Source organism: Paenibacillus sp. AR247, assembly GCF_002968895.1.
GTDB classification, from domain to species: domain Bacteria; phylum Bacillota; class Bacilli; order Paenibacillales; family Paenibacillaceae; genus Paenibacillus_AQ; species Paenibacillus_AQ favisporus.
This window is the reverse complement of the sequence record NZ_PCZT01000009.1, coordinates 278,279-323,123: the sequence shown is the minus strand read 5'-3', so window position 1 is coordinate 323,123 and position 44,845 is coordinate 278,279. Positions and strand designations below refer to the sequence as shown.

General features: G+C 46.4%; 38 protein-coding genes and 2 pseudogenes. 9 read left to right on the top strand and 31 right to left on the bottom strand.

From position 1 onward, the window contains the following. Nucleotides 1-116: 116 nt before the first annotated feature. A complete protein-coding gene (locus CPT76_RS09375) occupies nucleotides 117-389 on the top strand; it encodes a hypothetical protein (protein WP_105442726.1) in 273 nt (90 codons plus the stop codon). A gap of 12 nt (nucleotides 390-401) precedes the next feature. On the opposite strand, the gene CPT76_RS09370 is transcribed toward CPT76_RS09375, so the two are convergent. The 11 genes from CPT76_RS09370 to CPT76_RS09320 form a co-directional block, all read right to left on the bottom strand. Beyond that, complete coding sequence (locus CPT76_RS09370; RefSeq protein WP_105442725.1) at nucleotides 402-3,923, bottom strand: discoidin domain-containing protein; 3,522 nt, start codon at nucleotides 3,921-3,923, stop codon at nucleotides 402-404. Between the two features lie 281 nt (nucleotides 3,924-4,204). Beyond that, the gene (locus CPT76_RS09360; RefSeq protein ID WP_105442723.1) at nucleotides 4,205-5,479 is read right to left on the bottom strand and encodes a Gfo/Idh/MocA family protein; all 1,275 of its coding nucleotides are present in this window, start codon (nucleotides 5,477-5,479) and stop codon (nucleotides 4,205-4,207) included. Between the two features lie 100 nt (nucleotides 5,480-5,579). Next, a complete protein-coding gene (locus CPT76_RS09355) occupies nucleotides 5,580-7,262 on the bottom strand; it encodes a response regulator (protein WP_105442722.1) in 1,683 nt (560 codons plus the stop codon). 12 nt (nucleotides 7,263-7,274) lie between these two features. Then, on the bottom strand, nucleotides 7,275-9,005 hold the full coding sequence (locus CPT76_RS09350) for a sensor histidine kinase (protein ID WP_105442721.1): 1,731 nt from the start codon (nucleotides 9,003-9,005) through the stop codon (nucleotides 7,275-7,277). A 39-nt stretch (nucleotides 9,006-9,044) separates the two neighbouring features. Beyond that, nucleotides 9,045-9,845, bottom strand: a complete 801-nt coding sequence (locus CPT76_RS09345) for a carbohydrate ABC transporter permease (protein ID WP_374954665.1) — start codon at nucleotides 9,843-9,845, stop codon at nucleotides 9,045-9,047. Between the two features lie 124 nt (nucleotides 9,846-9,969). Next, nucleotides 9,970-10,875 carry an ABC transporter permease gene (locus CPT76_RS09340; RefSeq protein ID WP_181152760.1) on the bottom strand — a complete coding sequence of 302 codons (906 nt, stop codon included), beginning with the start codon at nucleotides 10,873-10,875 and terminating at the stop codon, nucleotides 9,970-9,972. Between the two features lie 113 nt (nucleotides 10,876-10,988). Next, entirely contained in the window at nucleotides 10,989-12,653 is a 1,665-nt protein-coding gene (locus CPT76_RS09335; protein WP_258168238.1) for an extracellular solute-binding protein, read from the bottom strand. 333 nt (nucleotides 12,654-12,986) lie between these two features. Beyond that, nucleotides 12,987-13,928 carry an aldo/keto reductase gene (locus CPT76_RS09330; RefSeq protein WP_105442719.1) on the bottom strand — a complete coding sequence of 314 codons (942 nt, stop codon included), beginning with the start codon at nucleotides 13,926-13,928 and terminating at the stop codon, nucleotides 12,987-12,989. A gap of 289 nt (nucleotides 13,929-14,217) precedes the next feature. After that, nucleotides 14,218-15,705, bottom strand: coding sequence for an Lsa family ABC-F type ribosomal protection protein (locus CPT76_RS09325; protein WP_105442718.1), 1,488 nt, complete (start codon nucleotides 15,703-15,705; stop codon nucleotides 14,218-14,220). Between the two features lie 510 nt (nucleotides 15,706-16,215). After that, the gene (locus tag CPT76_RS42445) at nucleotides 16,216-16,509 is read right to left on the bottom strand and encodes a WCX domain-containing protein (RefSeq protein WP_483870062.1); all 294 of its coding nucleotides are present in this window, start codon (nucleotides 16,507-16,509) and stop codon (nucleotides 16,216-16,218) included. A 12-nt stretch (nucleotides 16,510-16,521) separates the two neighbouring features. Then, complete coding sequence (locus tag CPT76_RS09320; RefSeq protein WP_181152759.1) at nucleotides 16,522-17,085, bottom strand: TetR/AcrR family transcriptional regulator; 564 nt, start codon at nucleotides 17,083-17,085, stop codon at nucleotides 16,522-16,524. A 150-nt stretch (nucleotides 17,086-17,235) separates the two neighbouring features. Here CPT76_RS09320 and CPT76_RS09315 point away from each other — a divergent pair, with 150 nt between their 5' ends. Continuing rightward, nucleotides 17,236-18,165 (top strand): ketopantoate reductase family protein, encoded by a 930-nt coding sequence (locus CPT76_RS09315; protein ID WP_105442717.1) that lies wholly within the window; start codon nucleotides 17,236-17,238, stop codon nucleotides 18,163-18,165. 49 nt (nucleotides 18,166-18,214) lie between these two features. On the opposite strand, the pseudogene CPT76_RS41965 reads toward CPT76_RS09315, so the two are convergent. Continuing rightward, nucleotides 18,215-18,391, bottom strand: a pseudogene (locus tag CPT76_RS41965) (IS3 family transposase); the annotation flags it as partial. A gap of 894 nt (nucleotides 18,392-19,285) precedes the next feature. Between CPT76_RS41965 and CPT76_RS09295 the strand changes: the two are divergent. Next, nucleotides 19,286-19,651 carry a hypothetical protein gene (locus CPT76_RS09295; protein ID WP_105442714.1) on the top strand — a complete coding sequence of 122 codons (366 nt, stop codon included), beginning with the start codon at nucleotides 19,286-19,288 and terminating at the stop codon, nucleotides 19,649-19,651. A 150-nt stretch (nucleotides 19,652-19,801) separates the two neighbouring features. Here CPT76_RS09295 and CPT76_RS09290 read toward each other — a convergent pair whose 3' ends face one another. Beyond that, on the bottom strand, nucleotides 19,802-20,146 hold the full coding sequence (locus CPT76_RS09290; protein WP_234489896.1) for a response regulator: 345 nt from the start codon (nucleotides 20,144-20,146) through the stop codon (nucleotides 19,802-19,804). Nucleotides 20,147-20,596: 450 nt separating this feature from the next. Between CPT76_RS09290 and CPT76_RS37165 the strand changes: the two genes are divergently transcribed. Beyond that, nucleotides 20,597-20,749, top strand: coding sequence for a hypothetical protein (locus CPT76_RS37165; protein WP_181152758.1), 153 nt, complete (start codon nucleotides 20,597-20,599; stop codon nucleotides 20,747-20,749). 652 nt (nucleotides 20,750-21,401) lie between these two features. On the opposite strand, the gene CPT76_RS09280 is transcribed toward CPT76_RS37165, so the two are convergent. Beyond that, a complete protein-coding gene (locus tag CPT76_RS09280) occupies nucleotides 21,402-21,788 on the bottom strand; it encodes a YmaF family protein (protein WP_105442711.1) in 387 nt (128 codons plus the stop codon). Between the two features lie 48 nt (nucleotides 21,789-21,836). Next, a complete protein-coding gene (locus CPT76_RS09275; protein WP_258168237.1) occupies nucleotides 21,837-22,655 on the bottom strand; it encodes a DUF2935 domain-containing protein in 819 nt (272 codons plus the stop codon). A 402-nt stretch (nucleotides 22,656-23,057) separates the two neighbouring features. Here CPT76_RS09275 and CPT76_RS41325 point away from each other — a divergent pair, with 402 nt between their 5' ends. From CPT76_RS41325 to CPT76_RS36575, 3 genes are all read left to right on the top strand, one after another. Then, on the top strand, nucleotides 23,058-23,360 hold the full coding sequence (locus CPT76_RS41325; RefSeq protein WP_308737551.1) for a cation diffusion facilitator family transporter: 303 nt from the start codon (nucleotides 23,058-23,060) through the stop codon (nucleotides 23,358-23,360). Further along, entirely contained in the window at nucleotides 23,360-23,494 is a 135-nt protein-coding gene (locus CPT76_RS41320; RefSeq protein ID WP_308737550.1) for a cation transporter dimerization domain-containing protein, read from the top strand. The genes CPT76_RS41325 and CPT76_RS41320 overlap by 1 nt, the downstream gene beginning before the upstream one ends. A gap of 229 nt (nucleotides 23,495-23,723) precedes the next feature. Beyond that, entirely contained in the window at nucleotides 23,724-23,822 is a 99-nt protein-coding gene (locus CPT76_RS36575; protein ID WP_145156462.1) for a sporulation protein YjcZ, read from the top strand. 222 nt (nucleotides 23,823-24,044) lie between these two features. On the opposite strand, the gene CPT76_RS09260 is transcribed toward CPT76_RS36575, so the two are convergent. Beyond that, nucleotides 24,045-24,308, bottom strand: a complete 264-nt coding sequence (locus CPT76_RS09260; protein ID WP_105442709.1) for a hypothetical protein — start codon at nucleotides 24,306-24,308, stop codon at nucleotides 24,045-24,047. Nucleotides 24,309-24,347: 39 nt separating this feature from the next. Here CPT76_RS09260 and CPT76_RS39275 point away from each other — a divergent pair, with 39 nt between their 5' ends. Then, nucleotides 24,348-24,665: a hypothetical protein gene (locus tag CPT76_RS39275; protein WP_258168236.1), complete on the top strand. Its 318-nt coding sequence runs from the start codon at nucleotides 24,348-24,350 to the stop codon at nucleotides 24,663-24,665. Further along, nucleotides 24,653-25,249, top strand: a complete 597-nt coding sequence (locus tag CPT76_RS09255; RefSeq protein ID WP_258168235.1) for a LacI family DNA-binding transcriptional regulator — start codon at nucleotides 24,653-24,655, stop codon at nucleotides 25,247-25,249. The genes CPT76_RS39275 and CPT76_RS09255 overlap by 13 nt, the downstream gene beginning before the upstream one ends. A gap of 76 nt (nucleotides 25,250-25,325) precedes the next feature. On the opposite strand, the gene CPT76_RS09250 is transcribed toward CPT76_RS09255, so the two are convergent. The 15 genes and pseudogenes from CPT76_RS09250 to CPT76_RS09180 all read right to left on the bottom strand — a co-directional run. Continuing rightward, the gene (locus tag CPT76_RS09250) at nucleotides 25,326-25,865 is read right to left on the bottom strand and encodes a GH32 C-terminal domain-containing protein (protein ID WP_181152757.1); all 540 of its coding nucleotides are present in this window, start codon (nucleotides 25,863-25,865) and stop codon (nucleotides 25,326-25,328) included. A gap of 2 nt (nucleotides 25,866-25,867) precedes the next feature. Next, nucleotides 25,868-26,749, bottom strand: a complete 882-nt coding sequence (locus CPT76_RS09245) for a glycoside hydrolase family protein (RefSeq protein WP_105442707.1) — start codon at nucleotides 26,747-26,749, stop codon at nucleotides 25,868-25,870. Next, a complete protein-coding gene (locus CPT76_RS39270) occupies nucleotides 26,746-27,648 on the bottom strand; it encodes a glycoside hydrolase family 172 protein (protein ID WP_258168610.1) in 903 nt (300 codons plus the stop codon). The genes CPT76_RS09245 and CPT76_RS39270 overlap by 4 nt, the downstream gene beginning before the upstream one ends. Before the next feature lie 747 nt (nucleotides 27,649-28,395). Beyond that, on the bottom strand, nucleotides 28,396-29,115 hold the full coding sequence (locus CPT76_RS09235) for an endonuclease/exonuclease/phosphatase family protein (RefSeq protein WP_105442706.1): 720 nt from the start codon (nucleotides 29,113-29,115) through the stop codon (nucleotides 28,396-28,398). A 284-nt stretch (nucleotides 29,116-29,399) separates the two neighbouring features. Next, entirely contained in the window at nucleotides 29,400-33,551 is a 4,152-nt protein-coding gene (locus tag CPT76_RS09230; RefSeq protein WP_258168234.1) for a carbohydrate-binding protein, read from the bottom strand. Between the two features lie 488 nt (nucleotides 33,552-34,039). Next, nucleotides 34,040-34,543, bottom strand: a complete 504-nt coding sequence (locus CPT76_RS09225; RefSeq protein WP_105442705.1) for a DUF3600 domain-containing protein — start codon at nucleotides 34,541-34,543, stop codon at nucleotides 34,040-34,042. Next, nucleotides 34,533-35,096, bottom strand: a complete 564-nt coding sequence (locus CPT76_RS09220; protein WP_105442704.1) for a sigma-70 family RNA polymerase sigma factor — start codon at nucleotides 35,094-35,096, stop codon at nucleotides 34,533-34,535. Before CPT76_RS09220 ends, CPT76_RS09225 begins: the two co-directional genes overlap by 11 nt. 223 nt (nucleotides 35,097-35,319) lie before the next feature. After that, nucleotides 35,320-35,928: a hypothetical protein gene (locus CPT76_RS09215; RefSeq protein ID WP_105442703.1), complete on the bottom strand. Its 609-nt coding sequence runs from the start codon at nucleotides 35,926-35,928 to the stop codon at nucleotides 35,320-35,322. Between the two features lie 212 nt (nucleotides 35,929-36,140). Further along, the gene (locus CPT76_RS09210) at nucleotides 36,141-37,400 is read right to left on the bottom strand and encodes an FAD-binding protein (RefSeq protein ID WP_105442702.1); all 1,260 of its coding nucleotides are present in this window, start codon (nucleotides 37,398-37,400) and stop codon (nucleotides 36,141-36,143) included. 157 nt (nucleotides 37,401-37,557) lie between these two features. Next, a complete protein-coding gene (locus CPT76_RS09205; RefSeq protein WP_181152756.1) occupies nucleotides 37,558-38,034 on the bottom strand; it encodes a GNAT family N-acetyltransferase in 477 nt (158 codons plus the stop codon). Nucleotides 38,035-38,279: 245 nt separating this feature from the next. Then, nucleotides 38,280-40,508 (bottom strand): chondroitinase-B domain-containing protein, encoded by a 2,229-nt coding sequence (locus CPT76_RS09200; RefSeq protein ID WP_181152755.1) that lies wholly within the window; start codon nucleotides 40,506-40,508, stop codon nucleotides 38,280-38,282. 210 nt (nucleotides 40,509-40,718) lie between these two features. Beyond that, nucleotides 40,719-41,843, bottom strand: coding sequence for a glycoside hydrolase family 88 protein (locus CPT76_RS09195; protein WP_105442699.1), 1,125 nt, complete (start codon nucleotides 41,841-41,843; stop codon nucleotides 40,719-40,721). Nucleotides 41,844-41,872: 29 nt separating this feature from the next. Beyond that, entirely contained in the window at nucleotides 41,873-42,763 is an 891-nt protein-coding gene (locus CPT76_RS09190; protein WP_105442698.1) for a carbohydrate ABC transporter permease, read from the bottom strand. 13 nt (nucleotides 42,764-42,776) lie between these two features. Beyond that, nucleotides 42,777-43,632, bottom strand: a pseudogene (locus tag CPT76_RS09185) (ABC transporter permease). A 195-nt stretch (nucleotides 43,633-43,827) separates the two neighbouring features. Next, nucleotides 43,828-44,845 (bottom strand): type 2 periplasmic-binding domain-containing protein (locus CPT76_RS09180; protein WP_146116192.1); only part of this gene is annotated, 1,018 nt, incomplete at its 5' end.

Genomic DNA, 44,845 nt, shown 5'->3' with positions numbered 1-44,845 from the left:
ATACAACCATCGCACAATCTGCTAAACCATAATAATATCTACTATTTGTTTCGTGAATGCAGCATAAGGTTTAACCAGATCCGGCTGGTCTATCGGGAGCTAAAAAGGTAACTGTATTGCCGAGCATAAAACCAGACAAGGCTATATTGTCTGAAGAGCAGGTCCTACGTGAAGCTATCAATAACAAGGAAGCCGCAGAGATTAAAATATTTGTTCCAACAGCTATAAAGTTCGATGATAAATCACATCTATGGACAGTCCGATTCAAAGATGGAGCTTTAACAGATACACAAAAAGAGAAAAAAGTTTCCAAATACCAGATAAATAAAAAGCTTGGTCAAATGACCAAGCTTTTTTGTTCATTGCTGACAAATTCACTTTCCAAATGATCTACCAATAAATCATTTGGAATGCAGGCCGTTCACCAAATCTCGCAGCGGCCCCAGGTCGGCCGTCGCGTCGTACGGATAACGATTCAGCACTTGCAGCAGCAGTTTACGCAGCGTTCCGTCGTCTGTTTTCTTCAGAAGATCTTCCATCTGCGCAATCAGCTGCTTGTACTCCTGAATATGATCAGGTCCGTACACCTCGAATTCAAAGAAGGAGTTTCCGAATACGGTGGCGCGTTTCACTCCCTGGAATTTGACGTAACGCGCCTGCTGCGGATCGAACGTAATGATATCCAGAAGATTGCCCTTAGAGGTGATTTCTCCGTCACCGCCGGACACATTCGTCCAATTCGTTTTGTCCGTAGATACGAGCAGCTGGTACGTTTCGGCGTAAGCTCCTTGCCACTTGATGATGACTTTGCCGACATCTTTTGGAGCGCCCAGATCGACGATAAACCAAGCGTCATCCACGTAAGCGCTCGACCATCTGGACAGTGGAGACATATCCCCGTCAACCGCCTTGTCGGAAGAGTAATACGGGAATTCGAGTTCAGACGACTCCGTAGCCTGATGGAGCGCCAAATTATCGCCGCTCAGCAGCTCGATTGGTTTGTTGTAGATCATGACGTTATCCAGCACGCCCTTAAACGCATTCGTTTCACTTCCGATCCGGAGCGTCGGCAGCACAAGGGTATTTAATTTCGGGTATTGTTCCTCCAACCTTTCCACGTATTCGTCCAAATTAACGAACAGTGTCACGCCTTTTTTGTCGCCCTTCAGCGTGATATGCGTCCACTTGTCTTCCGGAACCGAGTAGTTAAATGTACTGTCGTAATGCTCCTTCGTGAAACCAAGCTTGCCGCTGCTGCCTTGCTTCAATTTTAGCGTTCCAGCCGGAGATTCCATCAATATAGCGTTATCGGGGTTGTTTTTGTCGGGTTTGATCCACATCGAAACCGTCCAGCCGAAACCTAAGGCGTCGATCGACGTTTGAATATAGCTCTTCCCGCCATTCAGTCGAACACCATTGCCGTATTTTCCTTCCGTCATATTGACGTTCAAGCCCTTGCCGTCAAAACGGTTGCCGGATTCGTCCTTGAATTTGTTTTCAAAAAGATACGAAATGACTTTGTTATCATTGTTGCTTACGGTGATTTTATGGGACATGTCGGCGTTTGGCGCGTCGGCGATTGCCTTCGCCCGCTGCTCGAATTTCTCATAGGATCGGTCATCCCTCGTTCCGGTCCACATTTTTTCCGAGACCGCTTGAATTCCCGGAAGCAAACGTTCATGCGAATCGTCCATCGACAGGCCGTTGGCTTCGGACACGTCATTCCATAAGCAGAACATACCGCCTTTGACGCGCGGATGGCCGTAAGGAAGTGTCGTCGTTTCCCACTTCACCGGCTCCCACTCATTGTAGATGAATTGGGAATTCAAATAGTCACCGTATAGCGTAGGGACGATATACATGAATACGTTTTGGGTGTTGACGACGTCATAGCCAAGATCCACTGCCTGCTGTGGAGAACCATAAGGTTCATGCCAAATGTTCATGGTAGCGTCGGTACTGATCGGCGTCGTGCCGTTATGTTGAGTAAGTTCGCCCCACAAATGCGGATGTTTGCCTTTGCTGTTGATATGCTTGATCAGTGTATCGATATATCCGCGGAACACTTCGGAATTCCCGCCGTATTCGTCTGTGCCGATGTTGACGTCCGGACCGATGAATGTCGGATCATTTCCGTCCACATATTCATCCCACAAAGACTTAACGAACTGAACGGTTTCCGGTTTGGTAATATCGAGGCCCCGTTCATTTCCAAGCGCCGGATTGTAGGAAGTGAATGCTCGGGAATGCCCCGGCGTATCGATCTCCGGAATGATGTTTATGCCATATTCCATGCCCAGCAGCTGCAGATCCTTAAATTCCTGCTTCGTATAATGGCCGTTCGGACTCGCCAGCCCTGGATAGGTGGTGCTTTCGAGCCGGAAAGCGGCCGTCGTGCCGTCCGCAAATGGTGTGCCGACGTCATCGTTCAAGTGAATTTGAAACGTGTTCATTTTGTACCAGGACAACAATTTCACGTAATTTCGGAGAAAATCGATCGTATAAAACTTGCGCGCGACATCGATCATCAATCCGCGCTGCGCGTATTTCGGATAATCCATGGCTTCACCTTTCGGAATGGTCCGATCCGGATGCTGCTTTATAATTTGCAGCGCGGTTCTCGTACCGTAAAAAGCTCCTTTGGCGGACAAGGAAGTGATCGAAACGTAATCGCCGACCTTGAACCGGTTGCCTTCTTCGCCGAGCCGTGTCAGGGATGGATCTATGGACAAGTACAAATCACCGGCTTTCGGTTTGCCACTTACAATCTTGAGATCATACCCGGTCAAATCCAGCAAATCCTGGCGGGTCAGCTCGGCCGCATTCCGCAAAGTGGATTCGTCTTGGGGATTCACGACGATCCGCGAAGAGTTTTTTAGTCTATACTTGCCAGTATCCCCGTACCATTCCTGCAGGGAAGGAATGACGTCTGGTTCGGCGTTCCGATCCGGAGTTTGCTTATGCTGTCCCGGCACCACAACGGGAATGTTCCCTGAAATCAGCTTCCGGTTCGGGTCTTTCTCATCTTCCACTTGTACGATGAGATTGACTTTGGCATCCACCAGTGGTGTACGGATTTGGCCGTCCTGGTCGATAACAGGCTGGCGGTCGCTTCCATACAGGCTGATTTGATAACCCTCGGGCACGTCCACATCCGACCAATCGAGTTTCGTTTGTCCAGGCTGGACCTTCAACGACGCAGAGACATTGTCGATAATCGTTTGCAAATCATGTAATTGGTACACTTCGAACTCATAAAAAGAGTATCCGTACAGCGTGCCTTCGACAGGCGCCCGTTTGACACCCTGGAATTTTACGTACCTTGCCTCGCGCACAGAGAAGTCGATCGTTTCGACACCACCTTTGCATTGTATAATGCCGTCATTATCCCTGACGTTCTCCCAGTTCTCACCGTCTGCCGACACAAGGATTTTGTAAGTATCGGCAGGGGTTTGCCAGCGAATGACGACGCGGTCGATATCCTGCGGTTCGCCAAGATCAACGTAAAACCACTGGTCATCTTCTAATGCGGAAGACCATCTGGTGTTTCCTTTCCCGTCCACGGCAAGCTCCGGATTCAAATAGTCTACTTCGTTGCCGGAAGCGAAAACCGGTTTATTCAGAGCCAAATTGGTTCCGCTGAACGTGGAGGACGCAGCCATCTGGCTGGCAGCTTCATCCTCTTGGGGCCCTTCAGGGGGCTTACCGGAATCCTGGCCGTAAACGGCATCGGTGACGTTTGGATGCTTTTCGCCATTGTCTTCTCCCCCTTGGGGCGGCAGGTCATTTGGCCCGACAGCGGAGGCATTCATGATGTCCTGAGCTTCGGGCTTCGCAAGCGCGGCTCTCGGCTGAACGGCTGGTGTCAGCATAACGGCAGCTGTCAGCAGTACTGAAAGGGCTTTCATTTTTGTGTTCTTCATTTGTCCCTCCATGCATGGTTTGGTTTGATGGAAAAGCCATATGTCATCTCGTCAAACGAATGGATCCCCCCTTTCACGAAATCCGTACAAGACCATAATGGAACCGCTTTCAAAAACAAAATTTCTCTTTCCCCATTTCCATCTTTTCTCGCCAAATTGTGCGGCGTCCGGGGTACACACCTCCCAAGCCCGGACGCCGCGGATATCCGCCATAATTACTTCGCAGCGAGTGATTATGTTGAATATTAGGCTTTCCCACATCGTCTCACTGATTTCAACCATCAAACACCCGCTTCTTCCTTCTGATACATCTCTGTCAGCTTGATGCTTCTGCCCTGCTGCAGACGAGATCGTTCGGAAGCGAAGGCCATCAAATGGCTTTGCAAGGAAGCTGTAGCCGATGTAAGGCCTTGGGTCATGTTGCGATCAAACTTATGTACATTTTGGAGGAAGGAGCTCACCATGCGCTCATCCCCTCCGCCGTGACCGTCTCCCTGAACGCTGCATTTAATTTCAATCTCTTCTCCCGTCGTATAGCGGTACAGCGTAAATGAGCCCTTATCCATATCGCCAATGATCTCACCCTGAGTGCCCATAATCTGCACACGGCGAGTAGCGCTCTTGGTTAATCCCGACATAATAAAACTAGCGTTGGCACCGCTGGCAAATTCCATATTGACGACCTGATGGTCGACAACATTGTTATCGCAGCGATAGACGCAGCGGCCGAACGGTCCTTCCCTAAGCGCCCGGATAATGCCTTCCTGTGATAAATCGTGCGTCATATAGCGCGCCCAATGATCGGCAGGCTGCTCCAAATACAGTTTAATCGCTGAAAAGGCACATTCCCTCTCTGCTTCGCAACCATCGATGCAGCGGTCGGCTGCACCCTCCAGCGCGTTCTCGGCTTTAAAATGAAGCAATGAGCCAAAGGAGCTGACCGCTGTGCACGGCTCATCCATCAGCCATGAGATGAGGTCCAAGTCATGGCAGGATTTGGCCAGAATCATCGGGCTTGTTTCCTCGGAGTTACGCCAATTGCCGCGTACGTAGCTATGAACCATATGGTGATAGCCTACGTTCTCTGTCAGCTGAATGGTGCCGATTGCCCCCAGCTCCCCATCCGCGATGCATTTCTTGATGCCCGACCAGAACGGGGAATAACGAAGCACATGCGTGACCGCCAGCAAACGCTTATTCTTTAGAGAAGCCTGCTCCAGTTCGATGCATTCCTGCACATTCGGTGACATCGGTTTCTCCAGCATGACATGGTAGCCAAGCTCCAGCGCTTTCATTGCGGGGATATAATGCATCCGATCAAGCGTGGAGATGATCATCACGTCGGCTATTTTCCCCTGCTCGAATGCTTTTTCCCATGAATGATAAACATGCTCTTCAGCGATTTGATGAGCCTCGGCAAAATGTTGTCTGCGTTCATCATCCGGCTCGGCAACTGCAACAAACTTCAGCTCATTCGGAAATTTCTCCGCATACGGTCCATAAATGTATCTTCCTCTACTGCCTGCGCCTAATAGTACAGCCGTTAATGCTTTCAATGTTCTTCCCCCTTGCATATACAATGGCATCGATCATGATTTCATTGTAAGGGGTGACCCCGCGCACCAAAAGAGATCATTGATTACATTCCATATACATTTATTGACCTTGCTGCATCGTTTCGGAGCGGGCCATACGAAAATCCTGAGGTGTCATATCATTTTGCTTCTTAAAGAAGCGGATAAAGGCAAGCGCTGAATTGTAGCCGAGCTTGGCGGCAATTTCATTGACCTTCATCGATGTATTGAGCAGCATGTCCTTGGCAATAACATTGCGGTAATCATTTACGTATTTAGACAGTCCAATGCCCGTGATCTGCTTGTAAAGCCTTGATAAATAGGATGGATTCAAACTGACATAATCTCCAAGCGCGGTTAGGGATATATCATCCGCAATATGCTCCTCTATATAGCGATGCACCTTATGGACGACCTCTGCGGGCAGCTCTGTTCCTCTAATCGCATTCCATTCAAAAAAGCAGTCTGTAATTTGCCAATAGTATGGAATGAGCTCCGTCCATGAAGCGGTTTTCTCCTGGCGGAACAGCAGATCCAAATTAATCTGGGTATTTATGTAATCTCGCATCTCTTTATTTTTGTGCAAATGCGCCAGAAATACCGCAGATAGGGAATGGTACAGCTCAACCTTTCGCCCATCAGGAGTATCCGGATCTTTCCAGCTGTCTGTCAATTCAACAAACAATTTACTAAACTGCTCCCGGTGATTATTTTCAATACAGCTCATCAGCAGTTGTACACGAGCGTGGAACATGCCGTCATGATAGCTTTTTGCCCTCTCTTTTTCTTCGGACTTCTGAATATCCTGATCTGTCATGATGATTTCGTGGAACAAGCCACGGCCTTGCATAAGACCGTATTTCATCGCATGAAAACGATCCGACAGCCGATTCCATGGAACGGCCTCGCTGCCAATTAAAAAAGATACGGAGAGACTCAGCAACTTTTTGCTGGTAGCCTGTATCGTCTCCAAATTGCCGCTCACATAGCGGTATGCCCGGGTCCATTCCATCGTACCGGTATTCGCCGTTAGCTCCGGACTGGCTTTGGGCTGAAAGATCCATACCATTTTGTTCATGTCAAATACGACGGAGAAGCAGCGCAAATGGGCGGATAAATATTCATCGGCGATATTTTGAAGAGCGTAAGCGAGCAAAGCCTTGTCCGGCGCCGTGAACATTTCCTTCCAGGCATCGATCCGGCCAATCAGTAAATAGACAGGCAGCGATGCGTCAAGCGGAATGTCCATTTCCGCAAAAGCGTCCCGAAGCTGCTGCCCCGTCATCGTCTTGCCTTGAAATAAGCCCCAAATATATTCCTTCTGCAAGGAAGGCATCGCTATTCTCATTTTGGACTGGGCACGCAAGATCATTTGCGCCTGATCCTGTTCCTCTTCAATTTCCTCGATCGCCCGCTCAACGGTATGAATGATCTTCTCGTCGCTCTCTACTTTCAGCAAATAATCAAAAGCCCCAAACGTCAGGGCACTCTTCGCATAGTGAAAATCATTGTACCCTGTCAATAAAATTACTTTGCACTTCGGCCACTGCGATTTTATTTCCTGCAGCAGCTCAATGCCCTCTATGCCAGACATCTTAATATCCGAAATCACAATATCCATTCGGTGATGAGATAGTACCTCCAATGCCTCATCGCCGGAATAAGCCTTCATGACTTCAAGCTCCAAATGCTCCGTCTTCTCGAACAACTCCAGAAGACCATCTACAATAATCGGCAGATCATCTACGATTAAAAGCCTGTACATGGTGATTCCTCCTTAGCTCATGCTCAGTTTAATAATAGCTTGAAGCCCGCCAAGCTCAGAGCGTGATACGGTAATCCCAAACTCTTCTCCATAACGAAGCTGAATTCTACGATGAACATTAAGCAGGCCGGTTGTCTCCTCAATCTGGTTCGTTGAATAACGCAGCCTCTTGTCAAGCGCTTCGATCTCCTCGTCCGTAATGAACTCGCCGTTATCTTCTACATAAATGTAAAAGGCATCATTTCGCAGTTTGCTGTGCACCCATAGCTCGCCTGTGCCCAGCATATTGCCGAGAGCGTATTTATAAGCATTCTCAATAATAGGCTGTAGAATCAATCGGGGCACTTCAATCGGCTGGGCTTCGACGTCAAACAGCACTTGTATTCGATCCCCGTAACAGATCGACTGCATCTCCACATAAGTGCGGGAATGCTCAAGCTCCATCTCCAGCGGAATGTTGTCATCATGATGGCGAGTAATGAACTGAAAATATTGCCCGATGTATAAACAAAACTGGTAGGCTTTTTCCTTCTGGCTATCGGATTTAATCAAACGGCAAAGCACGAAAAAGCAATTATATAAAAAATGAGGATTAATTTGCGATTGCAATCTTTTCAGCTCCGAACGCTGCGTGCGAATTTGCTGCTCATAATTTTCCTCAATCAGTGTTTTCAAAGATTTCACCGTATCGTTAAAAGCCTGGTATAAATAGCCGAACTCATCCTTCCTGCGGTCGATCAGGATCGGCTCCAGCTCGTTTTGCTGCATACGTCGGAAAGAACGCACCAGCTTGATCAATGGACGGTATATTAACCGGATTAAAAAATAGGTAAAGAAAAATACAATAAAAACAGCAAGCACGCAGGCCCACCAAAATAAAGCTTGATATACCTGCAACGAACCGAGAATCATCTCTTCCGGTATGCTCGTTACCATGTAACAATTCCAGAGGCTGGAATACTTGAATACGGTTAGAAATCGCTTGTTTTTATAATGGATCGTATCATAGCCTTCATCCAAGTTCGCTGCCTGCTTTTCAAAAGCCAGCTGCTTCATCAGATCATGCAATTCAAGGTCGGAGCCGCTATTGATTTCCCAGTCGCGCTCCAGATTAAACAATACGGTCTGGCCTCCCCTGCTATTGCCGATTTGCGCTAATGTTTCTTTAATTTTGCCGGTTGAGAGCTCTACGCCTACCACATAGAGCGGGTCTTTTTTGCCTGCAGGGTACTGCATCGTAATAAACAGCCGGTCCTGCCAATAAATAAAGGGCCCCGTATAAAGCTTCTTGTCTGGCTGCATCGCTTCATATTCTTCCGCATTCAGCTTGGTTTCATAGCTGTTGCTCAGCACCGTGCGCTCGATCTGCGGAATGTACGCCTTCGACTCGCGAATAAACGGACTGGAATTTTTCATTAAATCCAAGCGGTGCTGAATATCCAATATTTTAGACGACCGCTCGTAGAAGTTCATCTGCTCACCTGTCGCCGCTACTTCCATTAAATCCCTGTCCATGACGTAGTTAGGCAAATATCGGCTGATCCGGTCTGCTTCCTGATCCAAAGAGTCCAGATAAAACCGTGTCGTATTTAAAATCGAATCGGATATTTCACTGCGGATATGATTGGCCCCTTGCTCATTCATCATCCAGGTAATAGCCATAAGCGGCAGCAAGGCCGCCAAAAAGGCGGCCATTATTTTTTTGAATATAGAGGAATCCTGTAAAAAGAATATACTTTTCATCGTTTGTTCTCCTGTGCCCGAGATCTACGACCTTCCTGCCTATTCTTTTACACTTCCCATTACAATGCCTTTGATGAAAAACCGCTGCAAGAATGGATAGACAATAAGAATCGGGAAAGCCGCAACGAAGATTTGTGCCGCCCTGCTTGTTCGGTCAGACAGCTGGAGCATGAGTTCCACATTTTCTGATTTAATAAATCGAAAATCCAACTTAATAATAACGGTTTGCAAAAAGGTTTGCAGCGGGTAATTTTCTGGATGATTCATATAGAGCATGCCATCAAACCAGCTATTCCAATGCCCTACCATCGTAAAAAGCCCCGTTGTCGCCAGTGCGGGCAACGATAGCGGAACATAGATTTTCCAGAGTGTTGCAAAATGCCCGGCTCCGTCAATCCGCGAAGCATCCTCAAGCTCCTTGGGCAAATTGCGGTAAAAGTTCAATAGCAGGATGACGTTGAACACGTTGATCGCTGCAGGAAACACCAGCGCTCCGAGAGAATCAATAAGTCCCAAGCTTTTTATGGTCAAATAGGTAGGAATAAGTCCGCCGTTGAACAAAATCGTAAAAACGAAGATCCAGGCATAAACGGTTCTTAGACGAAACGTATTGCGGTCCTTGGATAAAGGATAAGCTGTAACAATCGTTAACAGCATGCTTAATGCCGTCCCTGCTGCAACCCGCTCTATAGAAACGCCAAAAGCTCTTAAATATTCAGGCTTACCGAACACATTATCATAAGCTGCTGTTGTAAATTCTACAGGCCACAGCGCAACCTTGCCGGCTGCCGCAGCCGATCCTGAGCTAAAGGAAATCGCCAAAATATGAATAATCGGCATTAAGCATAAAAGAGATATAAACACAAGAAATAGTAGATTGCTAACTAGAAAAGCCCTTCTTCCCGAATGACGGTTTCATGACCACGGTCTGTCTCCTTTCTGAATCACCGACTTTTCCACTCTCTTAGAAAATACGGTAATTCGCTAGTCGGTATGCGAGTACGTAGGATACGGAAATGAAAATAAAAGATACGACGGATTTCAATAAGCCGACAGCTGTGGCAAATCCGAACTGGGCTTGCTGGATCCCCATGCGGTAGACGAAAGTATCGATGATATCGGCACTTTCATAAACCGGCGCGCTGTACAGGTTAAAGATTTGATCAAATCCGGCGTTCAGCACATTCCCGATATTAAGCGTAAGCATAAGAACGATGATCGGCATCATGCCCGGCAGTGTCACGTGAAGGGTTTGTTTCCAGCGGCCCGCGCCATCCATTTCAGCGGCTTCATAAAGCGTAGGGTTAATTCCGGTTAACGCCGCCAAATAAACAATGGTGCCAAATCCAAATTCCTTCCATACATCGGAGACGACCATGACATAAGGGAACCAGTTATTATCGCCAAGAAAGAAGATCGGCTTCATACCGAACCATCCAAGCACCTGGTTAAATATGCCGGAGGAAGGAGATAAAATATCGATCAAAATACCGCTCAGCAGCACCCAGGATAAAAAATGGGGCAGATAGACCAGGGTTTGGAACGTTCTTTTCATCCATTCTCTGCGCAATTCATTAAGCAAAATAGCAATGGTGATCGGCACGAACAAACCGGCAACGATTTTCATGACAGCAATATATACCGTGTTAAAGAAAATACGGCCGATATCCGGATAATCCATTAACAATTGGAAGTTCCTCCATCCTATAAACGGGGAGCCCAACAACCCTTTATTCGGCACATATTTTTGAAAAGCCATCATGATTCCTGTCATCGGAATGTAACTAAAAATAATAATCAAAGCCAAGCCCGGGAGCAGCATCAAATGAAGCGGCCATTCCTTCTTCCACATTCGCGTCAGACTATTCACATCTTCACCTCGCTGATTCACTTTTCGTGCTGTTCATGCTTTGCTAAAGAACCTGGTTGTTCTTGAAAAAGGGAGGGATTGCATCGATTCAATCCCTCCCTGCGCTGCAGATTCTATTTAAGCGATTTATACCACTCGTTAACTTCTTTCGTGATTTCATCGCCGCCAAGCTTCTTCCACTCTGCAACGAATTTATCGAATTCGTCTACGGATACTTGGTTCATCATGATTTTGATGAATATTTCATCACGTTTCTTCGTTAAAATTTCTTGACGGTCTGCCATCGTCGGAGTAGGCGCCCCGTAGAATTTGTTTTGCAAGTATTGCTTGTTCTTTTGGATTTCTGGAACATAAGAAAAGGCTCCATGAGGACCGGATATTAAATACTCCCACCACATGTTTGTATCGCCTTTAACGTATTGCATGGCGCGTGCATAACGCGTTTTTTGGTCTGCTGTCTCAAGGATGCTTTCGTCTTTGTTTTCAATGGCTTTGGGCAAGATTTCGCCGTTATTGTCAAACTGTTTGCCGACTCGAAGCGGGTTAAGCAGCCAGTAGTTATTGCCTTTTTCAACTCGGTCTTTACCATACCCATATACTTTCTGCTCTTCTGTCGGATGATTGTCAGCAACGATCCATTGGTTTAACAAACGGATAACGCCTTCCGGATGCTTGGCTTGTTTAGAGATAACATAGTATTCATCAACGCCAAGACCAATTTGATTCAATGTAGGCTTGTTATCAATTGAAGGGATAGGGAACACTCCCCATTCTTGAACAACCTTGCCGTCTTTCACAGCCCCTTTCGCAAGCTGTGCCGGTGTCCAGGAAGCGCCAAATACCATGCCGATGCTGCCGTCGTAGATGAGCTCAGCAGCTTTTTCCGTATCTTTAACCGAAAACTCGGGATCGATCAACCCTTTTTTGAACATGTCTTGCAGCGCTGCAAGAGCCTGCTTCATCTCGGGCTGAATATCACTGTTCATCAAACCGCCGTTTCCGTCTTCCATCCAAATGTTTTCATAAGCATGATAGCCGTTCAAGAACGCTCTCAGACCTGTAACGCCTGTCTCTATACTAAATGGGCTCTTGCTGACCGCAATACCGAAAGCTTCTTTTGTGCCGCCAGGATTCTTCGCTTTGAACGCTTCGGCAATTTTTAAGAAATCATCCATTGTTTTAGGCTCAGGCAAGCCCAGCTCCTTCAGCCAGTCCGTACGAACGAACAAAAATTGATAGTTGAATGGGTTGTATGAGCTCGGAATACCCACCATTTTCCCGTCAATCATCGCTGTTTTCATTTGCATGCCGCCGTCCATGGTCAGAAATTTTTTCGTCTCTTCCGTAGCATGCTGATCATAAATTTCTGTCAAATCCATAATCATATCCGCTTCAGTAAGCTCTTTAAGCTGTGTAGCGTTTACAGGCAAGAAATCCGGAAGATCGTTGGATGCGATGGCTATTTTTACCCTCTCTTTAAATTGGCTTATATCTGTAACCCATTTGTTTGTAATTTTGACACCGATATCTTTTTCATAAGCATCATAAACTGAGTTTTTGTCGAAGCTTTCACCTTCGTCAAATTTCAAGTAAGGATCGCTTGGCGAAACCGTTGAAACCTCTAGAATATCATTGCCGTTTCCTGTGCCTGTTGCTTCGATCGGTTCCTTGGCATTTCCAGATGAATGGTTTGTCTCAGACGACGTTTTGCTGCTGCAGCCTGTCATCGCCAATGCAAGCGTCAAGGAGACTATGGCAAGTGCCTTTTTGCTCTTCACATTTTACCCCTCCGGTATATTTCGTTTTAGTTTTCGCTGCAAGCTGTGCTGCGGTCTTTCATAATTTTAGTATAGAAAGAAGCTCTCCGCTGTTCTATACACTAGTCTTTACATTCGTATACACCTCTTGACACCAGGCAAAAATCAATTAAAGAAGTGTATCAACAAAAAATCACCGGCATATGTGCCGGTGATTTATTTAGATGCTTATGGAATTGGTTATCATCCGCCAATTGATGAAGCCCCTTTTAGCTTTTAATGAGGCTGAATTCCTTTTCCGTGTACTGGGTCTAAGGAAATCCCGACGGCTACGGTGAACAAATGGTTAGATGTTTAGTCGAGATTTTTTAGTGTCTGTTTACTTAAGACGTCCAGCTTGGTCGCTTCCTCTTCGGTCAATTCTATGTCAATGGAATGCAGGTTCTCAAAGAAATGCTTCTCGTTCTGTGTGCCCACGATGGCCGAGGTCAGGCCCTTCCGGCCTAGCAGCCAGCTAATTGCGATTTGCGAGAGAGTGGCACCTTTGGCTGCGGCGATTTCCTCTAAGAGACGGATGAGGTCCTCCGTCTTCCGCAGGTTTTCTGATTGGAATAAAGGCCTCTCCTTGCGAAAATCCGTAACTTCTTTGCCTTTGTGGAAAATTCCGGTCAAAATCCCCTTAGCGAGGGAGTTGTAGCTCATGATGCTGATGTCGTTTTGCAAACAATAGTCAAGCAATTCGTCTTCAATGCTGCGCTGGAGCATATGATACTCCGGCTGTATCGCGTCAACCCGCCCATATTGCATGGCTTCTTTCAGTTGAGCCAGAGAGAAATTGGAGACACCGATTGCACGAATTACGCCTTCTTCTTTCAACTTGCTCAGCTCTCCCATAGATTCCTCGATCGGGATGTCGTTACTGGGCGTATGGATGTAATACAAGTCGATATAGTCCGTGTTCAGCCGGAACATGCTTTGCCACAGGGCCGTACGGATATCTTTGGGCCGTAGATGATGAGCGCTTACCTTCGTTGCGATTACGCACTGTTTTCTTACATTGGCCAAGGCTTTTCCTACAATAAACTCTGAACGTCCGGCCCCATAGAGCTCAGCGGTATCGAATGAACTGGCCCCGTGCTCAAAAGCTTGACGGAGAAGCCGGATGTTGTCCTCTTCGGGCTTCAGCTCCCAGCGAGTCAATCCGCCTGAGAAGGCATTGCCCCCTCCCAGTTCCATTGCGCCGTACGTAATGCGGGACACTTCTATGTCTGTTCTGCCGAGTTTTGCGTACTTCATTAGACTTCTACTCCTCTCTCAAATCGATATGTACAGGAACAAAAAAACGATATGCCTTGAATCGAATGGGATCTCGAGTACAACCTATATTTCATATTCGCGAATCGATTAAGCGATCCTGCCTGTTAGCTGAATTAAGATGATTTTATAAGGGGAAGTAGATAATCATATCAATTACGGCTAACAAAAAAAGCCGCAGTTACGCGGCTATGAAGAGAATATGTTCTGTTCTTATCTCCTTACATCCCCAGCTAACTCCTCTCAGGGCAGATCGGTATAAATCCATCCATCATCGCCCGGATAGTTCAACGACCTTGGTGGCAATGTTGCTCACAAATTCGCTGTCATGCTCTACAAACAGAAGCGTCGGTGTGTATTCGAGCAGCAGTTCTTCAATTTGCATGCGGGAGATGACATCAACGAAATTAAGCGGCTCGTCCCAAATATACAAATGGGCTCTTTCACTGAGACTTCTAGCGATCAATACCTTCTTCTTTTGACCGCCGCTGTAGGTTGAAATGTCCTTTTCAAATTGCAGTCTCGAGAAATCAAGCTTCCGCAATATCGACTTAAACAGGCTTTCATCAATCCCGCAGCTTTTCGCATATTCGGACAAATCCCCCCGAAGATGAGACGTATCCTGGGCTACGTACGATATTTTTAACTGCGCGTCCTTATGGAATCCTCCGTTGTATGGAATATCCTCGCCGCAGATCAGCTTCAAAATACTGGACTTGCCTGAACCGTTTGCACCGGATAGCGCAATCCGCTCCCCTTGTTGAATCTCGAAGGTCACGTCTTCGCATACCGTTTTCGACTCGTATGAAACCGAGATGTGATCCAGCTCGGCGAGGCGCTCTTTGTAAAATGGAAGCGGAGCAATTTGTAGACTCTCTGCGTTCTCGATATTTTTGAGAAGCTTACTTTTCTCCTCAATGGCAGAGAGTTGCCGCTGCTGGATGGCTTTTGAGCGTTTCATCATTTTGGCTGCTTTATGACCGATATACCCCTTGTCCACTTTGGAGCCGGAGTTTCTCGTGCCGTTTTTGGTACTTTCCACTTCATGCGACCAGCCACTCGTCCGCTTGGCGGAATCCGATAAGCGTTGAACGTCCCGTTTCAGCTTTTCGTTCTGAGCCAGCTCGAATTGGTCCTGCCTCTGCTTGTTCTCCCACCAGGTTGAGAAATTGCCCTTCTGGATTTCGATATTGGTTTTGTTGATGGACAAAATATGATCGACGCACCGATCCAGAAAGGCCCGGTCGTGGGAGACCAAAATAAACCCGCTCTTTCGGTTGAGGTAATCGGCGACCAGCTTTCTCGCATGCAGGTCGAGATGATTCGTCGGCTCGTCAATCAGTAAGAAACGGTTGTCCTTGATGAATAAGGCTGCCAGCAGCACCTTCGTCTGCTCTCCGTTCGACAAAGTATTAAACGTGCGGTACAGCACATCCTCCGATACCTTCAACCAGTTCAGCTCTCGAATCAGTTTCCAGTGAAGATAGTCCGGATAGACCTCACCGATTACGTCTATAGTAAGGTATTCCTTATGTTGTACCTCGAACGGGAAATAATCGAATTCGACGTTCGCGGATATGGTCCCGCTGTATTCGAGCTGCCCCTGTATCAGACGGAGGAATGTCGTTTTCCCTCTTCCATTCCTGCCCGTGAATCCTAATTTCCAATCGGTATCGATCTGAAAATGGACGTTCTCAAAAATGTTGTCATAACTTCCCTCATAGGCAAACGTCAAGTTCGAAACATAAATCTGTGACATCTAATCGACCTCCAGTTAAGTGTTGGCGGAGAAAATAAACCGTTCCCGCCCGTTACACGGAAGCCAACAAAAAACGCCGAAAGAACACCAGTCCAACCAGTGCTTCTCGGCGCTCACATGAACCCGACCATACAATAAATAAACCGAGCGACATCCATTCAAAAATCGACTAGGCAGATGTATATACTCTTTATAATATAAATACAGAAAGAAGAATGTTAATGACGATAATCCCAGCCGCAATCTCCGGGTCGTTTTCAGTACGACAGACGAAATCGCACTACTTTCCTTCAAAGCTTTTAATCTGGTCCCTTCTGCTACCCAAACAGCAGAAAGGGCATTCCCTATTTCAGGGAAAGCCCAAACTTAGATTGAACCAGCCTTTACATCTGTCATGATATATAGTAACGAGAGGATGAGTACTTAATCGTGAAAAAGTGAACAAAAAGGGTGAGCTACTATTTGGCAAATTAATATACGCGACACAGGAACACGAAATTCTTAGTCGAATTATCTATATAAGCATTTGACGGGAGTTTGATACCTCGTAGTATTTCCTTCCTCTGGACCAACGGAAGACAACGAAAATCTTCGTCGCCGCAAGGCAATTATTAAGGTCTGCGATAACAACCGATTTCGAAGGCTTTCCGGACTGATTTCTTCCAGGAGGGTTCCAAATGAGAGTAAATAACTATCAAGCCACAATCCGATCGGAAATTCTCCTCGTACGGCATAGGAGCCATCGCTGTTAGCCGTAATCATCGAATCAGGAAATTCATCATAGACCCGGTAAGCGCCTTTGATATCTCTTACTCTTCATTGACTGTGCCAAAGATAATAATACGGCTTTATCCCATTTGCAAAAAGGCTATCGATCAGTTTGACTAATTCTTCGGACGATAAGTCTTTGCCGTTGCGTATCCAAAGGCGAAACAAAGATATTAATGTTGATATGTAAAACTCAATCAGGTATGGCGCTAAGATATCATTTGTTGGAAGATTCACAATCAATCTCTCAAAGGGAATTTCTCTTTTCAGGCGTTCAACAAAATGAACAGAACCATAGTCACCCAGGAGGGCTTTTAGGACAGAAATATCTTCTGTACTTTCCAAGCATTGAAGCGCATCTTGGAAAGTATGAGTAGAAAGCTCCCTGCTTGCCATTTCCTCGTTAATGGATTTCAAAACCTTCTCTTCAACGTAGTTCAGCAACTCATAAATATCTGTAAAGTATTGATAAAATGTACTGCGGTTATATCCTGACTTATTGGCAATCTCTTGAATAGATATTTTTTCAATTGGCTTTTGGCTATATAAATCACAGAACACATTTATAAAGGTCTGCCTGGTTTTGTCTGTAATCTCAGGTTGCTTGTTCATGATTTGCCTCCATTTCCGGTTCAATAGATGATCCGACAGATATTGAAAATCTGATGGTTGATGACTGTATGGTGAATCCATACAATATTATTATACAACACGTTGTTGGATCATCAATAACGGATTATCAACTCTTTGGGGGAGTCTAACATGAAAATTTTATTCTTCGGTAGAGGTGTAATATCGACCCAATATGCATGGGCTTTCGAACAAGCAGGTCATACAGTTGAGTTTTACGTTAGAAAGGGGAGGAAAGAAACCCTCGGAAGCAGTATAGCGCTTGAAATGTGGGACGCACGAAAAGGGAAAAAGCTCATAAAAGGAAGCTGGAACGTCAAACTGCATGAGGAGATCCTTCCCAATTATGATCTCATTATTGTGAGCGTCAACACGGAGCAACTTCCTGAAGTAGCACAATTCCTATCAACTGCCGCAGGAAATACCCCTATGCTCCTATTCAATAACATTTGGCAAGATTTGAAATCATCGATCGCACCATTGTCTATGAACAATGTTGTCTTTGGCTTCCCTGGAGCAGGAGGTGGCATCGCGGACAATAAGCTTAGAGGCGGCTTTTTGAAAATGGTATTTCTAGAAATACCACGGGCAGGCACTGAGCATATTAACAACAAGGTCAAAGAGCTATTTGAAAGTGCCCATTTTAAAATTAATTGGGTAAAGGATATGCAAAACTGGTTATGGAATCACTTTGCCATGAACGCAGCGATGGAAGCCGAGGTGTTAAAACGGGGAAGTTTTCCAGCGGTCATGAACCATAGTGACTCATTCGCAAATGTTGGTCAGCATATGAGGGAAATGGTCCCTGTACTTAAAGCAAGAGGTGCAAAGCTTGATGCCACTTCTCTCCTGCTGACTAAAATTCCACCGGCCCTTCTCGGCATACTTTTTACCAAGGTTATTTTTGCAAAAGGCAGCTTACCGCGGCTTTTTGTGGAATACAACAATAGTAAAGCAGGTTTTGCGGTACTTGAAGTTGTGAGAGAAGCAAAAAAGGCAGGCATACCTTTGCCGCGTCTTACGATGGCATTTGAAAATACGGAATATACAAAAGAAATATAAAGAATCCTGGTCATAACCCTGTCAAGTAGACAAGAATAAAAAGACACCATTATGCTGCGACCGTTTCTCGGTACTCCACTGGGGAACAGTCGTTTAGTTTCTTCTGAAAACGTTCATGGTTATAAAACGAAACGTACTCTTGAATAGCCTGTTCCAACTCCGAAATCGACTTTAGATGGGATAGATAGATTTTTTCGGTCTTCAGATGGGAAAAGAAATTATCAACTACATTAACCTGTCTGTCAGCTTAATGAAATAACTCTATTTGTTGATTAGATACTTATCTAATCGGTAATCGGCTCATGTTCTTGTTTCCTTTCGATTCCAAAATTCCGCAGCATATTCTTTATTTTTCATCGACAAGCGCCATCGAATTGGAATCCATTCTGCAGATCCGATAAAAATCCACGATGTATTGGTGCGTCAGCACACCCCCCCTGTGTGTTGTCATAATTGGTGAGAAAAAAACAAGACGAAAATGTTGATTCATCATGAGCGTTTTTCATATTTACTGAGAGGAGTTTCTTTATTAAACGCCGGATATAATGCTTACTTTCACTATTAGTGAGAATTCCTGCAACCCCGAATTTGCATATTTATTCACTCACATACATCGATTATGGACGTTTCATCAGGAAGTACTCGCGTTGTTTCGGCAGCGGCAGAAATCAGTAGTTTTGTTTCAGGGAGACAGTAGTTCGCTCCGTGTTGAAACCAGGCTGGGAGGATACAGTTGTCGCAGAACAAATCTCGCTCTCCCCGCCAGCAGCAAAGACCAATTTGGCTAGCGCTCTCTTCCTTGAAGCGCTCCGTATGCAGATCCAGATAATCATCTCAATGCCAATTTTCTTGAAAACGAAGGAATTCATCCATAACCAACTTCGCTAATGGAGTATACTGGATATCCGCCGTAATTCCGCATTCTGTCCCATCATTGTAGATCTCGATCCTCCCTTCTTCCGAAAAGGCATGTACCAATAACTGTCCCCCCCAAAACTCGTCGTCTTCTGTATAGAGAAGACGACGAACTAAATAAGGGGGCCTCCTGATACAAAATAGAACTGTTCCATAAATATTTTTCATTTTTTTGTAAAGCATACAGGTTGAAGGAGTGATTGAAGTGAAAATCAAAATAAAGCAAATGTTCCTTCTGCCGGCATTTTTATTTGTAATGAACGTAGGCGGTATTTGTGAAGCTGCACCAGAAGAGCCGGTAGAGAATTCAGCAAAAGACATACGAACCTACACGTTATCCATTCTTCATAGTGATATCAATGACGCGATTTCAAAAGAATTTCATATTACAGATTGGGGGTTCTTTCCAAAGAAGGTTTGCGAAATAAATGGTACCAGTCTTACTTTAGAAGGGGATCTCTTGGATAATAAAGTAAAAAGGAAAATTAGAATCGATTTAGAGAAGAATGACAACTCAGGCTATAAGGTTACCCGTGTTTCTGAAATTTCCGAAAGCACTAATGCTGACTAAGTATGGCGTTGACTGCATCGCACTTCCTATTTTAGAAGGCCGAAACAAAAAATAACCAACTCCTTTGAGTTGGCTTTTTTATCCACTTTCCAATGGATTGGCTTATGTCAGGCTGGGGAAACTCGAGGATCTTTCCCACTCGCTTTGTGCTCATGAAATCAACGAATCAATGCATTGTTTAATTCGGTGGAAACTAATGGGCTTTTCAATAAAATCCGCAAACCCCTGACAACGTGTCTTTGCGCCTGGATCTGTTGAGACGGCAATGATATGTGGCGGGTTAACTAAGAAGGAAACAATCTCTTCAGCCGCTGAAATCCCATCCATGAACGGCATGTAGATATCCATAAAAATGAGCTGATAGGATTTTGATCTCGTCGCAGCAACGGCTTCTAACCCATTGGTCGCAGTATCTGCAGAATAACCAAGTTTTAGTAAGATTCTAACCAATACGGTTCGATTGACTTCATGATCATCAACCACAAGTACATTCATTGAGAACATCCTTTCATGAAGCCGAGAAGAGGACCACGCACAAGCAATTTACCATGTAAAGTCTCCAAATTAAAAGCTAACATTTTAATTTACCCGTTTAATTAGCATGCGAAACCCAAACCCCAAAGAAAAGAGAATCTTTTTTGAATAATACTTGGGTAAAACGTGGCCATGAGCAAATGAATTTGATGCCGGCCTTTTCCTGGTTAATCGCCCAGCCCAGGACGTTTTCTTTGACGACGAGGTGCAATTCAAAACGAAGAATAATTTCGACAATACAGGGAACTAAGAACATAACTACAATCAGGAGTGGTGAAAACAATGCTTGAGTTTTTAACTTTAGCTGCAATATGTTCATCAGTCAAAGCATAATCGCCCAACCCAGAAACCCAAGGTTGGCATAAGTTAATTTAATTAAAGTAAGAAGTAGGTGGAAGGAGGTAACCATTTATGAAGAAGAAGAACAAACGAAAAGTAAAGTCAATCGTTCTTATCCGGCCCAACGCCGGTCATGATAAACCGATGCGTGTCAATGCATCCATAAACGAGCTGGAATGGTTGGGCAAAAACAAATCGACACAACTGCCGAGCAAGCCGATCTAAATTATATAACGTTAAAATAAGACTATTTAACACAAAAACACGTATAAGGGAAAAACTCGGGATCGTAATTCTCCTCTTGTCGTCACATCAAGAGCAAATTTTTATTAACCAAAGCCAGCTTTTTCCTCCATAGGAAAATATAAGCCACAGCTCGGAACGGGAAGTCCGTGGACAATCGTGCAGATCTAGACATAACTAAAAACATGGCGATCTTAACGACATTGTACCGACGTTCCGCCGCGGTTCCCCTAAATCAAAGACAAATTCCTTTTCTAATTCTAATGAACCATGCCTTCTCCGACATCCGAATCCGAGGATCTACCCATATGAACGGCCAGCTTTAAAACTAAATAAGCTATGACTTGGCCTAAATAACTGTACGGATGAAAAAACATTTTTATATAACAAAAAAGCCCTCTAATGATCATGAACACACTATAGCTTGCGGAAAACCACGCTTATCCACTGAATATCCTTTTGACGATTGGACACTCAGTGGATAATGATTTTGAACCTCAATTTGATTACAGTGTAACCGACTCCACCCATTATCTGTCGCCCCTTTTAAATAAGGTAATATAGTGTATGGAGGAACCTTTACCACTGATAGGGAAGGATCTATGGGGAGAACAACCCATTTTTAACCTGAGATTTATTCCTCTTTCCCTGTTCTACCCTTATATCGATGAGAATGAGGAATTCTACCGTTTACTGTTGTGTAACCCTCAAAATCATGGTAATGCCCACCCTCCGGTAAGGGGATTGCCGGTCCTGTTGTTCCTCGAACATAATGAATATGCTGGTCATTAAATGAAGTCTCCACATTGTAATGGTGGACATGGGGAACCCCACTGGGGGCAGGGTCTGTGGTTCCAGCGTAATGATGAAAATGTCCAACATCAAACGAAGTGTCCCCCGAAATCGGATGAACATGAAGCCTAACCGGTCTTCCATCCCATGAAGTAATAAGGAGACTATGAGCATGTTCAGAACCAGAACCTTCAGAATGAAGCAGTAATCCTGTGATTGGTATTTCCAATAAATTTCCCTCCTAGATTGATCTTTTATGTTTGTTCAAACCGCCATTTTAGAACAATATTTCCCTTTTGTTTACCTTCTCTCCGGATAATGAACGTTCAAACATATCCAGAATAAACAAAAACCTTTCAGCTTCCCGAAATACATGATCTGCCAATAGGGGATGAATGATGCTTTTTATACGGCATTCTTCGATTAAATCTCGGGCTGTCTTCTTAAAATCCCGTAATGACTTCACAGAGACCCGGTTCTCATCTACAAACTGACTCAATAATGGAACTGTCTGGGATTGAGGCCGCATTGAACTTAAATCAATTGCTTGATACATAAGGGTGTCAAATTCATGGCTAAACTCTCTAGCCTGTTCAACAAGCTTCCTTTCCGAAGGATCCAGAAGGTGGCCTATAAACTTAGCGTGATCTGCCATGATTTTGAGGAAGAAAACATTCTCATCAATAATGGCATCATGTAGAGGTTCGAGCCTTCCGGAATTCAGTTCCTCCAGTCGGTTTCTAAAGTAGTTGGCTTCCCGGCTGATATGATCAACAAGCAAAGGGAAATTATTCTGTCCTGGCAGCTTACACTGCAGGATTAGGCCCAGAACCTTTCTTTTAAAAGCCCAAATATGAGCCGCTGCGTTGTGTACCTCTACGTTGAATTCCCTAATGGTTTGAGGATCGGTGTTTACTGAAAATGAATGGGCTCTTCTTTCGATATCTTCAAAAATAGCTTGGAATTGGTTAGCTTCGCTTATTAGTTGTGTATCTTCACTCCTAAATCCTAATCGAAGGAAAAACGAATGTTCCTTCATGATACGTGACCAGAATCGAATTTCGTCTAAAGACCGTTCTACAAATACGTCTGGCAAAATTATCACTCCTTCTCGATTGGGTTTAAGCCACAAAGTTACATTATATGTAGAATATATTACGTACGCTTGTTCCATTATGCTGAAAGGTGTATTTTCTGATTAAATATCTAATTAAAACCCTCAACCCTTTTAAGTAAGAAATTGAAGGCTTCTGCTGGCAGCATTTCTATCCATTGGAGCAAGCGTTACCTGGTATTTCAATGTTCTTTGAACAGGATAATAAAGGATCTTAACCAAAAAACAAAGGCCGCCTATTCGGCTGCCTGTTTTAACAAAACGTTCAATTCGCTCACCGATCTGATCGCGAATATGTTGAAAAAACAGCCCACATCTCTTCATCCATACCTTGGGCTCAAATCCCCAGTGTTCACGTTTAACGCTCAGCGGAGTATAGGGCATTTGTCTGCTGCATCGCCACAGAGAGCACCTACTAAAGATAACCTTTCGGATGCATGGGTTGGAACAGTGATAGGAATATTAGGATCCCAGTTGCAATTACCATGGTTAGTTCCAATCGCTGCTGTTTTGGTTGGACTATTAATTTGTAAAACTGCTTGGGATATTTTTCGTGAATCATCCCATTATTTATCAGATGGTTTCAATGAACAATTATTGGATCAATATAAGGACACTGCATTGACGGTACCCGGAATTAAGGGCATTAGGGAAGACGTGCAAGAAACTATGGCAATAACTCTGTAGTGGATATCGTGGTTTTGGATCTACAAGTTGCTCATGATATTTCAACTGCAGTCGAAAATGAGTTAATCAAACAACATGGTGTATACGAAGTGCATGTCCATATGGAACCAACTGTTCAATACGTTAACGAGTAATTATCTATAGAGCAATCAAAAAAACCAGTTGCTGGGTCTTTCCCGAAACTGGTTTTTTACGTTATAAGGCTGCATTATCAAAAGCTGACTAACATATTGAACTAAGTCTATGGTTATATTACCTAGTAACGAATTTTAACTTGTAAAATATCTTTACCATTTTGCCCTGACGCAATCAAAACAAATTCATATGATATCAATGTACCTTATAGATTAAGGAGGTAATGACATGGGTGAAGTTGGCGGCTTTGGCGGTCTTGGCACAAGCGTGGCAGCTATATTAGTGCTGTTTATCTTGTTGGTAATTATTACAAAATCGTTCTTCTGAGGATACTCCATTAGACCCCGTTGAAACGGCTGCGGGGTCTAATTTCGGTTTATAGACCATGTACAAGTTAATGCAGAAAAATGAGGTACAGGCAATTTAAAAAATCCCTAATTAACTTCTCTTTGCCCTTGTGTAGACTATGACCATGTCTCTTCCTCATTCCCCGTCTTTCCACTATCACGGTGGGAATGTGGAATTCTCCCGTTTACTGTTGTGAAGCCTTTAAGACTGTATTTTGCGTCTTATTTTATCGTTACTATCAATTTTAATTTTATGCCATATTTCTTGTAAGGAATTATCCTTGAATTTTGCATTTTCCAACAACTCATTAACATTGCCATATGCAGAATACTCTTCATTTCCAAATTTAGTTACGTGCCATCCAGTATTATTGTAGCTTATAGAATATCTATCTCCATCCAAAAGGAATTCTATTTCATGCCCCATATTTAAATCTTCGATAAACTCTTGATAGGTATATTCCAAGGTTAACACTCCCTTTTCTTGAACGGAAACTTCCAGAAAATGGGCGGAGAGACGAAAGAAAAAATCAATCTCTCGATCAAGAAGTTAGGTTACCAAGTGAACCCGGTGGCCAAAAGCCTAATTACTGGCAGAATGCACACCATTGGGCTTGTTTTATCCGATAGTATCTATGACGGCGACGGTTACTTTGAAGACTTATACTTCCTCCATTTTGCCAAGGTCATCAAGCAGCAGTTAAAAGCATTGGGTTATAAGATTATCCTACTGGACTTTGAAGAAATCTTTATGAATATCCAGATAGTCGACGGATCATCTTCAAAGCAACGTTGGAGACGGAAAAATTCATGCCCCGATTAATGGATCTTAACGTGCCTGTCATTACGGTAGGACGCCACAACTTATCCTACGGCGCGCATGTGCTGCGCGTCAACGACTATCAGAGCGGCCAGATCAGAGTAAACCACTTGTTATCCCGAGGCTATGACAAGCTAGTCATTTTAACATATCCGCACGGTCATGTCCCTGGCTTTGATGACCGGCTCAACGGAGCCAGCGAGTCACTGCAGCAGAACGGCAAACTGCCAACCGTCATCACCGGCGATATGACAGAAGCCTTTGGTTACGATACAGTTATGAAGTTGGCCAAAGGCAACCAACTGCCCCAGGCGTTGTTTTGCTTAAACGATATTTCCGCCATTGGAGCGTTGAAGGCTTGTAAGGATTTGAATCTGAGCGTTCCGGATGGGCTTGCTGTTCTGGGTGTCGACGATATGCCTACCGTCTCGGAACTGCTAAGCTTATCGACAATCCGGCATCCCAGCAATGAATTGGCCGAGGCTGCGTCGAAGCTAATGATCAAATCCATTGAAACCGATGGGCAACGCCTTGAACCTGTCGAAGAGGTATTCCCGACAGAATTGATGGTACGGCGGACCAGCTGATATTGGCGCTTGCCAAAAAAAGAAATAAAAAAGATCGAGCTGAGGACAAACCGATCCTCTGCTCGATCTTTTTGTTTTAACCTCTAATCGAGATCGTTACATCGCTAAACTGAGCACTGCCCTGATTGACAAACAAGCCAAGCTTCCCTTTAGGTATATCATACATTCTGGCGCTCATGGCTATGTTTTCATCCACATAAATTTCGCATATCGATCCATCGATAAATACTTTGATTTCGTAAGGACGATCGGGAACCAAATTGACAGGGCGCTCCAGTTCAACTTCATAAGGGAACGTCTTACCGCCTTCTTCCGATTGCATGATATATCCCCGGAAGGTAATGCGGTCCCGCTGTGGCTCCAAGGTGACGTAATAGGCATCATCCAAGGTATTCTCTGTCCGCAGCATGAACCCAATCCCTTGAGTTTGCTCGGAGAAAGAAATTGTAGCGGATATTTTGCATTGATCGGGCAAATCATCCCGGGTGATGCAGCCGGCAAACCCATACGGTGACGTACAGGAAAGTGAGCTACCCCTATGTTTCCAATCTCCTGCAATTTTATCGAAATGTACAATCAACGGCTTTGCGAATGCGCCATCCACGGTTTCCGGCACTTTTACACCAAGGGTCCCATCCGTACGCTGAACGATTTCATGTACAATAAGGTTCCCACCCCAATCCCATGTGTCGTAATCCTTGCCGCGAGACTTCGGCGGATTCCAGCTGAATAAATCGTCGTTTTTCGTGGGTTCCACCCGAATAAAAAGCGTTTTTCCCCATCCGAAACAGACTTGGCTGCATAAAAGGCACGGCCGTCGAAGGTATCCTCCTTTGGGGTTATCCAAGGTCCGTTTAAGGAACGGCTCATCCGGTAAAAGGTTGCAAAGCGCCCAGTATAGGAAGAATAGATTAAATACCACCAATCCCCGATCCGAAACAAATCGGGACATTCATGTGCCCCAACGTGCAAATTTGGAGCGTATAGAGGTTCACGATGCTCCCAAGTTTTAAGGTCTTTGGATGACAACAGCGCGGTACAGCCTTTTCGGTTAGTAGACCCTTTCGACATCGCGGCAAGCAGCATCCAGTATTGACCTTCCTCTTCATTCCAGAATACGAAGGGGTCACGCCAATCAGACATCTCATAGATACGGTCATCAGCGGTAAAAGTATCTTCCGGGATGGGATCCCAGTGCTTCAAGTCATCGCTGATCGCATGGCAAACGAGTTGCTTACCTGGAGGAAACACGCAGTAGAACATATGATAGATATCGTCCACTTTCAGAATATGGCCGGTTCCGCCTTCAATCTTGCAGGCTCCATCTTCCCGATAATTCACAAAGTCCTTTGTTCCTATAAGATACCAGCCGTGATCAAATCCCTCCCTGTAGTTATCTCGCCAGCCGTGCAAATAAAACAGCTTAAACTCCCCGTCTTCATAATAAGGGATTACATCCCCTACCCAGGCATTCTCTGGCCGATAGAAAAATTCCCTCATTGTAATTCCTCCCCAAGTTTCAAATGATCTAAGCGTTCAATCCATGGAACAGGCTTATAAGCATCGCTTGTCCCCCGCTCCTGATACCAGTAAACGGTGGCAGCATATAAACATTCGTTATTGAGCCCCCATTGATTCGCTTTGTATTTCTCGATAAATCCCTCAAAAGAGTGAATAAAAGGAACGTTGTCGCAAATATGAAATCGGTTGACGGAAGTGTGGCCGTTTGCATCCAATTCGATGAAGGGCTGACTTGCGAAAGCACTGTCAAACATCGGGAATGGCGGCTCGGCTGCCCAAGCGTAGCCTATGTAATCCTCGCTGCCGGTTCCGAACGTAGACGGAAAAGATTCACCATCCACAAAAAATTTCTCATCCCCCTCTCCCCACCACCAGTCAATGGTTTTTCGGTCCCATTGTCCGTACCACCAGGTTTCAGGCTCTTCATCTGGTTTCTCCCAGGTATTATAAACATGCAGGTGAACACCGCAGAATCTTCCCCGTCCTTTCGCCAGCAGCAGAGGCCAATCCGGCCAGCGGTCTCCTCCTTCCTTAAACCGCTCCGTATCCAGATCCAGATATTCATCCCGATGCCATTTCGCATGAAAACGAAGAAGTTCATCCGTGTCAGACTTTGATAAAGGAGTAAACCGGATATCCGCCGTAATTTCGCATGCTTCCGTCCCATCATTCTCGATTTCGATTCTCGCACTTTCCGAAAAAGGCATGTACCAATTACTGTACATTTCATGTTCGTTCATCCCCAAGGGCAGAGACCGGTACGGCTTGATCCCTGGAGCGCTGCCAAAAAAATCACCCAGGGGTGCCCATACAGAAGGGATTTCCTCGTTGTCCCATTTCATCGAGATGGTCAATTGCCTGGCCAGCTTCCGCTGCAATGGTTCACTCTTTCGTCTAAGGTCGGTCCTGATCCGAATCATGGAGATCGAGCCGGCCCCTTGCTTATCAAAAATTACTGCCCTGCCTCCTGCTGGAACGGATACCGTAACGCTCTCGTCTATAGACCCACCCGCTTGCGCAAAAGAATATGTTCCCCTTTGCTGCAACACGCGGTCCGCTTCGGCCAATGCAATTGCCGATTCCTTATCGAAGCTGCCATCAAAGGACGGCATCCTAACCCCGACAGGGAAAACGGTGTAGGTGATATGGTAGTAAGCACCCCACCCTTTATCCAGCATTACTTTGCAATGTTTCTGAAAAGGAATGGGAATAAAGCTGTTTCTGCCGCGGGATAAGGTAGGCGTCAGACTCGGGAAGTTGGCAGGTGGCCCTTCCCGGTTGAATGTGTCGAAATAATCCCGAAACGGCTGATCGATCACAGGAGTATCGGCATGATCTATAAAAATCCGGATATGGCCCTCCGCAGGAAGCGCTGACCAGACTCTCCAAATCACGCCGGGTCCATCAAGTTCCAAAGCGACGATGCTGTACCATGCCAAAAAAACGCGGATATGACAGGTTCACATGAACATCCACAACCTCTAATTCCGACATCGCTTTATCCCTCCCTTCAGGTCTCATTAATATGAACAAAACTTAGCATATCCGTTCACCGAGGTCAAGATTCCGTTGCTTCTGAAGTAAACTGTTTTATAAAAAAGTCTGCCGCGGTTAAGGATACAGCATCAATTCAGGCTCAATGTTGCCATTAACGGTAGATGGTCTGAGGCTGCTGGGATCTTGTTAATGACTTCAACGGAAGCAATCTCTATATTCCGGCTGGTGAAAATGTAATCAAGCTGCATAACGGGACGTAACGATGGAAACGTATTGCTAGGCGTTTTTGCCGCCATATAACAATCCTGAACAATTCCCGCTATGGTGCTCCATGCCTTACCTCCCCGTTTCATATTCCAATCCCCCGCAATGACAACAGGTGAACGATCCTCCTTAATTTTGCTCGAAATAAATTCAATTTGTTTATTACGTCTGCGTGGATTCAAACTGAGATGGGTGACATACATTTTGAGTGGCTTATCATTTATGAGTACATCAGCTTCCAATAAAGATCGGCCTTCGATCATACCAGATTTCATAGGATGATTTTTCTCCGATACAATGGGATAACGAGACAAAAGGACATTTCCATACTGTCTGATCATGTTACCCTTCTTTTTCTTGATGGTGATCGCTGCCCCAAAAGCTGCATTCATCTTTAATCGTCCGGCTAACCATGATACTTGATCCAAGTAATGGCTTCTTTTGGAAAAATACCTGTCTACTTCATTTAGAGCGATAAGGTCAGGCTCACTTTCTTCTATAGCTTCGGCAATTCTGTTCAAGTTTATTTTTCCATCCGTCCCTTTCCCATGATGAATATTGAAAGTGACAACCTTGATCTGCAATTGAATCCCCTGTCTTTCTGTTTTGAAATGAACGTTTTGAGTATTTTGAACATAGCAATGGCCAGAATCGTGGATGATTCCATTTTATTCTTAACAACACGTTCCGTAAATATCAGGGGAAACGTATATGAACACCTAAAGCTAAAACAAAAAAGCCTGCAAACGATATATGCTCTTGTCGTCTTACTATTACCTTAATAATTTCCGATAAAATAACGCAAAACGTCCCGGCACCGAAGCTCCTCCGGTACTGGGACGTCAGTATTAGATCATTGCTTGGCCTGCTACTTGCCCAAATTATCGCTCCACACCTCGATAAGCGTGTTAACGCTCCGATTGAGCGTTGTTTTTGCTTGATCAGAAACGTCATCCTGCTTCTGCTCTTTATTCAGCTGCTTCAGCAAATTCTCCAGATGCTTGATCCCCTGCTTCCAGTCCGGCTTCTTTTTGCTTACAGCATCGGCGGCATGCTCAAGCTCCTTATCCAGCTGCTTCCGGATCTTCTCGTCTAACTGTCCGGCTGAGCCAAACTCCTCCATCAACTTGCCGATGGCAGGAGCGTTAATGGGAGCGGGGAGAACTGTGAAATTGTCGTAACTCGTTTCATTCATGTACGTCCGCATGCCGACCTTGCCGTGTGTAAATGGTCTGCCGCTGCGGTCCGTATAATCGATAACCGGCTTGCTCATATCATCGACAAATACTTGAATGCGGGCACCCTGCGCAACGATTTTTACATGTTTCCATTCGCCTGATTTCACCTCGAGCGGCTCCCCTGTCAAATAGGTCCAGCCGTAATTCAGCTTGCCGAGATGAACGCCCTGTTTGTTCAGGTACGCGACATATCCCTGCACGAAATCCGCATTGTTCTGGTTCAGCTCCTTGCCGTGAGCCGGGTTGCTCGCCCGGAACAGAATGCCTGCGTCGCCTGTATCGCTAATCAGCTTGATATCAGACTCCACGCTGTAATCCGACCAATTGGCATCTCCGATCAAGGTTTTCCCAAAGCTGCCGACCGCTGCTTGATATTCACCAGTATGAGCAGCTTTCGGTTCGATCGGATTCTGATGAATTCGTATTCCCTGGAAGTCAAATTCACCTACCACGGTTTCGACCTTCAAGGTATGTGTGCCCGCCGGGAGATAAATGCCTTGCTTCGTTGTTGTCGCCCAGTTCTCCCAGGTGACGGAATTCGGGATATCGACTTCACCGGTCAGATCGGTTGTATCGTCGAGCCACAGCCGGACCTTCGCCCCATCCATCGATGTAGCGGTCACAAAATCGACGTTATACACGCCGGCCTTGGCAACGTCTACGTTGTAGGCCAGCCATTCGCCGGTAGCGTTCCACCCCACATTGTAGCTGCCGCCCGCATTTCGGCGGATGTCGACCGCATCGTTCCGGTATTCCGTACCGATGTTAGCGGGAGTCAGATCATGGTAGCCCTTACCTTCGCCGCCTGCCTTATAATCAGCAGCCTGGATAAATCCGGGCAGCACGTGCGGCTTATCGAACTGGGTGAGGGACAGTCTCGTCATGTCAAACTCGCCTTTGACAATTTCGACCTTCAGTTCATGATCACCGGCCGGCAGCTGGATACCGGATTTCGTCACCGACTTCCACTTATTCCAGTCACCGGATGCAGGAACGTTCAGTATACCAGTCAAATCAGTTGTGTCATCCAGCCACAGCCGGACTTGTGCATCCTTAAACGTCGTAGCTGCCCACAAGTCGAGATCGTACAATCCCTCTTCCGCGACGCGAATGTTGTACTTCAGCCATTCGCCGGTTTGATTCCAGCCTACGATCTGATCGCCGGTTGCAGCGGATCGAATGTCGACGCTATCGCTGCGGTATTTGCCCCCAATGTTCTCAGGCGTCAAGTCATGATAGCCTACGCCTTCACCGCCAGGCTTGTAATGCTCAGCCTCGACGACGCCGGGCACGGGTATCGGCTGATCACTCCTCGTCAACGCTATGCTTGCAAAATCGAATTCTCCGCGGACCGTCTCCGCTTTTAGCGTATGCTTACCTGCCGGCAGGGTAACACCGGATTTGCGCACCACATTCCAGATATTCCAGTCACCGGTCTTCGGAATGTCTACGATGCCGGTAAGATCCGTCGTGTCGTCCAGCCAGAGCCGGATTTGACCTCCATCCATCGTAGTTGCTACTTTGAACTCTGCGTTATAGGCTCCGGCTTCCGCTACGTCAATGTTAAACTTCAGCCATTCACCCGTCTGGTTCCAGCCGACGTTGTAACCGCCGCTGGCCGAATTGGAGCGAATATCGACCGAATCTCCCCGGTACTCGCCGCCGATGTTTTGGAGTGTATTCTCATGATAACCTACACCCTCTCCACCAGAGATATAGTGGACTGTGCCAATCGTTCCCGGGATCGGATGATAGGCGTCATAAGCCTGCTCCTCCTCGGCTATGTCGGACTTCACGCTCCAGAAGCCTTCATACCGCTGCCAGCCGTTGTCTTGTCCATCATCGAAGTTATCATAGAGAACCGGATCGTCCACGTGCCGGTGGAACGACAGCTTGTCCAGCGAGGTCGTGCCCGATGCGGCAGTGACCTTCAAAATATGCTCACCTGCCGGCAAATCTACCCCATTCAGCTGTGCGGTTTGCCATCCTGCATCAGCAGTGTTAGTGTCTTTTGTCAGCTCAAACTCGCCTAGCGGCTGTCCACCATCCAAAGTGAGCTGTACTTTACTGCCCAGAGCTGCATCTGCATAAGAGAGATCGATATCGTATTTGCCTGTCTCCGCGATGTTCAGCCGGTATTGCAGCCATTCGCCTTTCTCGAAAGCAGTGACATGTGAGGTGCTGTCATCTGCTGTGGCCGTATCCACGCCATCTCCACGGTAATCGCCGATAGTATCCGGCGTCTGGTCGTGATAGCCGACTCCTTCGCCGCCTGGCAGGTAATGAACGGCTTCAACTTGACCCGGAACCGGTTTCGCGGCATCAAAATCGCTGCTTCCGTTCACGTCGTTGCTGAAAGCAACATAACCGAAATTAGCCTTCGCATTCTCCGTGACGTAACCGATACTGCCGCCGCCAAGCTTGGCGCTGCGCGTCTGCTTCAGCATGCCGTCGACGTAGATTTTGAACGCGTCCCCTGCTTTCTCAACCCGGATATTATGCAGTTTTGTATAATCGTACCCTTCCGGAAGCGTGCTCTCCTCCCATCCCAGATCGGCGCCGTTCACCCGGAACTGCGTCTTCAGCGAATTGCTCGCAGGATCTAACAGCGCTGTACCGAAATCGTTATCCCCCTTGTAGGAGAACACGGCCCCGAGCCGCTGGCCTTCGGCTTTGCTGGACTCAGCCAGCTGCAGGTTAAATTCTGCAGTATAGCTGTTTCCGGTCTCAGCAGTGGTCAACAGCCTGCTTGTACCGGCAGCTTGCTGATGCAGAAGTCCCGAATCCATGCTCCAGTTGCCACCGTCCGCATTCGTCCACGCCGTGCTGAGTTCCGTACCTTTGAACCGGTCCTCAAAATCCGGCATCTCCGGATCCGGCTGTTCGGTTGCCGTCGGTCCGAGCACGGACATTTTGTCACCGTTGAACACGATCCGGTCCATCCCCATATGGCGAAGAGGTCCGACAATGCCTTTTCCTTCGAGATTGTGGTAAATAATATAGCGGGCATCCAGGTTCGGGCCAACGACGACCGTATTATGGCCGAGACCGACGGTTGGACCTTCCGTACTGATCAGAAGCGGGTTGTCCGTATCACGCACGAATCCCTTGAGCGGGTTTTCGCTGACCGCGTAGTCGACTCGATAGCCTTTGCTGAATACATGGTTGCCGGTATACGTCATATAGTATTTGCCGTTGCGTTTGAACAGCGTAGAACCTTCCGTCCAACCGTTCATGCTTGCACCCGTATTAACGCTGTTACCGATCGTCGTCGGCGTAGGCATTTCAGCTGCGAGAATTCCTTCTCCGTTCGCATGATAGAAATACCACTTGCCATCATCGTCAATGAAGACGTTGCCATCAATCGAATGCCCCAAATTGCCCGTCTGCACCGTGAACGGACCCGTCGGGCTTTCACTACGCAGCACGTAATGACCATTGCCGGCAGGAGAGGTATACATATAAAAATATCCGTTCCAATAAACGACTTCAGGAGCGTAGGCTCCCTTCGTAACCGGATCGGTTGCGGCCAATCCTCCATAGCTCCAGTTGACAAGGTCAGGAGAGCTCCACACTTTGACCCCGACATCGGTATCTCTTGTGCTCACATACAAATAATATGTACCGTTAAACTTCAGCACGTAAGGGTCGCCAAGTCCATATTGCCCCCATTCGTCCGGCAGCGATGCCGGGTTCTTATAGGCGAATGCCGCCTGAGGGGCAAACAAGAGCAGCACACACATCACGACCGCAATACTTCGTTTTAATATCAAACTTATCACCTCACTGATTTTATTAAAACGCTTTCATAGTAAAATGATCGTATCGATCTTCACCTGCACCGATATCCCACCACCTCAATTCATCCAATATATTTGTAATACATCGTGAGTATATCGGCATTATCCAGGCAAAGTCAACGGTTTATTTCAATTATCTTGTAATATTCAAAGAAATATCTGTTTTTTTAGCTTATCATACAATATTAATGTAATAAATGAGATCACTATAGGCATGACTCATAGCCCGCTGTCACCATGAGCGGTAACTTTGTACTCGTAGATTTGATAAACCTCCGTCAGATACATTTGGTGTAGGAAACCAGATCCAGCATTGAGGCATCAATTCGTTGAACAAGAAATATATACCAAAATGAATATCTTTTCAGAATGGAATTTCGCAGAATAATCTCGAATGGTTCTATCTTAGTTCGGTCACTCTGACAAAAAAAGGACCCATCCACATTGGATCGGTCCCTAATTCATTCTTTTTACGGCTTGGCATTTTTGTTTATCTTCTCGAAGTATGGTGCCAGCTTAGAGACTAGCTGCTCAAACCGCTGCTGTTCTTCTTGGGTCAGCTTCTCCTCATGTTTGACCCCTTTTTCATCGGTGATCTTCAGCTTTAATTGGATCAGCTGCTTTATCAGCACCTGATACTCCTTAAATTCATCTTCGTTGAGCTTGCCTTTTGCTGCTTGCAGCATTCCCTCAATCTCTTGATAATCTTCCTGTGTGCCGCCGTGCTGTTCAATGGTTGAAACAGAACCGAATAGATCATCGGCTAGATAGGAAGAAGCAAATACCGCGGACGGAATCAGGATGGCTATTGCGGCAATACCTGCGAGCACTCGTTTTTTCATGGGAGATCTACCTCTCTTATCGTTTGCATACTGATGATAGGACTGTCGGACACGACCATACAATTCGGGTGGGCACTGCATCGAATCCGCCACCTGGCGAAGCTCTTCACGCAATTCCTTCTCAATGGACATACGCGTCTCCTCCCGTCATTTCGATCCGTTTCCGGAGTTCTTTCATTGCCAGGTGATGCCTGGATTTCACTGTGCCAACGGGGATCTGTAGAATGTCTGCAATTTCTTCCAGAGCGTAGTCGTGAAAATAGCGAAGGATGACGACCACACGTAATTTGTACGATAATTGGCGGACAAGGCTGAAAAGTTCATGCTGCATCTCGAACTGCTGCACAGCTTTGTCCGTCCAGTCGAAATGTTCACATGTCATCCGGCGGTTTCGTTCAAAGAGGCGAATTCGCCGCCATGTTTTTCTTTTCCAGTCTTGGACTAGACGGACTGTAATCCCGTGCAACCAAAACCGGAACGGCCGGTTCGGGTCGTAGGTATGAAACGTACGCCACATGCTCATGTAAACTTCATTCACGATATCTTCAATGTCCTGTTTGTTGTAGACGAGAAAAGCAACCGTCCGATAGACGTCTTGGTGAGTCGCCTGATAGACTAGCTGAAAGGCGGACTCGTCGCCCAACTTCGCTTTTTCAAGCCACGATAGTAACTCATTATCATTCATAGGGGCCCCTCCTGAACGTGTTACAACCCTTAATTCGCTCTCATGGGGAAAAAGGTTCAGTACGAGAATAAATTTTTTTGGAGATATTGTAGGAAATACTTCAGGATGACCCTTATAGGATTTTCACACCTATATTGTGAAACAAAAATAGCCGCTGCTACGCGGCTTTAAGGATGAATTATATATCGGAAGCTTTTGAATAATATCTGAATAAACATTGCACTCAATCAACATGAAACACACCAATTACGGATTCACCATTAACGTCATACAGCGGAATATCACGACCATCTGGTGATCTACTGTTCTGTATTGCAATGGCTTCCTCGGGTGATTTAGGTAGCTCATCGTCTAAGTCTTTTTTCAGCACATATCCTGCAGTGCCATCCACACCAATAGCCCTGATTAATTCAGGTTCCATACCAGGAGAAGCAGCATCTGCGCTAGAACCGTACGTCTGTCCGTGTTTATTTTTAGGAAAGTTCATATTCTTGGCGCCAACATGAAAAGTACCAATTACCGTTTTCCCATCAACATCATACAGTGGAACATCGCCAGGTTCACCGAGGTAATCTTTTTTCAGCAAATACCCTTGAATACCATTCACACTTCCTGCATGGATTAAATCAGGCAGCATATCAGCGGAATTGTCCTCTTGAGCAGAACCGTACGTTTGCCCATGTTCATTTTCAGGATAGTTCAGAGAATTTGTGTGGCTTTGATTCATTGTACTTTTAGCAGCCGTGCTTTGGAATGCCATGACACTACCCACTACAAAAACGATAAAACCAACAGCAATCAATATTCTAATGCTTGAAAAATACATCCTCACATTTGTTCACTCCTAAACATTTCCTCGCTCTTCACTTTATAGCAGTTATAATTAATAAACGCATCCAAATAATAGAAGGTTACACTTATCTACATTTTAGCTTATTGATCAAATTGATTCTTTCGTAGCTTACAAACTCAAAAACCTCCAACCCTTATTGCAAGAGGTGGAGGTCAGATCACATTTTCTAAATTTGTTATTTAAACTATACATTAACTCATAATGTAATGATCCAGGAACGAATTTCGAAACTTCCCTGTTGGATCGTATCGAAGCAGCAACTGACGGAATTCCTCTAACCGCTCATACCGGGCTTGTAATCTTTCCGGCTCCATCGTAAACAGCTTCGCCCAATGCGGGCGTACTCCAAACGGTTCCAGTTCATGTTCGATAAGCGGAAGTAACTCGCGCACCCGCTCCCATTCCGGCTTCCATGTAAAATGCAAACCAACGCTGTCTTGATGGTAGCACGGGCTCATCCAGAATGTGTCCGAAGCAATTGTTCGTATCTCGGAAATGAAGAGCAGAGGCGCAATTCGATCACCCAATTTGCCTAGCGCATGTATCGCTTCAAGTGCATGCCGCCTTGGAATGAAATATTCACTTTGCAGTTCGTTGCCCGCGCTGGGGGTAAAATCCATGCGGAAATGAGGCAACCGTTCGTACCATGGTCCCGGAGCGCCTAACTGCTCGCTACAGTTTACGACAGATTGACCAGAAACCATATGCCGTTTTTCCGGAGCTGGTAAAGCCCCGAAGAAATGGGATGGTGCCTCATCCTCCCCGTTTGTTCCCAGCTTTCGTTTTACCCACACTTGATTGAATATGGGCCCTGCCCAATTCGTAAACAAGCTGACACTGTATGCGGCAGATAAAATTTCTTCGATGTCACTATCCAGTGCAGAAAAAGGAAGACGTTCATATACGGTCTGACTTACCTGAAACGAAGGTACTAAATCCAGTGTAAGCTTAGTGACGACTCCCAGTCCGCCAAGTCCGACGACCGCCCCATCAAACTCGGGGTCAACCCCGCGCGTAAGTACCGCAACTTCTCCATCCGATTTCATTAGCTCAATAGCACGTACAGAAGACGCCAGGCTTGCATTATGGACGCCCGAGCCGTGGGTAGCTGTCGCCACGGCGCCAGCCACGCTAATGTGCGGAAGCGACGCTAAATTATGCAACGCGCAGCCATGATCATTTAAATAGCTGCACAGATCGCCATACCGAATGCCACCCTCGACAGTTACGATGTTCTGTTCTCGGTCGAGATCGATGACCCGATTCATCTTTCGAAGCGAGAGGTGGCTGCCACCAGTGTCGGCAATTCCGTTAAAAGAGTGACGCGAGCCAAGCACGCGTATGCTTCTGCGGTTAACTACCAGATCCTTAACCTCTTCAATATTTTTAGGCTCAAGCAGCTCCAACGAGCTGTAGCGATAGTTCCCGGCCCAGTTCAACTGATCTCCCATAAGACTCTCCTATTTAACATGCTAATTTTTGTCTGAATCAACTTGATTATTGAGGTATTCGGCATTGCGTTCCACAATCCTGCCCATTGGCTTAATTAACCTTTGAAAGTAGTAGTCTTGCTTAAACTCGAACCTTGTACTTGGTTAGTGGCGCGATTTATACGATAGGCAATACCAGCGTCCTGCTTCTTGGTTTGAATCCTTTGGCCTCATAAAATCCGATCGCATCTTCATTGAATTCGGCTACATGCAATTCGATACTGCTAAACTGCTGCGATTTTGCGAGTTCTTTAATATAGTCGATAAACTTGCTTCCGATATTCTTCCCTCGATATTCTTCTGACACACAGATATGGTCAAATTCGATATATCTTCGTTCTACATAAGCAGCCCTCTTCGGTGCATCCATGAAAAGTAATATGGTATAGGCGATTATTCGGTCACCGTCTTCCCCGATGAAGACCTTTACGTTGTCGTCGTCCAACAATGAAATATAATAATCGTAATCGAGCGGTTTATCGCAAGATCTGTAGATGTCCGGACGGTTCTTTGCATGGATCCTGTATAATTGACCAACGAGCTCGTTGATGGCATCAAAGTCCTCCGGTTTCGCCTCTCTTATTTTCCACTGCAAGTCTAGCTCCTCCTTTACACGGCACAGATACTTCTCATTACCCTGGGTTGACGAGTATAATGCAGATTAGCGGCCAAGTTACATTTTTGTCTGGATAGCAAGCATGTGTCCAAATAGGTGTCACAACATTCTGTGGTAAGGTATTTACAAAAATAAAGGCCAACTCGTTAACCGAGTTGGCCTTTTCATTTACGAACTGCATTCTGTATTGCTACGGAATTTCATTTACTTGCAGTGGAAGCGCGTTATTTCATTAATGCCTGAGGTCCAACATCAACGGTCGTGAGCGGCCGATTGGTTATGGATTTGCCGGAGCTATATTCATCTGCGCCCACATCCGGCGCGTATCTCATCTGACCGTCCATATCGTCCAGAGCAAGCAGCGGGCTGATGGCCGCATCGATGGCCGGACTGTATACCGACAACCGGATTAACCCGTCATTACCGCGAACCAGCCTCAGATCCTCTTTGCGGATTGCCCCGCCAACAACGGGATTGTTCGAAATAGGCGCAATGCCTTCTATCTTGTTCCCTTTGTATTCGGGTCGTTCCTGAGCCGGTGCTTTCATCATAGCTTCGGTCTCATTAAACATGGTGCCCGCATGGCTGAAGATCAAATTGTTATAGATCTTCGTCCCAACCGGCTGATACGTTCTTCCACCGAGGGTGAACACAGGCGTGTTGTTGCCGACATTCACAATCGTATTATGGTAGATTTGGACGTTATACTGCCGCCAGTGTCCACGCAGCAGCTCTGTTCTTTCCTCCTCCGGAAGGCTGTTTAACACAGCGGTTTGTTCATTCTCTCCGCCCCAGCGGACGGTCGGGTTCGTTCCGCCTTCCGGTCCCCCGTCATGCGTGCCGCCGTCAAGGCGAATAATTTTATCTGTTAGCCCCTCCATATAATTGTTGAAGATTTGATGATCGTTGCCATAGATCCGGAAGCCGCTGAGCCCAGCCGTTTTTCCATCGCCGAGAATAAAATTGCCATAGAAGCGGTTGCGGTTCCCGTGACGGGATACGATCCCGCCATACGAATTGCGCACCGTATTGTAGCGGATGACGTTATCACTGCTTTTTACCGAAATGATCTCGTCTTCGCCGTTTAACCCGTCAAATAGATTATGCTGGATTGTCACATAGCCTGAGGATAATGACAAACTGGATAACCCAAGGCGAATCGCTTCCAGGCCGTTGCTGACCCGTGGGCCGATATCATGAAAATGATTGTATTCAATTACATCGTATTGCGAAATGCTCTGTCCGCTGTGGCCCTCGCCGTCATAGATCACCACAGCGCCAAATCCCTTCTTGGGACCGATGTCGTTATAAGCGATGCGGTTATGGCTGCTCGTACCTTCAACCCGGATATAATGTCGGTTGGTTCCATTGTCGGTTAGCAGCTTATCATCTTCATACGGTGTTGACCCGCTGTAAACTTCACCGCTCGGATCATAGCTGTTTTCTCCATAGCGGCAGCTTCCTTTGATGTTGACCAGGCACCACACGGAATGCTTATCTGCCTGGAACCGGTACGGCTGACCGGTCTCATCAAGTGCGAAGGTGTTGCCCAGAATGGAGATATGGCTGGAGCTCTGCAGCTGCACGCCAGGATGGACACCCGTCAAGGATCGGTTTTCTAATCCGCGTTCGATCAGGGTTTGATTTCCCGTCTCATCTCCGATGCCATTCCGGAATTGGAGTCCCGATACCTCGATGTAGCTGGAATTCTCAATGTGCACGTAGCTGTTCCCTGTAATCACCGCTTTTCCGGATTTCGCTGCCGTTACCCGGATCGGATACGCTGCGGTACCATGCTTATCTTTGATGACGAATGGGCCATTTTGTTCATAGCTGCCCTGCTGAAGCTCAATCCATGTTCCGCTGACGGCTTCATCAAGAGCCGACTGCAGCTCCTTGGCCGTTCGGACCTTAATATGATTGAATTCAGGAGGTTTGACCTCCCCTTCCTTAACACTTCCCGCATCAGGTGGAGGAGGGGCCGGTTCCCCTGTCTCCGGCGGGTTTCCTGCATACAGCTCCACTTCCATAATGCTGTTCCAATTTCCCGAGCTTCCGCTGGCACTGTTTCCATATCCCGTAAGACGAAGGTATCTCGCCTTCACCGGACGATCAAACACATAGGTCTGCAGGATGCTATCCTCCGGCTGGAGCTGACGGCTGGAATGCTTGCCAAGAACGACCGTACCCGTCGCGAAATCAGGCGTATCTGATGCAGTGATTTCAAAGCTGGATAGCCGTTCCCGCGCGTTTAAAAAAGCAATGTTCGCATAAGTTACCTTTTGCGGTTGCCCCAGGTCAAATTGAAGCCATTCCCCCTGCCCGGATGCAGACCAGCGGTTTTGCTGGCTTTCCGCGTCTTCTCCCCAGATCCCATCTACCACATTTTCAGGTACGTAATTCGTGTTCGGCTGGTATGAGCTGGCCGTCACACCGCTCACTGCTAGTTTCATATGGCTGCCTCCCGTTTCATTCGCTGCTCCATTCACCTGTGAAGGTTTTCGCTGCTCCATTCACCTGTGAAGGTTGTAACGTTAATGACCCTGATAATAGCATCAATAAAAGTCCTATCCCTATTCGGACCGTAAGCCTATACCTGATCGTTTGTTTCAGTAACTTACTCAAAACGCCACACCCCTTCCTTTAATTAACGTTGTAAATCGCTAAAATGCACGATGAGACCAGCCCCGCAGTTTCGCTAGCGCCTCCACATAATAATAATCCCCGTAGATCAAGGATACATTGACGTTGACTCCTTCCGGCTTATGCCCTGTCGCGCTATGGAGAATTCCTTCGTGCTTATCGTCGCCGAAAGTGGAATACCGTTCAGATAAAGAAGCGATTATCCGCGTGGCTGCATGATGATATACAGCCCCCACTTCGGGAGATGTTAATTCCGCGAGCTCCAGCAGGCCTGAAGCGGCAATGGCCGCCGCAGAGGAATCCTGAGGCTCGGTCTCCTGGTTCGGCACACGGAAATCCCAAGGCGGAACCATATCCTCTGGCAATGAAGCGATAAAGTGGTGTGCCACCCGCTGCGATGCCTGGAGATACTTGGGCTCCCTCGTGCACCGGAATAGGTTAGCCATGCCGTATAATGCCCAAGCATTGCCTCTGGACCAACAGGAATCCGGAGCATAGCCCTGTCCGCCTTTATATTCCAGCAGCTCGCCGCTTGCGGGATCAAACACGGCCACATGGCAGGTAGAACCGTCTGGCCGGACCATATGCCGTAAGGCCATGTCGGCATGCGCTTTGGCTATATGGCTGAACCTCGGATCCCCGCTCTCGTCTGCCGCCCACAACAGAATGGACAAATTCATCAGGCAATCGATGATTGCCCATCCCGGGAGATCACGGTTCCAAGCCCGCAGGTATTGGCCAGCCAGGTTGAACCGGCCAGCCAGAAAGTTGGCAGCTGCCAATCCCCTCCTTCTGCCATCGGCGTCGCCGGTTAATTTAAATTTCAGGATCGAGGTCGGCAAATATTGAAAACCGACATCATGATGAAAGCGATTCTCCTCCAACGTGATCCGTTCCATTCGGATGTCCCAGTCCCACGCTGCATCAAGGTACCTTTGATCTCCTGTCATATCGTAATAAATCCAAAGCATTCCCGGCAAAAACCCCGATATCCAGTTATCCAGTGTCAATCCATCGTATTCTCCGGATTTTGCCGCATGCGGCGCAAGCTGAGGTTCCTTTTGCATCAAACGATCCACTTTTTGCTGAGCCTGCATCCACCATGTCTCCAACTGCTGATCATTTATGATCCCAAACTTATTCATCGTAAACCTCCTTTGGCTACTCAACTTTTTTATCCCTTAATCGCCCCAATCAAGGCCCCTTTGACAAAATACTTCTGAAGAAATGGATAGACGAGCAGAATCGGAACGGTGGCCACGATAATCGTCGCATGCTTGAGCGTTTCACCAATAATGGCAACTTCTCCGCCGCTGGCTCCAGTGGCCATGGAGCTGGCATCATTGAGAAGCAGCAGCTCGCGGAGAACCAACTGAAGCGGATACAGCGATCGGTCCTGCAGATAGATCATTGCGTTAAACCATGAGTTCCAGTGGCTGACCCCGTAGTAGAGCAGCATCACGGCCATCACCGGCATACAGAGCGGAATCATAATCCGGAAGAGAATGACGAACTCATTGGCCCCATCGATCTTTGCCGATTCTTCCAGGCTGTCAGGCACAGCCTCGAACGCCGTTCTCATGATAATCAGATTAAACGCCGATATTGCCTGGGGGATCATCAGAGACCACAGCGAATTCGTCAGGCCAAGCCCTTTTACCGTGAAATATAGTGGAATCAGGCCTCCGTTAAAAAACATCGTAAATACGATAAACAGCATGAGCTGCTTACGGTAACGTAGTCCCTTGCGCGATAACGCATACGCCCCAAAGGCCGTCAGGATGATATTGAGGACAAGTCCGCCGGCAAGAATAATGAAGGTATTGACGTAGCCCTTAACAATCATCGGGTTTTCAAACACCAGCTTGTAAGCATGAAAATTGAACTTTAGCGGTCTCCATAATATCCCGGAATGCTGCATGTACAGCGTCGGATCGCTTAATGAAGCGAACAGAACATAGACCAGCGGGTAAACCGTACAAATTGTGATAACCGTTAATAAGGTATAGTTAAAAGCATCGAATGCTCTCTCACCTAAGGATGTTCGGCCAATTCTTCGTTTCATGAGCGGGTTCCTCCTACCATAAGCCTGTATTGTTCATCTTCCGGCTCAACCAGTTGGAGCAGATGACCAGCATAAAGTTGATGGCGGAATTGAACAGTCCTACGGCCGAACTGAAGCTGTAATCGAACTCCTGCAGTCCTACACGGTACACATATGAACTAATCACATCCGCGGTTTCATAGGTCGACGGATTGTATAGGAGAATGATTTTCTCCCCTCCCACATTCATGACTCTACCCATTTCCAGAATGAACAGGATGATGATCGTCGGCATGATTCCCGGTAATGTCACATGGAGCATTTGCTTCCAGCGGCTTGCGCCGTCCATTTTTGCCGCTTCATACTGCTCCTGGTCGATACCGGCTAACGCCGCCAAATAGATAATGGTCCCCCATCCGATATTTTGCCAAATTCCTGATGAGACAAAGATCGTACGGAAATATTGGGATTCAAGCAGTAAAGAAACACGCTCCCAGCCCAACAATGCCAGCAGGTCGTTAATGATCCCATCACTCATCGTAAATTCTTTTATCATGCCGCATACGACAACAAGCGATATAAAATGCGGCATATAGGTAAAGGTCTGGACGGTCCGTTTAAATACCGTCTTTCTCACTTCATTCAGCAGAAGGGCGAGAATCAGGGGAGCGGGAAATCCAAATAGCAGCTCATAGAAGCTGATCAATAACGTATTTTTAATGACACGCCAGAAATAAATGCCTTCAAAAAAGGACTCGAAGTGTTCCCAGCCTACCCATGGACTGCCCATGATTCCTAATCGCGGGGAAAAATCTTTGAAAGCTATCAGGGCGCCGTACATCGGATAATAGTGAAAAATGGTGAAATAGAGCACGCACCGGTGTCAGCATTATATAGAGCCAAGGATTTCTTCGGATATCCTTTAGAATTCCCCAGCGGATTAGGCTCCTGCTTCCGGAAGTGGTCAATAGAGCCGAATGCTGCTCTTGAGGCGGATGTTTCGCCATGCCGTTGTCACTCCTCATGATCAATCTAAAGCCCGGGGAAAGCGGGCTGTCCATCGCCCTCCTCCGGGCAGATCAACACTACCGCTCGTTATACCGATCCAGCGCATTCTGATAGATTTCGACCGCCCGATCAATCCCGAGCTTCTTGATCTGCGTGACGTAAGCATCATAATTCTCCATCGGTTCCTTGCCAACGATGAACTTCACGAACATCTCTTCCTTATAGTTGCTTACGTCCGTCAAGATTTTGCCGAGCTCCTTGCTCTCCTCATCCGTTGGGGTGAGGAAAGCGGGCAGTGTATGCTTTTCCGCGTCTGTATTAGACCATATTTTAACGGCCTCATCCTGCTCAGGGAACGTATTCCAATTGCGGCGCTCATCCGCTTCATACGGACCATTCGGTTTGGAGTATTGGGATACCATTTGCTGCAGGCTGTATTTCTCGTTATTTTTGATCAAATCGGTATACACCGGAGTTCCGTTGTCCATCGAATAACTCTCGCCTTCAATGCCGAAATTGAACAGCATGGCACCTTCATCGCTGTATGCGTAGTCCAGCCACCTTGCGACCAATTCCGGATTTTTAGCGGCGGTTGTAATCGCTTTGCTTGGTCCTGGGTTGTATTTAAAATCACGTTGACCCGTAAATGGAACCTCCCCTTTCTTTACCGTTGGATAAGGGGCACCCACCAATTTAAACTTCGGATCCTGTTTCTTCATGGCATCCATCCACTTGCCCAGACCCCCACTCAGCAGCGACACCGTTGCTCCGGTCTGGCCGGTCAAAATCTTGTTATCCAGAGCTTTGCCGTCCGTAAGTGCAAAATCCTTATCGAACAAGCCTTCGGCAAACCATTTGCGGAACAACGCCAGGAAATCCTTGTACTGCGGATCGACCGGACCATACTTCACCTTGCCCTCGTCATCAATATAAAAAGAGTTGGACGTATGATAGGCACCGATAAAAGCATCCCGGATTTCAAAATTCCCTCCCGTGTACGTGACGCTAAGCGGAGCTTTCGCCCCTTTCTGATCTTTGAAAGCTTTCAAGGTGGTTTCCCATTCCGCAATCGTGGTAGGTACAGGCAAATTCAAG

Bases quoted from the DNA above. Each gene is read 5' to 3' on its own strand.
- CPT76_RS09370 (WP_105442725.1), bottom strand. From the start codon at position 3,923: ATGAAGAACACAAAAATGAAAGCCCTTTCAGTACTGCTGACAGCTGCC.
- CPT76_RS09355 (WP_105442722.1), bottom strand. From the start codon at position 7,262: ATGTACAGGCTTTTAATCGTAGATGATCTGCCGATTATTGTAGATGGT.
- CPT76_RS09350 (WP_105442721.1), bottom strand. From the start codon at position 9,005: ATGAAAAGTATATTCTTTTTACAGGATTCCTCTATATTCAAAAAAATA.
- CPT76_RS09345 (WP_374954665.1), bottom strand. From the start codon at position 9,845: ATGCCGATTATTCATATTTTGGCGATTTCCTTTAGCTCAGGATCGGCT.
- CPT76_RS09330 (WP_105442719.1), bottom strand. From the start codon at position 13,928: ATGAAGTACGCAAAACTCGGCAGAACAGACATAGAAGTGTCCCGCATT.
- CPT76_RS09325 (WP_105442718.1), bottom strand. From the start codon at position 15,705: ATGTCACAGATTTATGTTTCGAACTTGACGTTTGCCTATGAGGGAAGT.
- CPT76_RS09320 (WP_181152759.1), bottom strand. From the start codon at position 17,085: ATGAACAAGCAACCTGAGATTACAGACAAAACCAGGCAGACCTTTATA.
- CPT76_RS09315 (WP_105442717.1), top strand. From the start codon at position 17,236: ATGAAAATTTTATTCTTCGGTAGAGGTGTAATATCGACCCAATATGCA.
- CPT76_RS09290 (WP_234489896.1), bottom strand. From the start codon at position 20,146: ATGAATGTACTTGTGGTTGATGATCATGAAGTCAATCGAACCGTATTG.
- CPT76_RS37165 (WP_181152758.1), top strand. From the start codon at position 20,597: ATGAAGAAGAAGAACAAACGAAAAGTAAAGTCAATCGTTCTTATCCGG.
- CPT76_RS36575 (WP_145156462.1), top strand. From the start codon at position 23,724: ATGGGTGAAGTTGGCGGCTTTGGCGGTCTTGGCACAAGCGTGGCAGCT.
- CPT76_RS39275 (WP_258168236.1), top strand. From the start codon at position 24,348: ATGGGCGGAGAGACGAAAGAAAAAATCAATCTCTCGATCAAGAAGTTA.
- CPT76_RS09255 (WP_258168235.1), top strand. From the start codon at position 24,653: ATGCCCCGATTAATGGATCTTAACGTGCCTGTCATTACGGTAGGACGC.
- CPT76_RS09245 (WP_105442707.1), bottom strand. From the start codon at position 26,749: ATGAGGGAATTTTTCTATCGGCCAGAGAATGCCTGGGTAGGGGATGTA.
- CPT76_RS09225 (WP_105442705.1), bottom strand. From the start codon at position 34,543: ATGTCCATTGAGAAGGAATTGCGTGAAGAGCTTCGCCAGGTGGCGGAT.
- CPT76_RS09220 (WP_105442704.1), bottom strand. From the start codon at position 35,096: ATGAATGATAATGAGTTACTATCGTGGCTTGAAAAAGCGAAGTTGGGC.
- CPT76_RS09210 (WP_105442702.1), bottom strand. From the start codon at position 37,400: ATGGGAGATCAGTTGAACTGGGCCGGGAACTATCGCTACAGCTCGTTG.
- CPT76_RS09200 (WP_181152755.1), bottom strand. From the start codon at position 40,508: ATGAAACTAGCAGTGAGCGGTGTGACGGCCAGCTCATACCAGCCGAAC.
- CPT76_RS09195 (WP_105442699.1), bottom strand. From the start codon at position 41,843: ATGAATAAGTTTGGGATCATAAATGATCAGCAGTTGGAGACATGGTGG.
- CPT76_RS09190 (WP_105442698.1), bottom strand. From the start codon at position 42,763: ATGAAACGAAGAATTGGCCGAACATCCTTAGGTGAGAGAGCATTCGAT.